Annotated in this window: 39 protein-coding genes and 1 rRNA gene (1 of these 40 running past the window's edge); 32 read left to right on the forward strand and 8 right to left on the reverse strand. The window is 40.1% G+C overall.

The window, feature by feature from the left end; translation table 11 throughout:
- The 4 genes in view from HMPREF0848_RS08215 to HMPREF0848_RS08230 are tightly spaced (at most 17 nt apart) and all read right to left on the reverse strand, a layout consistent with a single transcriptional unit that may run on beyond the window.
- Positions 1-147, reverse strand: the beginning of a protein-coding gene (locus tag HMPREF0848_RS08215; protein WP_008535906.1) for a DUF956 family protein. Its footprint begins 240 nt before the window's first position; the window shows 147 of its 387 coding nt (coding positions 1-147); it begins with the start codon at positions 145-147; the stop codon falls past the left edge of the window.
- 12 nt (positions 148-159) lie between these two features.
- Positions 160-1,074 (reverse strand): PTS system mannose/fructose/sorbose family transporter subunit IID, encoded by a 915-nt coding sequence (locus tag HMPREF0848_RS08220; protein ID WP_002889176.1) that lies wholly within the window; start codon positions 1,072-1,074, stop codon positions 160-162.
- A 15-nt stretch (positions 1,075-1,089) separates the two neighbouring features.
- Complete coding sequence (locus HMPREF0848_RS08225; RefSeq protein ID WP_002889174.1) at positions 1,090-1,890, reverse strand: PTS mannose/fructose/sorbose transporter subunit IIC; 801 nt, start codon at positions 1,888-1,890, stop codon at positions 1,090-1,092.
- Between the two features lie 17 nt (positions 1,891-1,907).
- Positions 1,908-2,915, reverse strand: coding sequence for a PTS sugar transporter subunit IIB (locus tag HMPREF0848_RS08230; RefSeq protein WP_008535911.1), 1,008 nt, complete (start codon positions 2,913-2,915; stop codon positions 1,908-1,910).
- Between the two features lie 378 nt (positions 2,916-3,293).
- Here HMPREF0848_RS08230 and HMPREF0848_RS08235 point away from each other — a divergent pair, with 378 nt between their 5' ends.
- Positions 3,294-4,025 carry a cyclase family protein gene (locus HMPREF0848_RS08235; RefSeq protein ID WP_008535913.1) on the forward strand — a complete coding sequence of 244 codons (732 nt, stop codon included), beginning with the start codon at positions 3,294-3,296 and terminating at the stop codon, positions 4,023-4,025.
- A 46-nt stretch (positions 4,026-4,071) separates the two neighbouring features.
- Here HMPREF0848_RS08235 and HMPREF0848_RS08240 read toward each other — a convergent pair whose 3' ends face one another.
- Entirely contained in the window at positions 4,072-4,884 is an 813-nt protein-coding gene (locus tag HMPREF0848_RS08240) for a Cof-type HAD-IIB family hydrolase (RefSeq protein ID WP_008535915.1), read from the reverse strand.
- Positions 4,885-5,089: 205 nt separating this feature from the next.
- Between HMPREF0848_RS08240 and HMPREF0848_RS08245 the strand changes: the two genes are divergently transcribed.
- From HMPREF0848_RS08245 to HMPREF0848_RS08300, 12 genes are all read left to right on the forward strand, one after another.
- A complete protein-coding gene (locus HMPREF0848_RS08245) occupies positions 5,090-6,511 on the forward strand; it encodes an NCS2 family permease (protein WP_002889169.1) in 1,422 nt (473 codons plus the stop codon).
- Positions 6,512-6,793: 282 nt separating this feature from the next.
- Positions 6,794-7,237: a tRNA (adenosine(37)-N6)-threonylcarbamoyltransferase complex ATPase subunit type 1 TsaE gene (tsaE, locus tag HMPREF0848_RS08250; protein ID WP_008535919.1), complete on the forward strand. Its 444-nt coding sequence runs from the start codon at positions 6,794-6,796 to the stop codon at positions 7,235-7,237.
- Positions 7,230-7,751, forward strand: a complete 522-nt coding sequence (locus HMPREF0848_RS08255) for a GNAT family N-acetyltransferase (RefSeq protein WP_008535924.1) — start codon at positions 7,230-7,232, stop codon at positions 7,749-7,751. Before tsaE ends, HMPREF0848_RS08255 begins: the two co-directional genes overlap by 8 nt.
- Positions 7,752-7,759: 8 nt before the next feature.
- Positions 7,760-9,013 (forward strand): glycopolymer--peptidoglycan transferase LytR, encoded by a 1,254-nt coding sequence (gene lytR / locus HMPREF0848_RS08260; protein WP_008535926.1) that lies wholly within the window; start codon positions 7,760-7,762, stop codon positions 9,011-9,013.
- Positions 9,014-9,163: 150 nt separating this feature from the next.
- Positions 9,164-9,637, forward strand: coding sequence for a ribosome maturation factor RimP (gene rimP, locus HMPREF0848_RS08265; protein WP_008535928.1), 474 nt, complete (start codon positions 9,164-9,166; stop codon positions 9,635-9,637).
- A gap of 65 nt (positions 9,638-9,702) precedes the next feature.
- Positions 9,703-10,893, forward strand: coding sequence for a transcription termination factor NusA (gene nusA, locus HMPREF0848_RS08270; protein WP_002889164.1), 1,191 nt, complete (start codon positions 9,703-9,705; stop codon positions 10,891-10,893).
- Between the two features lie 20 nt (positions 10,894-10,913).
- Positions 10,914-11,210 (forward strand): RNase P modulator RnpM, encoded by a 297-nt coding sequence (gene rnpM, locus HMPREF0848_RS08275; protein WP_008535929.1) that lies wholly within the window; start codon positions 10,914-10,916, stop codon positions 11,208-11,210.
- Positions 11,203-11,505, forward strand: coding sequence for a YlxQ-related RNA-binding protein (locus HMPREF0848_RS08280; RefSeq protein WP_002889162.1), 303 nt, complete (start codon positions 11,203-11,205; stop codon positions 11,503-11,505). The genes rnpM and HMPREF0848_RS08280 overlap by 8 nt, the downstream gene beginning before the upstream one ends.
- An 18-nt stretch (positions 11,506-11,523) precedes the next feature.
- Positions 11,524-14,361, forward strand: a complete 2,838-nt coding sequence (infB, locus tag HMPREF0848_RS08285) for a translation initiation factor IF-2 (RefSeq protein WP_008535930.1) — start codon at positions 11,524-11,526, stop codon at positions 14,359-14,361.
- Positions 14,362-14,459: 98 nt separating this feature from the next.
- Entirely contained in the window at positions 14,460-14,813 is a 354-nt protein-coding gene (gene rbfA / locus HMPREF0848_RS08290; RefSeq protein WP_008535931.1) for a 30S ribosome-binding factor RbfA, read from the forward strand.
- A gap of 64 nt (positions 14,814-14,877) precedes the next feature.
- Positions 14,878-15,441: a TIGR00730 family Rossman fold protein gene (locus tag HMPREF0848_RS08295; protein WP_002889158.1), complete on the forward strand. Its 564-nt coding sequence runs from the start codon at positions 14,878-14,880 to the stop codon at positions 15,439-15,441.
- Positions 15,442-15,731: 290 nt separating this feature from the next.
- Positions 15,732-16,964, forward strand: coding sequence for a lipid II:glycine glycyltransferase FemX (locus HMPREF0848_RS08300; RefSeq protein ID WP_037609364.1), 1,233 nt, complete (start codon positions 15,732-15,734; stop codon positions 16,962-16,964).
- Positions 16,965-17,025: 61 nt separating this feature from the next.
- Here the strand turns inward: HMPREF0848_RS08300 and HMPREF0848_RS08305 are convergent, their stop codons facing one another.
- Positions 17,026-18,471 carry a UDP-N-acetylmuramoyl-L-alanyl-D-glutamate--L-lysine ligase gene (locus tag HMPREF0848_RS08305; protein WP_008535933.1) on the reverse strand — a complete coding sequence of 482 codons (1,446 nt, stop codon included), beginning with the start codon at positions 18,469-18,471 and terminating at the stop codon, positions 17,026-17,028.
- A gap of 94 nt (positions 18,472-18,565) precedes the next feature.
- Between HMPREF0848_RS08305 and HMPREF0848_RS08310 the strand changes: the two genes are divergently transcribed.
- The 15 genes from HMPREF0848_RS08310 (at position 18,566) to HMPREF0848_RS08380 (ending at position 36,600) form a co-directional block, all read left to right on the forward strand.
- Complete coding sequence (locus HMPREF0848_RS08310) at positions 18,566-20,197, forward strand: putative polysaccharide biosynthesis protein (protein WP_008535934.1); 1,632 nt, start codon at positions 18,566-18,568, stop codon at positions 20,195-20,197.
- 117 nt (positions 20,198-20,314) lie between these two features.
- Positions 20,315-23,089: a cation-translocating P-type ATPase gene (locus tag HMPREF0848_RS08315; RefSeq protein WP_037609366.1), complete on the forward strand. Its 2,775-nt coding sequence runs from the start codon at positions 20,315-20,317 to the stop codon at positions 23,087-23,089.
- 192 nt (positions 23,090-23,281) lie between these two features.
- Positions 23,282-24,376 carry a cystathionine gamma-synthase gene (locus HMPREF0848_RS08320; RefSeq protein WP_008535936.1) on the forward strand — a complete coding sequence of 365 codons (1,095 nt, stop codon included), beginning with the start codon at positions 23,282-23,284 and terminating at the stop codon, positions 24,374-24,376.
- Positions 24,377-24,386: 10 nt separating this feature from the next.
- Positions 24,387-25,550: a MalY/PatB family protein gene (locus HMPREF0848_RS08325; RefSeq protein WP_008535937.1), complete on the forward strand. Its 1,164-nt coding sequence runs from the start codon at positions 24,387-24,389 to the stop codon at positions 25,548-25,550.
- 365 nt (positions 25,551-25,915) lie between these two features.
- Positions 25,916-28,795 (forward strand): glycoside hydrolase family 68 protein, encoded by a 2,880-nt coding sequence (locus tag HMPREF0848_RS08330; RefSeq protein ID WP_037609368.1) that lies wholly within the window; start codon positions 25,916-25,918, stop codon positions 28,793-28,795.
- Between the two features lie 97 nt (positions 28,796-28,892).
- Positions 28,893-29,522, forward strand: coding sequence for a uracil phosphoribosyltransferase (upp, locus tag HMPREF0848_RS08335; protein WP_008535939.1), 630 nt, complete (start codon positions 28,893-28,895; stop codon positions 29,520-29,522).
- 196 nt (positions 29,523-29,718) lie between these two features.
- Positions 29,719-30,309 carry an ATP-dependent Clp protease proteolytic subunit ClpP gene (clpP, locus tag HMPREF0848_RS08340; protein ID WP_002889143.1) on the forward strand — a complete coding sequence of 197 codons (591 nt, stop codon included), beginning with the start codon at positions 29,719-29,721 and terminating at the stop codon, positions 30,307-30,309.
- Positions 30,310-30,394: 85 nt separating this feature from the next.
- A complete protein-coding gene (locus tag HMPREF0848_RS08345) occupies positions 30,395-30,844 on the forward strand; it encodes a YlbF family regulator (RefSeq protein ID WP_008535940.1) in 450 nt (149 codons plus the stop codon).
- Positions 30,837-31,118 (forward strand): DUF2129 domain-containing protein, encoded by a 282-nt coding sequence (locus tag HMPREF0848_RS08350; RefSeq protein WP_008535941.1) that lies wholly within the window; start codon positions 30,837-30,839, stop codon positions 31,116-31,118. The genes HMPREF0848_RS08345 and HMPREF0848_RS08350 overlap by 8 nt, the downstream gene beginning before the upstream one ends.
- A 154-nt stretch (positions 31,119-31,272) precedes the next feature.
- Positions 31,273-32,448, forward strand: coding sequence for an ABC transporter substrate-binding protein (locus HMPREF0848_RS08355; protein WP_008535942.1), 1,176 nt, complete (start codon positions 31,273-31,275; stop codon positions 32,446-32,448).
- 43 nt (positions 32,449-32,491) lie between these two features.
- Positions 32,492-33,376 carry a branched-chain amino acid ABC transporter permease gene (locus HMPREF0848_RS08360; protein WP_002889139.1) on the forward strand — a complete coding sequence of 295 codons (885 nt, stop codon included), beginning with the start codon at positions 32,492-32,494 and terminating at the stop codon, positions 33,374-33,376.
- A gap of 3 nt (positions 33,377-33,379) precedes the next feature.
- Entirely contained in the window at positions 33,380-34,330 is a 951-nt protein-coding gene (locus HMPREF0848_RS08365) for a branched-chain amino acid ABC transporter permease (RefSeq protein ID WP_002889137.1), read from the forward strand.
- 2 nt (positions 34,331-34,332) lie between these two features.
- Positions 34,333-35,097 (forward strand): ABC transporter ATP-binding protein, encoded by a 765-nt coding sequence (locus HMPREF0848_RS08370; RefSeq protein WP_002889136.1) that lies wholly within the window; start codon positions 34,333-34,335, stop codon positions 35,095-35,097.
- The gene (locus HMPREF0848_RS08375; RefSeq protein ID WP_002889135.1) at positions 35,097-35,807 is read left to right on the forward strand and encodes an ABC transporter ATP-binding protein; all 711 of its coding nucleotides are present in this window, start codon (positions 35,097-35,099) and stop codon (positions 35,805-35,807) included. The genes HMPREF0848_RS08370 and HMPREF0848_RS08375 overlap by 1 nt, the downstream gene beginning before the upstream one ends.
- A gap of 133 nt (positions 35,808-35,940) precedes the next feature.
- A complete protein-coding gene (locus tag HMPREF0848_RS08380; RefSeq protein WP_008535943.1) occupies positions 35,941-36,600 on the forward strand; it encodes a CBS and ACT domain-containing protein in 660 nt (219 codons plus the stop codon).
- Positions 36,601-36,762: 162 nt separating this feature from the next.
- On the opposite strand, the gene cysK is transcribed toward HMPREF0848_RS08380, so the two are convergent.
- Together cysK and HMPREF0848_RS08390 are read right to left on the reverse strand one after the other, a co-directional pair.
- Complete coding sequence (gene cysK / locus HMPREF0848_RS08385) at positions 36,763-37,689, reverse strand: cysteine synthase A (RefSeq protein WP_008535944.1); 927 nt, start codon at positions 37,687-37,689, stop codon at positions 36,763-36,765.
- Between the two features lie 101 nt (positions 37,690-37,790).
- Positions 37,791-38,417 (reverse strand): YigZ family protein, encoded by a 627-nt coding sequence (locus HMPREF0848_RS08390; protein WP_008535945.1) that lies wholly within the window; start codon positions 38,415-38,417, stop codon positions 37,791-37,793.
- Between the two features lie 54 nt (positions 38,418-38,471).
- On the opposite strand from HMPREF0848_RS08390, the gene HMPREF0848_RS08395 reads away from it, so the two are divergent.
- From HMPREF0848_RS08395 to HMPREF0848_RS08410, 4 genes are all read left to right on the forward strand, one after another.
- Positions 38,472-39,794: a DEAD/DEAH box helicase gene (locus tag HMPREF0848_RS08395; RefSeq protein WP_008535946.1), complete on the forward strand. Its 1,323-nt coding sequence runs from the start codon at positions 38,472-38,474 to the stop codon at positions 39,792-39,794.
- On the forward strand, positions 39,772-40,434 hold the full coding sequence (locus HMPREF0848_RS08400; protein ID WP_037609385.1) for a ComF family protein: 663 nt from the start codon (positions 39,772-39,774) through the stop codon (positions 40,432-40,434). The genes HMPREF0848_RS08395 and HMPREF0848_RS08400 overlap by 23 nt, the downstream gene beginning before the upstream one ends.
- Before the next feature lie 78 nt (positions 40,435-40,512).
- The gene (hpf, locus tag HMPREF0848_RS08405) at positions 40,513-41,061 is read left to right on the forward strand and encodes a ribosome hibernation-promoting factor, HPF/YfiA family (RefSeq protein WP_002889130.1); all 549 of its coding nucleotides are present in this window, start codon (positions 40,513-40,515) and stop codon (positions 41,059-41,061) included.
- A gap of 377 nt (positions 41,062-41,438) precedes the next feature.
- Positions 41,439-41,536, forward strand: a 16S ribosomal RNA gene (locus HMPREF0848_RS08410); the annotation flags it as partial.

A 41,536-nucleotide genomic window follows, 5' to 3' on the forward strand; every position in this document is an offset into this window, starting at 1 on the left:
AGGAATCTGAACATAGTCTTGCAACTTCGTATCATTGTAAAACTCGAAAGCCTTATCACCGACCATAATATTTCCGTAAATTGGCCCTTCACGGAACCAAGTTCCCTTAGTTGTGTGAGCCATTTCCGTATTGAGCGATTTAACCATGGTTTGCTCCGATTAAAGTAGACCAATGATGTGGAGCAAGATAGCAAGGACAAAGATACCCAAGATGATGATGATTGGAGAAACTTTTCTCTTAAGAAGATACATACAAAGGAAAGTCAAACCAAGGGCAGCCAAACCAGGAATCAATTGGTTTAAGTTATCTTGCAAGGTTGTTACCTTGTTAGCTTCAAGTGATTTACCGGCAGCTTGTTGAAGAAAGGCTTCTTTGACACCGGCAATCCCTTTTGGTAGTTTATCCCAATGAATGAATGCTTCATCTTGTTGTTTAACAGTAGAAACAACTGGTGTGAAGGTGATGCTTACCCAACGTTGGATAAGAGAACCGATAACGAACATCCCCATCATTGAAGCTCCACGAGTGACTTGTTGAAGGAGGTTACCTGACAAGTCGTCCGTAATCGCAGTACCAGCACGATAACCGAATTCTTGAGTATACCACTTAACGGCAGCTACCATAACGTTCCAAAGAACGAAGAAAACGATTGGGCCCATGATATTACCTGAAACAGCCAAGCCTGCTCCGAGTGAGAGGAAGATTGGACGAAGGGTAAACCAGAAGAGAGGGTCACCGGCACCTGCAAGAGGTCCCATCATACCGACCTTAACCCCTGAGATAGCAGCGTCGTCAATGTCAGCGCCGTTGGCACGTTCTTCTTCTAAGGCGAGTGTAACCCCAAAGATTGGGTTAGCCATGAATGGTTGTGTATTGAAGAATTCTAAGTGACGTTTAAGGGCAGCTGCACGTTCTTCTTTTGATTGATAAAGTTTTTTGATTGCAGGAATAAGAGTATAAGCCACACCACCATTTTGCATACGTTCATAGTTGAATGAAGCTAAAAGAAAGTATGAGCGCAAGAAAGCTTTAAAACGATCAGCTTTTGTTAATTTAATTTTTGAATCAGCCATTTTCTTTCCTCCTAATTAAAAGTCTTCCAGAATTTCACCGAGGGGATCACCTGATCCTCCATCATTTGAAGAACCATTTGAACCACTAGCTTCAAGCGCAAGGTACATCACGGCAAGACAGAGACCGATAACACCCAAGCTAATCAAGGTTAATTCTTTGAGGGCAGCCAAAGCAAAACCAAGGAAGAAGAATGGCCAAACTTCACGACTAGACATCATGTTGATAACCATGGCATAACCAACGGCTACAACCATACCACCACCGATTGTCATACCTGATGTTAACCATTCAGGCATAGCTTCAAGACCAGTTTGGACGATGTGTGCAGGAATCAATAGCAAGAGAAGAGCTGGAATGGCAACACGGAGACCTTGGAGGGCCATACCAATAAAGTGCCATCTTTCAATTCCAGCAATATCAGCTGCTTCAGCACGACTATCCATAGCGTGAGCGATGAAGACTGTGGCAGTACGGACAAACATTGTCAAGGCAAGACCGGCAACAGCCAATGGAACTGCAAGGGCGATGGCAGGACCAATCCCTTTAGCTCCTTGACCACCCAAGATAAGGATAATGGTAGAAGCTACTGCGGCAAGTGAAGCGTCTGGTGCCATGGCAGCACCAACGTTAGCCCATCCCATAGTGATCAACTGCAAGCTACCACCCAACATAACGCCGAGTTCGAGGTGGCCAGTAACCAAACCAATAAGGGAACAAGCCACAACTGGTTGGTAAGTTTCGATTTGGTCGTTAACTGAGCTACAACCAATGATGAAAGCAACAATTACGACTAAAATAATTTGTACTAAACTCATTTATGCATCCTCCAAAATTATTTCTTCTCTGCTAATTTAGTTTCAGCTGACTTAATCAAGGCATCAACGTTTGCTGGACTATCACTTGGCACCCCACGAACATCAAATTTGACACTCAATGATTGCAACTCTTTGATAGCATCCACATCTGTTTGGTCAAATGAAAGAGCCTTAGTAACGTTGACTTTTCCTTCTTTATAAGCTGAAGAACCAAGGTTGATTTCTGTAACGTCAACACCAGCTTTAACAGCAGCAAGAGCATCTTCAACAGATTCAAAGAGAAGCATAGCGCGTGTATCGCCAAAACGTGGGTCATTGTTTGCTTTGACCATGTTTTTAATTGGGATAACGTGAACTTGAACACCAGATGGAGCAGCTTGTTTAATCATGTTTGTACGGAGTTTATCATGACAAACAGTATCAGAAACTACGATAATACGGTCAGGGTGGGTTGAGTGTGTCCAACCAGTTGCCACTTGACCGTGGAGGAGACGTGTATCAACACGGGCCAAAACGTATTTGATTTTTCCATCACCCAGAACAGTTCCTTCGGGAATGCTACCCTTAGGAATTGAAGGTTTGGTGTCGGCTGATTTAGTGTCTTCTTCAGGAATAAGGCCTTCTGGAAGGACTTTAACACCTTCTTTAGTTTCCTTATAAATGTTTGCGACAACCTCTTCAACCCCTGCATCAGCAGCTACCATACGTTCTGTATATGCTTGGATAAGCATTGGCAAGTTGAGTCCCGTCACGATAACCATCTTGCGATCAGGATTTTCTTCCTTGATACGGCTTGCCTGGTTAAATGGTGATCCAGACCAAAGGTCTGCAAGGACTAGAATTTCGTCGTCAGCGTCAAATTGAGCGATGGCATCTTTGAAGTGAGCGTACAAGTCGTCAGGACCTTCATTTGGCATGAAAGTAACCACTTGAACTTTCTCTTGTTCACCAAAAATCATAGAACCTGATTGGTGAATACCTTCAGCGAATTTACCATGGCTAGCAATAATAATACCGATACCCATTAGTGTTCTTCCTCCTTTAATATAATGTTTCTTAGGAATAGAAAAATGATTATTGGTATTATCATCCCTTAGTATGAAAATGACAACAATATTTTTTAGACCCTCGAAATTAGAACAGATTAATTGTAAAACGTTTTCATTTATATGTCAATGACTTCTGTGCAAAAAGTGTCAAAAAACTTAAAAAAACGTCAAAATATTGCAAACTATAGTTTGAATCAGACTAAAAACAATCACATATAGTTAATAACTATATCATAATAGAGAAAATGGGATTATGTGAAATGACAATAAACACTTGTAACGTCTGCTTGTGACTGCTATAATAGCTGCAATTAGCTATTTAATGTTAAATCTATAAGAAAAGAGGACCTCCTTATGTCAGATTTACTAAGTATTTATAAAGAATTGCAAGCTAAAAAATGGGTAGACTTGACCCACAAGATTAATGCGGAAAGTCCACACTTTCCAGCTCTTCCAGCCTTGAAACAAGAAGATCTCTTCACATTGAAAGATGGTTTTCATGTTCAAAAATTCACGGTGGTAGGGCAGTACGGAACCCATATTGATGCACCGATTCACTTTGTAGAAGGCGGTCGTTGGCTGGACGAGATTGCCCTTAAAGACCTTCTCTTGCCACTTTATGTCATCGACAAATCGAAAGAAGTTACAGCCAATCCAAACTTTATCTTGAGCAAACAAGATATCTTAGACTTTGAAGAAGAGCATGGACAAATTGCTGAGGGGGCTTTTGTCGCCTTCCGTAGTGATTGGTCAAAACGTTGGCCAGATCAAGATGCCATGCGTAACCTGGATGAAAATGGGGTTCAACAAAGTCCAGGGTGGAGCCGTGAAGCTCTAGAATTCTTGATTCATGAACGCCATGTTAAGGCTGTGGGTCATGAAACCTTTGATACCGATGCAGGTATTCCAGCAGCAGAGCATGGCTTCGTCAATGAATATTATCTCTTGGAACAAAATATCTATCAAGTAGAAGTTTTGAACCAATTGGATCAAGTTCCAGCTGTCGGTGCCTTGATTTCGATTGCCTTTCCGCATTGGGATAAGGCAACTGGTTCACCAGTGCGTGCAGTGGCTATTTTACCTTAATCATCAGAAGAAAAGACACCGAAGAAATTTTCGGTGTCTTTGTTGTTTATAGGAAGAGTTCTTGGAGTTTGCGGGCAACGCCGTCTTCTTCATTAGTCCACTCAATTTGTTCATTAGCGTGGGGGAGAAGAATGGAGCTTGCGTTTTTCATGGCATAACCCGTTTTGGCAAGAGCTAACATTTCGGTATCGTTGTGCTCATCACCAAAGGCAATCAAATCATCTGTCGATTTGCGCATGGTTTCTATCAAATAGTTTAGGGCATAGGCTTTGTTAATACCTTTAGGGGAGAACTCTAGAATGTTATGTGGCCCACCCCAAGAATCAACTTCAATTTCCCTGTTAAAGTCATTTTTGATGTCATCAGCCAGTTGATACTTGTCTTCATGACGTGTCTGTATAAGGAGTGCATTAGGGTTACTCGTGATTTTATGAGGTTCTAAACGCATGGACTCGATGATTTTATCAACGCCAAAGAGTTCCGGTTGAATACGTTCTGGATATTTCATGGTGATATAGAAATGCCTACGGTATTCACTCGCAAGAAAATCCATTTGTAGCTCATCTTGGCGTTTTAAAAGGTTAATCAGATATTTTTTATCTAATTTAACAGAGTGTTCATAATTCCATTCTCTGTCAGGAAGGTTGGTTAAGGAGCCATTAAAGGTAATGAGTGGTGTCTCCAACCCCAAATCCTTGTAGTAGTCAATGGCCATACGATAAGGACGACCAGTAGCAATGATGATTTGGTGTCCTTTTTCTTGTACATCTTTAATCGTTTTTTTTGTAAATTCTGAAATAGTCCCGTCTGGGCGCAACAGCGTCCCATCAAGGTCTAATGCAATCAATTTCTTAGTCATATCCTTATTATAGCAGAAATCTATGCTTTGTTGGAAGTTAAGAAAAGTATCTAAAAGAATGTTCGGTTTTTCATAATAAAACTCTTAGGAAATAAACCTTGCACCGTCAAATGATTTTCGGTAGAATAGTAACGTTGCATTCTATGAGAATGTTCCGAAATTATTCGGATTTTGACAATATTTTTATTAAGGAGTCTAAACTTTCATGGAAAAGTTTTTCAAATTGAAAGAACATGGTACTGATGTCCGTACAGAAGTTACTGCCGGATTGACAACTTTCTTTGCCATGTCCTACATCCTCTTTGTTAACCCTGCCATGTTGGCGCAAACAGGGATGCCTGCACAAGGTGTCTTCTTGGCGACAATCATTGGTGCGGTTGCAGGGACATTGATGATGGCCTTCTACGCTAACCTACCTTATGCTCAAGCACCTGGTATGGGACTTAACGCCTTCTTTACCTATACAGTAGTCTTCTCACTAGGCTACACTTGGCAAGAGGCTCTGGCTATGGTCTTCCTATGTGGTGTTATTTCTTTGATTATCACAGTAACTAGAGTACGTAAGATGATCATTGCATCTATCCCAACAGCGCTCAAGTCTGCCATTTCAGCAGGTATTGGTATTTTCCTTGCCTATGTAGGGATTAAGAATGCTGGTTTCTTGAAATTCTCAATTAACCCTCATACTTATACAGTTGCTGGTAAAGGTGCTGATATGGCCAATGCTTCTATTACAGCCTCGTCATCAGCTACACCAGGTTTGGTAGCCTTCAATAATCCTACGGTTATTGTAGGTCTAATTGGTCTTGTGATTGCTATTATCTTTATTGTTAAAGGTATTCGTGGGGGTGTTCTTCTTTCAATCCTCGCAACAACAGTCATTGCTATTTTTGCAGGTGTTGTTGATCTTGGCGCAATTGACTGGCATGCGGCTAGCTTGTCATCTTCATTTAAAGACCTTGGTAAGGTCTTTGGTGCAGCGCTTGGCTCTAAGGGCTTGGGGTCACTCTTCTCAGATATCTCTCGTTTGCCAGGTGTCCTAATGGCTATTCTTGCCTTTTCATTGACTGATATCTTCGATACTATCGGTACCTTGATTGGTACTGGTGAAAAAGTAGGTATCATTGCTTCAACGGGTGATAACAACGAATCAAAAGCTCTTGACCGTGCTCTTTACTCGGACCTTGTTGGTACAAGTATCGGTGCCGTTGCAGGGACTTCAAACGTTACAACCTATATTGAATCTGCAGCAGGTATTGGTGCTGGAGGACGTACTGGTTTAACAGCCCTTGTGGTTGCCGTCCTCTTTGCCATTTCAAGCTTCTTTAGCCCGCTTGTTTCAATTGTTCCTAGTGCAGCGACAGCACCTATCCTTATCATTGTAGGTATTATGATGTTGTCTAACCTTAAGGGTGTTGATTGGGAAGATTTGTCTGAAGCTATTCCAGCTTTCTTCACGTCAATCTTTATGGGATTCTCATACAGTATTACTTACGGTATCGCAGCTGGTTTCCTTACTTATACTTTGGTGAAAATTGTTAAAGGTCAAGCTAAGGATGTTCACCTCATTATGTGGATTTTGGATATCCTATTTATCCTTAATTTTATCAGTATGGCTGTGCTCTAAAGTTTGAATCATACAAAAGTCTGGCACTTGTGTCGGGCTTTTTTAGTTTTCTTGTGAAGCACGATTTTCCTATTTTTAAGTCTGTTTTTTAAAGGAAATTGAAATCAAGACAAGTAGATGTTTGGGATTTAATTTTATGAGTGCTAAATAAAGCTAAGATAAGTTTTTAATTAGTGTGTCGTCTCTGCACTTGCGGTTGAGAGGGGTCATTATTTGCATGATTTTACTGGAAATTTACAGCGGATTCTAGTCCATATTTTTATTTTTTGATATAATGAAAACATGATTTACAGTCGAAATGAAGAGGAATTGATAAGCATTGGCCAAAACATTGGTAGCCTGCTCAATTCTGGTGATATAATTGTTCTCTCAGGTGATCTGGGAGCGGGCAAAACCACTTTAACGAAGGGGATTGCCAAAGGTTTAAATATTTCACAGATGATTAAAAGTCCGACCTACACTATCGTTAGGGAGTATGAAGGACGTTTGCCACTATATCATTTAGATGTATATCGTATAGGCGATGATCCAGATTCTATTGACTTGGATGATTTTCTATATGGCGACGGCGTAACGATTATCGAGTGGGGTGAGCTCTTGGATGAGGATCTCTTAGGGGATTATCTCTTGATTTCGATAGCTCATCATGGTGATGGACGACAGTTGACGTTCGAAGCTTTTGGACCGAGAAGCCAAGAAATTCAGGAGGCTATATTAAATGGCTGAGCAAGAATTAGTCATTGAAGAAGCCCAAAGAGAAGATGCAACTTCGTTGGCTTCATTGCTTGAGACAGTGGCCTTGGAGTCAGACTTTCTAGCCCAGGATGATAGGAGTTCTGTCCTGAGTGCTGGACAGTTAGCGTCTTATATTGATAGTCGCCAAAATGTGACTAACGAAATTTGTTTAGTGGCGAAATTAGGCCATGAGGTCATTGGTGTTTGCAATGTTACTGCTGACCAAGACACTAAAACCAGTCATATCGGTGATGTCTTTATTGCGGTCTCTAAGCTTTATTGGGGACATGGTGTTGGTCAGTCTCTTATGGAATTAATGATTGATTGGGCCAATCATACACCGGCTATTCGTCGTTTAGAGTTGACGGTTCAAGCACGTAATGAACGGGCAGTTCACCTCTATCGTAAATTTGAATTTGACATCGAAGGCACTAAGAAACGTGGTGCCAGAACTAAAAATGGAGAATTTCTAGACGTTTACCTTATGGCTAAACTTATAGATTAGGAAAAAATATGAAACTTGGACGAAAAATTTTATTAATGTTGTTGGCGATTTTTGCCACTACTGTAGTAGCTGCGGGTATTTACCTAACGACAACCTACAACTATGCGACTGGTGAATTGTCAAAGACATTTAGGATGTCTAAGGCAACCACAGGTAATAGCAAGGCGATTCAACAGACTAAACCGATAACTATCTTGTTAATGGGGGTAGATACGGGGTCTAAAGAACGTAAGGAAACCTGGGAAGGGAACTCTGATACCATGATTTTGGTGACGGTGAATCCTGAGACTAAGAAGACAACCATGACCAGTCTAGAACGTGACCTGTTAACGGATATAGAGGGGTCGGGACAAGCCAAACTGAATGCAGCCTATGCTGAGGGGGGCGCCGACTTGGCTATCTCGACGATTCAAAAGGTTTTAGACATTGATATTGACTATTATGCACTGATTAATATGCAAGGGATGATAGATCTGGTTAATGCCGTAGGTGGTATTGAAGTAACCAATCATTTCGATTTTCCAATTTCGATTGCAGAGAATGAACCAGAATTTCAGGCAAAAGTTGAGCCAGGAACCCACAAAATTAATGGTGAACAAGCCTTGGTTTATTCACGTATGCGTTATGATGACCCTGATGGTGACTATGGTCGTCAAAAACGTCAACGTGAGGTTATTCAGAAGGTTGTTGCCAAGATTTTGAAGATGGACTCTATTGGTTCCTACAAAAAAATCTTATCAGCTGTGAGCTCAAATGTGCAAACAAGTATTGAACTTGGTGATACAGATACTCTCCGTAGTTTGATGGGTTATAGTGATGCCCTTAAAAATATTAAGTCTTATCAGTTGGCTGGTTCGGATGCCATGATTAATGGTGGAAGCTATCAAATGGCTTCAACTGAAGATATCCTGAAAGTACAGAACCGTATTAGAAAAGAAGTCGGTAAGAAAAAGGTTTCTGAGTCTAATCTTAAGACGTCCTTGGTTCTCTCTGGCTCAGGAGCATCAAGTTATGGATCTGATAGTTTCGTTAATTCGAAATCAAGTGCAGCCTCTAATGAATCCTCTGGAGTGTATGAGGGTGCTACAGTAGAGGGAGCGGGTAGTGCTTCAGTAAATACTTATGGTGGGAACACCACTTATAGCAGTAATTATAGTGGTACAACAGGTAGCTATGTTCAGGATCAAGGTACGGCAAGTGCCACTTACAATAATGGTGGTTCTGGTGTGACTACTTATAGTTCTGCTCCGGCGACGCAATAGAAGGATTGGGAATTCCCATCCTTTTTCTTATGTCTATCTTGTGATATGGTTATTCCTTGCAATGGTTTATGAGCTATGCTATAATATAGGAAAATAATGAAAGAGAGGCGGAGTAGAAACTTCGTCTCTTGTGTATGTAAGGAGGTCATAATGTCACAAAAAATTGTTGATCTCGTGACGGCTGTCGTAGCACCAGCTATTCCTGAGCCCTACGAATTGGTCGATATCGAGTATGAAAAGCTTGGCAGTGACTATGTCTTGTCCGTTTTGATTGATAAGCCAGGTGGTATTACTGTCGAAGATACTGCAGACCTGACTGAAATTATCAGTCCTCTCTTGGATACTATTCAGCCTGATCCCTTTCCGGATCAATACATGCTGGAAGTATCTAGTCCAGGGTTAGAGCGTCCCTTGAAGACCAAAGAAGCTTTGACCAATGCTGTTGGTCAGTATATCAATGTTAGTCTTTACAAGGCTATTGATAAGATTAAGATTTTCCAAGGTGACTTGGTGGCCTTTGATGGGGAAACCCTAACAATTGATTATCTTGATAAGACTCGCCATAAAACTGTTGAGATTCCCTATCAAACAGTTGCTAAAGCTCGTTTGGCAGTCAAACTCTAGAACTCTTAGTGTAAATAAAGAAAGGATGCCAGTTTTGCCTTTGAAGGGCTAAAACGACAAAAAATATGAGCAAAGAAATGCTAGAAGCCTTCCGTGTCTTGGAAGAAGAAAAACACATTAACAAGGATGATATCATCGAAGCTGTGGTTGAATCGCTTAAATCAGCTTACAAGCGTCGTTATGGTCAATCAGAATCAGCTGTTGTTGAATTTAATGAAAAAACAGGTGATTTCCAAGTTTATACTGTTCGTGAAGTTGTAGACGAAGTCTTTGATAGCCGCTTGGAAATCAGTCTTAAGGATGCGCTTGCTATTAGCTCTGCCTACGAACTCGGTGATAAGATTCGTTTCGAAGAGTCAGTGGATGAATTTGGTCGTGTGGCAGCGCAATCTGCTAAGCAAACCATCATGGAAAAAATGCGTAAGCAAATGCGTGAAATCACCTATAATGACTACAAACAACATGAAGGTGAAATCATGCAAGGAACAGTTGAACGCTTTGACCAACGTTTCATTTATGTCAATCTCGGGACTCTTGAGGCTCAATTGTCACGTCAAGATCAAATTCCTGGCGAAAGCTTTAAGTCTCACGATGTGATCGATGTCTATGTTTATAAAGTGGAAAATAATCCAAAAGGTGTTAACGTCTTTGTAAGCCGTAGCCATCCTGAGTTCATCAAACGTATTATGGAACAAGAAATTCCTGAAGTATTTGATGGAACGGTAGAAATCATGAGCGTGTCTCGTGAAGCTGGTGATCGTACTAAGGTTGCTGTTCGTAGCCATAACCCTAACGTTGATGCCATTGGTACCATTGTTGGACGTGGTGGAAGTAATATCAAAAAGGTGGTCAGCCGCTTCCATCCAACACGTTTGGATGCTAAGACAGGTATTGAAGTTCCTGTTGAAGAGAACATTGATGTTATTCAATGGGTTGAAGATCCAGCTGAGTTTATCTACAACGCTATTGCACCTGCTGAAGTGGACTATGTCCTCTTTGACGAAAATGATAGCAAGCGTGCGACAGTTGTTGTTCCAGATAATAAATTGTCACTTGCGATTGGTCGTCGTGGACAAAACGTTCGTTTAGCGGCTCACTTGACTGGCTATCGTATTGATATCAAGTCAGCTACTGAATATGAAGCTCTTGAAGCTGAAAAAGCTGAGGCTGCTACAGAAGAAGTTGTAGACGAGGTTGTTGCAGAAGAAACTACACCTGTTGAAGTCACAACAGAAGAAGTAACAGAAGCAGAATAAGAAGAATTTAGAGGTGTTTGATGGCTAAAACACGAAAAATACCTTTACGAAAATCAGTTGTCTCAGGAGAAATCATTGATAAACGAGATTTGCTCCGTATTGTGAAAACTAAAGATGGTGAGATTTTCATTGATCCAACAGGAAAGAAAAATGGCCGAGGAGCTTATATTAAATTAGATAATGAGGAAGCTCTCCAAGCTAAAAAGAAACGAGCTTTTAACCATAGTTTTTCAATGGAAGTTCCTGAAAGTTTTTACGATGAACTTATCGCCTATGTGGATCACAAGGTCAAAAGAAGAGAGTTAGGTCTTGAATAACACAGAAAAATTGTCCAATTTACTGGGACTAGCGCAAAGGGCTGGAAAACTTATTTCTGGCGAAGAACTTGTCATCAAGGCAGTTCAATCAGGAAAGGCAAGATTAGTCTTTCTTGCCAATGACGCTGGTAGTAATGTGACTAAAAAGATGACTGATAAATGTAACTACTATAATATAGAATTCTCCACAGTGTTTAACGCACTGGAATTAAGCATGGCTATTGGTAAACCGAGAAAAACGGTTGCTGTGGTTGATGCTGGATTTTCAAAGAAAATGAGGACTCTTATGGACTAAAGAATAGGAGGGCATCACGTGTCAAAGAAACGATTATATGAAATCGCAAAAGAGGTTGGTGTAGAAAGTAAGGTTGTTGTCGCAAAGGCGCAAGAACTAGGGCTTTCTGTTAAAAGCCACTCCTCATCAGTTGAAGAAGCTGATGCTAATCGTATCACTTCAAGTTTAAAAGGAGGCACAGCTAAGGCAGAGAGTAAGCCTGCTCCAAAAGTAGCACCAACTCCTAAGAAAGAAAAGGTTACGCCAAAAGCTGAAAAGGCTACGACGTCCAAACCAGCTCCTGCTAAGGAAACCGTAAAGGCTGAAGCTAAAGAAGCTCCTGTGACGCCGAAAAAGCCACAAAGTCGTAACTTTAAGGCAGAACGTGAAGCACGTGCTAAAGCAGAAGCAGAGCGTCGCCAAAATGGTGGTGGTCGTGACAACCGTAACCGTAATCGCAATAAACAAGGTAACGATCAAGGTAAACGTCACAATAATGACCGTCGTAACCAAAATGGAAATGGTCAAGGAAACCGTAATAACGGAAACCGTGATAACAAAAATAATCGTGACCGTAATTTCCAAGCTAAACAGCGCAATGATCAAGGTCGAAATAAGCGTAATGATGCTGCCCGTAACAATCAGGCAGGACCACGTATTGACTTTAAAGCGCGTGCAGCAGCCTTGAAGGCAGAGCAAAATGCAGAGTATTCACGTCAAAGTGAAACACGTTTCCGTGAAGAAAAAGCTGCAGAACAACGTCGTGCAAAAGAGCAGGAAAAGGCAAGACAAGAGAAGCATCAGGCAGAAGTAGCCGCTCAAAAAGCAGTTGCTGAAGCTAAGCCAGCTCCCAAACCAGCTCCGGTGGCTGCTCAACCAGCCCCAGCTGCACAAGCACAAGATACACGTCGTAAAAAGGCACGTCCTGATAAATCACGTGATAATCGTCGCGAGAATGAAGATGGACCTAAGCAAACAAGAAATAATAAGTGGAATAATCAAAACCAAGTGAGAAATCAACGAAATAGTAACTGGAACAAAAACAAAAATAAAAAAGGTAAAAACAACCGTGGTAATTCGGCTCCAAAACCAGTAACCGAGCGTAAATTCCATGAATTGCCAAAAGAATTCGAATACACTGAGGGTATGACGGTTGCAGAAATCGCAAAACGTATTAAACGTGAGCCAGCTGAAATCGTTAAAAAACTCTTCATGATGGGTGTTATGGCAACTCAAAACCAATCTCTGGATGGAGATACCATTGAGTTGTTGATGGTTGACTATGGCATTGAAGCAACCAAGAAAGAAGAAGTTGACAATGCTGATATCGAACGTTTCTTTGTTGATGAAGATTACCTTAACAAAGATGCTATGGTAGAACGTGCACCAGTTGTTACTATCATGGGACACGTTGACCATGGTAAAACAACCCTTCTTGATACCCTTCGTAACTCACGTGTTGCGACTGGAGAAGCTGGTGGTATCACACAACACATTGGTGCCTACCAAATTGAAGAGGGTGGTAAGAAAATTACCTTCCTTGATACTCCTGGACACGCGGCCTTTACATCTATGCGTGCTCGTGGTGCTTCTGTTACAGATATTACTATCTTGATTGTAGCAGCGGATGATGGTGTTATGCCACAAACGATTGAAGCCATCAACCACTCTAAGGCTGCTGGTGTTCCAATCATTGTTGCGATTAACAAGATTGATAAACCAGGTGCTAACCCAGAACGTGTTATCGGTGAATTAGCAGAGCATGGCGTTATCTCAACTGCTTGGGGTGGCGATAGCGAGTTTGTTGAAATCTCAGCTAAATTTGGACAAAACATTGAAGAATTGCTTGAAACCGTTCTTCTTGTGGCTGAAGTGGAAGAGCTTAAAGCGGATCCAAGTGTTCGTGCTATCGGTACTGTTATCGAAGCTCGTTTGGACAAAGGTAAAGGTGCAGTTGCTACCCTCCTTGTTCAACAAGGTACCTTGCATGTTCAAGACCCAATCGTTGTTGGTAACACCTTCGGACGTGTCCGTGCTATGACTAATGACCTTGGTCGTCGTATTAAGACTGCAGCGCCATCAACACCAGTTTCCATTACTGGTTTGAATGAAGCTCCTATGGCGGGTGACCATTTTGCCGTATATGAAGATGAAAAAGCAGCCCGTGCGGCTGGTGAAGAACGTGCAAAACGTGCTCTTATGAAGCAACGTCAACAAACACACCGTGTTAGTCTGGATAACCTCTTTGATACCCTTAAAGCTGGTGAAATGAAGACTGTTAATGTTATCATCAAGGCCGATGTACAAGGTTCTGTTGAAGCCTTGGCAGCATCACTTCTTAAGATTGATGTTGAAGGCGTTCGTGTGAACGTTGTTCACTCAGCGGTAGGTGCTATCAATGAATCTGATATTACACTTGCGGAAGCTTCAGACGCTGTGGTTATCGGATTTAACGTTCGCCCTACCCCTCAAGCTCGCCAACAAGCAGAAACTGATGAAGTTGAAATTCGTCTTCATAGCATTATCTATAAGGTTATTGAAGAAATCGAAGATGCTATGAAAGGGATGCTTGATCCAGAATTTGAAGAAAAAATCCTTGGTGAAGCAATCATTCGTGAAACCTTCAAAGTTTCTAAAGTCGGAACAATCGGTGGATTCATGGTTACTAGTGGTAAAATTACTCGTGAATCAAGTGCCCGTGTCATCCGTGATGGTGTTGTTATTTTCGATGGTAAATTGGCAAGTTTGAAACACTTTAAAGATGATGTTAAAGAAGTCGGAAACGCTCAAGAGGGTGGTTTGATGATTGAAAACTATAACGATATTAAAGTTGACGACGTTATTGAAGCTTACATCATGGAAGAAATCAAACGTTAATTTTTGTCAGATTTCTCAGAAAGAGCTGACTTAGGAAACAAAGCTAGGTCATCAGGCCTGGCTTTTGTTCCATTATAAGAAAATGAAAGGATGAGACTATGGTAAATTCATTTCGTATAGACCGTGTTGGGATGGAAATTAAACGTGAAGTCAACGAAATTCTTCAAAAGAAGGTTCGTGATCCACGTGTTCAAGATGTAACCATTACCGATGTGCAAATGCTTGGCGATTTGTCAGCTGCAAAGGTATTTTATACCATTCATTCAAACTTGGCATCAGATAGTCAAAAGGCCCAAACAGGACTTGAAAAGGCGACTGGTACCATCAAACGTGAACTTGGTAAAAATTTGACCATGTATAAGATCCCAGATTTGACCTTTATCAAGGATGAATCTATCGAATACGGTAATAAAATTGATGAAATGCTTCGTAATTTGGAGCGTAAAGATTAAGATAACATTCCTGTCAATTATGGCAGGAATTTTGCGTTATAATAGAATAAAAAGGAGGACTTCGATGAAAGTTACAGTCTATTTGGGTGCTAATATGGGAGATAGTCCAAGCTTTAAGGAGGCAACAATTGCCTTAGGTCGCTGGATTGCTAAAAATGGACATACCTTAGTCTATGGTGGTAGTAAGATGGGTCTTATGGGGGTTCTTGGTGATACTGTTTTGGAAAATGGTGGACAGGTTCATGGGATTATGCCGCAATTTCTTAAGGATAGAGAAATTGCTTATGAGGGATTGACCTCAATGACGATAGTAGAAACGATGGCAGAGCGCAAGACAGCTATGTTAGAGCAGGGTGAGCTCTTTATCGCCCTTCCAGGAGGTCTCGGGACACTTGAAGAAATCTCAGAAGCCATTGCTGCTGCTCGTGTGGGTAAGCTGGACAAACCCTGTGTTTTCTTTAACCTCAACGGCTATTATGATGCTATGAAGGCCATGTTAGATACCATGGTTGCTCATGATTTTTTAGAGGCTGAAACGGCTGCAAAATTCCTCTTTACAGATGATTTTGCTGAAATTGAGGCCTTTGTTCAGTCTTATACCCCACCTCAATTGCGACGTTATAGGTAAGTATCGGTGAAGAAAGGTTCTTCTGCATTTAAGTGGAAGGACTTTTTATAATCAGATGAACATTCGTGTAAGTTTCAGAAAATCACCCAAAAGGCTTAACAAAAACAATAATTTTGTATATAATGATGTTTGTAATTTTAGTAATTTAATTAATTTTCCTCATCATCTGTGAGTAACATTCATAATCACTAAATACCCCTCTTGGTTTGGAAAACTTTGCCAATCATTAAAAGCATTTAATGATTTTAGGGAAATGTGGGATATAGGATGAAACGGAAGGGATGATAGTAATGTCTATTAGGGTTAAAAGTGTTAGTTTTGAGGATTATCAAAACACACAGGTAACCGCAAAGTGTGCTAATTTTCTGCAGTCTGCTGAGATGTCCAAACTTCAAGAAGGTCAAGACAATATAGAAAAAGTAGAAGCCCTGGTTTTCGAAAGAGATGGCTTAAGGGTAGGCCAAACAATAGTCGTTTATAAGAAGAGCCTTCGTATATTTAAAAAGGCCCTCTTGTTGCATGGTCCCCTGTTAAATTACCACTCTCTTGATAGTTTGACAGAGCTACTTGAGGCTTTAATACTCTATTTAAGAAAGAAAAATATTGCCACACTTTCCATACACCCTTATCTGACAAATCTTATTAGAAATGAAAAGCTTGAAAATATCGAAGTAGATAAGGCCAGTGATGTGCTAAAGGTATTTGAAAAATTAGGTTTTGAGCACTCTTTGGATTCGGAGCAATCTTTAGTAGTTAACCAGATGTTTGTCAAGCCAATTGAAAATTTTGCTAGTTCTGATGAGATTCTTGCTGCCTTTTCTCCATCATTGAAGCGAGACCTCAAAAAATTCACTGCTCTGAATGTCAAGATTGAAGAGTTGGATGAGCATCAACTTGACCAGTTCTACGATATTTTAAGTCGAACGGCAGAGAGAAAGGGATTTTCTGTTCATCCGCTGGTTTATTTTCAAAATCTAAAAAAATGTTTTGGCAAATCTGCCAAGTTTATGTTGGCTTATTTGGATTGTCCAGCCTATCTAGTTTATCTTGACGAGAATATTCAGTCTTTTGAAGCCAAGATTCAGGCTTTAAAAGAAGGTCCTCAGAAAAAACGTACCAAGGGTCAAATAGCAGATGCGGAGGATCAGCTGAGAAGCTACTATAAGCGCTTAGAGCAATTCAAGTCTTACCAAATCAAGACTGACAAATTACCGCTTTCAGCTTATCTTTTCATGGATTATGGTCCGGAAATTGTCAGCTTTTACGGAGGTAATGATGAAGCCTACCTTAATTTTGGTGGGGCGGTTTTGCTTCATTGGGAGATGATAAAATATGCTAAAAGTAAGGCTAAAAAGCGTTTTAACTTTTACGGTACTATTGAAACTGAGGCAGCTAGTTCTGGCAAAGGAAACTTTAACTTTAAGCGTCAGTTTGGCGGACAATTAGAGACGCTTGTTGGCTCATTTAATAAGACCCTCAATCCCTTCTACGATATTTTTAAGAAGACACTAGGTAAGGACTAGTTTCCATATAGAAAAAAGTCAATTGAGGCTAATTGTAATACCTCAATTGACTTTTTGTTGTTTACAAATATTTCTTAGCGACTTCAATATCACCAGCATAATCAGTGTGTTTACCATTTACAATTTGAAAGGCATCAGCTCCCTTACCTGCGATAACAAGGGCATCTTTTGAGCCTGTAGTTTCAGACATGGCAGTTTTGATGGCCTCCTCACGATCAACAATGATACGCACCTCACGATTGATATGACTAGCAATCTCTTGGCAGATGGTAAGGGGGTCTTCCTTGTTAGGGTCATCAGCAGACAAGATGACATCTACCTCGGGGTAAGTGTTGAGAACATGGCCAAAGTCTTTACGACGGCTTTCCCCCTTATTTCCAGGAGCTCCTAGTATCAAAGCAATCCTACCTTTTTGGTGGTCAGTTACGACTTGCAAGAGCTTGTCTAGGCTGTCACCATTGTGAGCATAGTCGACAAATACCTTAGCACCATTTGCCTGAGTGAGAATTTCCATACGACCTGGAACAGAGGTTTGAGCAATCCCTTTTTTAATGTCTTCAAGACTGGCTCCAAGACGTAAGCAGGCTAAACCAGCAGCCATAGCATTATCCTGATTAAAGTCACCGATGAGTTGGATATCGTAATCACCAGCTAGTTTACCTTTTGCTTTAAAGCTAAATCCTGAGCTATGTTGAACGGTATTTTCAGAGTCCTTACCATAGAAGTCGTGGTCTTTATCAGCGACTTCCTCCGCAACAAAATCGAAGTGATCCATACCACTATTGACGATGACTGCTTGACTATTTTCTAAGAGCAGACGCTTGTGGTAGAAGTAGTCTTCAAAGGTTGGGTGTTCAATAGGCCCGATGTGGTCTGGACTGATGTTAAGAAAGACGCCTACATCAAAGGTTAACCCATAGACACGTTTGGTTAGATAGGCCTGACTTGAAACCTCCATAATCAGATGGGTCATGCCATTATCAACAGCTTCGGACATCATACGGAAAAGATCCAAACTCTCAGGTGTTGTTAAGGTAGACTTGAAGAAGGTTTTTCCGTCTAGTGTCGTGTTCATGGTTGAAAGCATAGCAGGTTTATGACTTTGCTTAAGAATGTTATAGGCAAAGTAGGCTGCCGTTGTTTTCCCTTTTGTCCCAGTAAAAGCCAGCAATTTCAGCTTGTCTTGAGGGTATTGGTAGAAGGCCTGAGCAACGAGGCTCATAGCTTGCTTGATATCTGAAACAATAATGGCAGGGATTCCCACTTGGTAATCTTTTTCGGATACGTAGAAGCTCAAGCCAGTTTTGACAGCATTCTCTAAAAATTCACGCTTGAAGCCAGCTCCCTTGGCAAAGAAGAGGGAAGATGGTGTGACATCACGACTGTCGTAAGAAAGATGCTCAAAAGTCACCCCAGTCCATGAATAGTAGTAGTGATCTTGGTCAATAATATCTCTAAAATTACGGTCCTTTTTAAGAACCTCTAGAACTTGTTCAATAGTAATCATAGTTCCTATTTTAGCCTTAATGTTCTTGTTTTACAAGTCACAGCCAAAAGTTTATAATAAACTAGATTATATTTTATTCTCTAGAAAGAAAGTTATGACTGAAACTAAAACTGACACACAGCAGCAGCAGATGCTAAGAGGGACGGCATGGATGACAGCATCCAATATTATCAGTCGTCTCTTAGGGGCACTCTACATTATTCCTTGGTATGCTTGGATGGGCAAACAAGGAGACCAAGCCAATGCCCTCTTTGGTCAGGGGTATAATATTTATGCCCTTTTCCTTTTGATTTCGACAGCAGGGATTCCAGTCGCCATTGCCAAGCAGGTGTCTAAATACAATACTCTCGGCAAAATGGAAACGAGCTTCTTTCTACTCAAGCGTATCTTGTATTACATGGTCGGTCTGGGCGTTATTTTTGGGGTTTTCATGTACTTCGCTTCGCCTTGGATGTCTTATCTTTCAGGGGGAGATGGAGACTTGGTTCGAGTGATGCGTAGTCTTTCTTGGGCGGTTGTTATTTTTCCATCTATGTCTGTTTTACGAGGCTTTTTCCAGGGCTTCAATAACATGAAGCCATACGCCTTGAGTCAGATTGCGGAGCAGATTATTCGTGTCATTTGGATGCTGTTGGCAACTTTCTTCATTATGAGGATTGGGACAGGTGACTACGTGACTGCCGTTGTTCAATCGACGTTTGCCGCTTTCATTGGTATGTTGGCTAGTTACGGGGTGCTCTTCTTCTACCTTTGGAAGGAAGGTAAGCTCAAGAGTCTTTTTGGTAAGCAGGCCGTTCATCCTGATATCAATCCAACTGCAATTGTTATTGAAACCTTTAAGGAAGCCATCCCCTTCATTATCACTGGGTCAGCGGTTCAACTTTTCCAGTTGATTGACCAATGGACCTTCATCCGTACTATGGAGAAGTTTACAAGCTATAGTAACAGTCAGCTTCAGGTTCTCTATGCTTATTTGTCTTCAAACCCAAGTAAGATTACTATGATTTTGATTGCCGTTGCTATTTCTATTGCTGGGGTTGGGATTCCACTCTTAACGGAAAATATGGTTAAAAAGGACCTTCGAGGGGCGGCCAAACTCATTATTAATAATCTACAGTTACTCTTGCTCTTTATTGTACCTGCTATTGCGGGTTCAGTGATTTTAGCCAAACCACTCTACACAGTCTTTTATGGAGCACCAGACAGTCAGGCTCATTTGCTTTTTGCTGCTAGTTTGATTCAAGTGATTTTCCTGGCCTTGTATAGTGTTTTAGCACCAATGCTTCAGGCCATCTTTGAGACCCGTAAAGCTATCAATTATTTTGCGATTGGGGTGTTGGTTAAGGCAATTCTTCAGCTACCATTGATTATTTTCCTAGGAGCTCTCGGTCCGGTTATTTCAACAGCTATCGGCTTAGGTGTTCCCATTGCTCTCATGTATAAGCGCCTTCACATAGTTACGCATTTTAGTCGTAAGACAGTTTTTAGAAAAGCTCTACTTATTTGTATTCTTACAGTCCTCATGGCTATTCCAGTTGCTGTCTTCTACTGGTTGTTCCAATTTATCCTATCTCCAACAAGCCGTATGGGAAGTGTCATTCATCTAGTATTAGGAGGCGGCCTGGGTATTCTGGTTTATGGTGTGCTTGCTCTTGTGACGCGTATGGCTGACCAATTGCTTGGTGCTCGAGCAGCTAGATTACGAGCTAAATTACATATTAAATAGTATTTGAAACCAAGTCTTGTAGCTTGGTTTTTTTTCTTTCAACATTTTCTGAAAAAGGAGTATAATGAGGGCGTAAATATGAAATCGCTTTTATTATTTAGAATTGAGGAAAGGATTATGGGTAGTTATAGACAGAGAGATACTAAATTAGGAACCTGTACCCCTAATCAGGTTTATCAAGTGTTGCGAACAAGCCCTCAAGGGTTAAGCACACAAGAAGTAAAAAAGAGACAAGCAACTTATGGTCCTAACCAGTTGAAAGAAAGCAAGAAAGAGCCTATTTGGTTGACCTTTTTCAGGCATTTTACCAGTCTCATGGCCCTCTTATTGTGGGTCGGTGGCTGTATTGCTGTGATTTCTCATAGCTTGGAGCTGGGGATTGCGATTTGGTTGGTCAATATCATTAACGGTCTTTTTAGCTTTATTCAAGAATATAGGGCAAGTCAAGCCACGGAAGCACTGAATAAGCTTCTTCCATCCTACACCCGAGTTCTTCGTGATGGAAAGGAAGATAAAATCCTTGCACAGAACTTGGTGCCAGGTGATTTGGTTTTCATTGAAGAAGGTGACCGTATTTCTGCAGATGGACGTTTGATTGCTGTGACAGACTTGCAAGTAAATCAGTCTGCCCTCACTGGTGAGTCTAATCCCATTTATAAATCAGACCAAGCAGATTTGGCTCCTGATAAGACTGATTTGGAATATGACAATATGGTGTTTGCAGGTACCACAGTTTCCTCTGGTTCTGGACATTTTATAGTATCAGCCATCGGTATGAAAACTGAGTTCGGACAAATTGCAGACTTGACGCAAAACCTAGCTCAGGAAAAGAGTCCACTGCAAAAGGAACTAGACCATTTGACTAAACAGATTTCGGTCATCGCAGTATCTGTAGGTCTCTTCTTTATGATTGCAGCAACACTATTTGTCCACCAACCTTTGTCTCAAGCCTTCATCTTTGCCTTGGGTATGATTGTTGCCTTTATCCCTGAGGGGCTACTTCCTACAGTTACTCTATCTCTAGCTATGGCTGTACAGCGCATGGCTAAAGAACATGCTTTAGTGAAAAAATTGTCTTCTGTTGAGACACTCGGAGCAACCTCTGTTATTTGCTCAGATAAAACAGGGACCCTGACTCAAAATGCCATGACAGTTAATCATTTATGGACCTTGTCAGGTAATTATGAGGTGACTGGACTAGGTTACGCACCAGAAGGACACATTGAGCAGGATGGTCACCCTGTTTCTCTTAAAGAAAATGACCTCCTGAATCGTCTGGTCCGCTTTTCTCATTTGGCTAGTAATGCTCAAGTGGTTGCGCCAAGTGCTGACAATCCCAATTATACGGTCTTGGGAGACCCGACTGAAGCTTGTCTTAATGTTCTTGCAGAAAAAGCAGGCCTTGATTTAAATGACAACCACATCTGGGCTCCTCGGATTAAAGAGATTTCCTTTGATTCTGATCGTAAACGGATGACAACAGTACATAGTCTCGAAAAAGGTCTGGATGGCAGTCACCATATTTCTATCACTAAGGGTGCGCCTAAAGAAGTGATGGAACTTTGCTCAGACTATTATGATGGTCAAGGAGCAATCAAATCTATGACCACTACAGAACGTCAAGCTATTCTTGCTGCTAACGATCAATTTGCTCGTGACGGCTTGCGTGTTTTAGCTGTCGCTTATCGTCCTTTGGAAAGCCAACATATCAAAGAAGACGAGTGGGATATGCGGACCCTCGAAGAAGATATGGTCTTTGTGGGACTCGTTGCCATGAGTGATCCCCCACGTCAAGGTGTCCGTGAAGCAATTGAGCAATGTCACCGTGCCAGTATTCGCATTATCATGGTGACAGGTGACTATGGGTTGACAGCTCTTAGTATTGCCAAGAAAATTGGAATTGTAAAAGGTGACAATGCCCGTGTTGTTTCAGGGCTTGAACTGGCAGATATGACTGACCAAGATCTCAAAGAAGCTCTTAAAGGCGAGATTGTCTTTGCTCGTGTAGCTCCCGAACAAAAATACCGTGTGGTCAATGCACTTCAGGAGCTTGGTGAGGTTGTTGCTGTTACTGGTGATGGTGTTAATGATGCCCCTGCTCTTAAAAAGGCTGATATCGGTGTAGCTATGGGGATATCGGGAACTGACGTAGCCAAGGAATCTGCCGATATGATTTTAACGGATGACCACTTTGCTTCTATTGTCCATGCTGTTGAAGAAGGACGTGCCGTTTACCGAAATATTCAAAAATTTTTGACCTATATTTTTAATTCTAATACTCCAGAAGCTGTTCCCTCTGCTTTCTTCTTGTTCTCCTTGGGGCGTATTCCTCTTCCCTTAACAGTTATGCAAATCCTAGCTATTGACCTTGGAACGGATATGATGCCAGCTTTGGGACTGGGGATTGAGCCACCTGAAGAAGGCGTTATGAACAGACCACCAAGACGTCTATCAGATCGTTTGCTGAATCGACAATTACTATTAAAAGCCTTTGCTTGGTATGGTATGATTGAGTCTGTCTTGGCTATGGGGGCCTTCTTCCTTAATTATTGGGTTAATCAAGGGCACCTGAATTATCTAACTAGTTCAGGACCTCTTTACCGAGAGGCAACAACCATGACCTTGGGAGCCATCATCTTCACACAGATTGGTATGGCTATGAATAGTCGCAAGGGTAGAGGATCTATTTTCCAAATCAAACCATTTGCTAATAGAATTATTAGTCTGGGGATTGTCTTAGAAATCATTCTCTTTATTCTCCTGTCTTATGTGCCTCTTTTCCACACTCTTTTTAATACAGCTCCGATTGGTCTTGATGACTGGCTTTATTTACTCCTCTGTCCATTTATCATTATGGCTCTAGAGGAAATAAGGCACAGACTGTTTGATTAAAAGTAAGCCGACGGCTTACTTTTAAGTTATTACTAATAGATATAGAGGATGCCCAAAAGGTTATAGATATTAACTATAACTAACTATCAAGAATCCGTATGATGGACTTCCCATTATTTTTCAGAAAATAGTGATAAAATAGAGGACATAGATATGGAGTATATTCACTTTACCAAGTAGAAAGGACAAATTATGACACAAGAATATCAATTAGAAACTATTCTGGCACATGCTGGAATCAATTCGGATGAAGCAACAGGAGCCTTGGCTTCCCCTATTCATTTTTCAACAACATACCAACACCCAGAGTTTGGACATTCTACTGGTTTTGACTATACACGAACGAAGAATCCAACCCGTGCAACGGTGGAAAAAACATTAGCTGCTATTGAAAAGGCAGACTATGCTATTGCGACAAGTTCAGGAATGAGTGCTATTGTTTTAGCCTTTGAAATTTTCCCTGTAGGTAGCAAGGTTGTCGCTGCGCGTGACCTTTACGGAGGTTCTTTCCGTTGGTTCAACGACAAAGAAAAAGAAGGACGTTTCTTCTTTGAATACACTAACACAGAAGATGAAATGATTGCGGCCATCAACGAAGACACTGATATTGTCTATATTGAAACACCGACAAACCCACTTATGATTGAGTTTGATATTGAGAAAGTAGCTCGGATTGCCCATGAAAAGGGTGCAGTGGTTATTGTTGATAATACTTTCTATAGTCCAATCTACCAAACCCCGATTTCACTAGATGCTGATATTGTTGTTCATTCGGCGACTAAGTATCTTTCTGGTCATAATGATGTCTTGGCAGGTGTTGTTGTTACTAGCAACCAGGAATTTTATGATAAGCTCAGTTACAACCTCAACACTACTGGTCCAAATTTGTCTCCATTTGATAGCTATATGCTCATGCGTGGACTTAAGACCTTAAAACTTCGTATGGAGGCTTCGACGGCTAATGCTCAAGCAGTTGTGGCTTTCTTGGAAAAATCATCTGCTGTTAAAGAAGTTCTCTACCCAGGTAAGGGTGGGATGATTTCCTTCAAAGTGGCTAACCAAGATAAGATTCCAACTATTATCAATGCTCTTAAGGTCTTCACATTTGCAGAGAGTCTTGGTGGTGTTGAAAGTTTGATTACTTACCCAACAACACAAACTCACGCAGATATTCCAAGTGATGTACGTGCTTCGTATGGATTAACGGATGACTTGCTTCGTCTTTCAATTGGTATTGAAGCAGCAGAGGATTTGATTGCTGACTTGGAAAATGCCCTAAGTCTTTAAGGAGTTGTTTATGACACGTTATGATTTTACAACACAACCAAATCGCTTGAATCAAAACACCATGAAATGGCACGAAGCCGAAAGTAATCCAGAACTCCTTGAGCTTTGGGTTGCTGATATGGACTTCCTACCTGTTCCTGAGATTAGGGATGCAGTCATCAACTATGCTGAGACACATATTTTTGGTTATCCTTATCCAAGTGATGAGCTTTATCAGTCCATTATTAATTGGGAAAAAAATCAACATGGTTACGTCGTTGATAAGGAGAGTATTGTTCTTATCGAGGGTGTTGTTCCAGCTATTTCAACAGCTATTCAAGCCTTTACGAAAGAAGGCGATGCTGTTCTTATCAATACGCCAGTTTATCCACCTTTTGCTCGTTCTGTTCGCCTAAACAATCGTCAGTTAATTGAAAATAGTCTTGTTAAGGCAAATGGGCATTTCGAAATTGATTTTGAACAATTGGAACGTGATATCGTCGATAATGAGGTTAAACTTTATGTTTTCTGTAGCCCACATAACCCAGGTGGGCGTGTCTGGACTAAGGAAGAATTGGCCAGGGTAGCAGACCTCTGCCAGAAACATGGTGTCCTCTTGGTATCTGATGAAATCCACCAAGACTTGGCCTTGTATGGGAATAAGCATGTCTCTATGAATACTATTTCCGATGCTTACAAGGATTTTACTTTGGTCCTTAGTTCAGCGACAAAAACCTTTAATATTGCTGGGACTAAAAATAGTTTTACCATTATTGAAAATGAATACTTGCGTAAGGCTTTTAAACAAAAACAATTGGCTAATAACCAACACGAAATTCCAACCATTGGTTTGATAACGACTCAGGCTGCCTTGACCTACGGTCAAGCTTGGTTAGAAGAATTGAAGACTGTCATTGAAACAAATATTAATCTTTTGACTAAAGAACTTAGTGAAAAGACCAATATTAAAGTGATGAAACCTGAGGGTACTTACCTAGTTTGGCTTGATTTCTCAGCTTATGAACAAGATCATAATGAACTTGGACGCTTACTTAAAGAAGAAGCCAAGGTGGTCCTAAATGATGGAATTACTTTTGGTTCTGAAGGGGAAAAACATTTCCGTTTCAACGTCGCGACCCCAACAACAGTTGTTGCTGAAGGTGTAAAACGTCTGGTTTCTGTTTTTGGCAAATAAGAGAAGGTGATGCTAGGCTTCTGCATCACTTTTTCTTGTCTATACATAGAGTAAGACTTTTATTATGAAACTAAAAATATAAGAGTGATGCAAGTTCCAACTCATTAAAGACAGTGATGTTCTTAATTTTCTCTTTTCCAGGCAACAATATGGAAAGAAGATTAGAAAAATATAAATAACATTAGATTCTGCTATTTTAAATCTCATCGACTATAGAAGCTTATAGAATTGCTTGTTTTAGGCGTTAATACTTTGATAAATGATAGTATTTTACAAAAAATGCGATAGTGTTATTAAAAAAAGATTGGAATTTGAATTAAAAAATGATAGAATGGAGAGTATGGATGACCAAGAGGAGAGTTTAAATGGACAATACAGCTAAATCGCATTCGAAAGCAATAGCTCCAAAGCAATCCGAGTGCAAGAAGATGCGTTACAGTATTCGTAAGGTGGCAACTGTAGGGGCAACATCAGCACTTGTTGGAACTTTGGCATTTCTGGGAGTAAGCCATGTAAAGGCTGATCAAGTTACTGAAACAGCATCATCTGTAGCTACGATAACAACAGAAAAAAGCACAGTATCCATAGCATTAGCAAGTAAAACAGAAACAAGTACAGCAACTTCAGAAGTGGTCAACTCTTCATCTACACACTCAGAAGTAGAAACAACAGTGACTACGACACAGTCAAGTAAGACAAGTTCACTGATAACTGAAGATAAGGCGTCTAGCACCGCAGTATCATCTTCACCGGCAACAACATCACCTGTTACAACAGGAGCTACAGTTTCTACCTCAGAGTCTTCAGTAGAGGCACCAACACCTAAAGCAAACACAGAATCAGCTGCTACCCACACAGAACTTGCACTCAAACTTTCTGAAAATAGTGCTGCCAATGCAAATCTTTATAAACTCGACGGTCGTATCAAGTCTATTGTCGAAGATACCTTGACTTCAGACCAAATTGTTGCCTTAACTGAAGAAGAAATTAAAGCTCTCAACAAAGTTGATTTTAGCGACAACACAATCAAGGGTACGGGCACTAGCTTGACTTACCGTAACTTGAAAGATATCGTTGCTAGTTTCTTAAAGCAAGATAGCAAGTTGGCAGTTCCTTACTTTAAGGCGGATACAATTATCAATATGCCAGCCTTCAATACTGTCGACGCCCAAACCATGGAAAAAGAAGAAATCGATGTTTGGGATTCTTGGCCAGTCCAAGACGCTGAATCGGGAGTTGTAATCAATTGGAACGGTTATCAATTGGTCATTGCAATGGCTGGTGCACCAAAGAAAAACTCGAATCATATCTATTTGCTATATAGTAAATATGGAGATAATGATTTCACTCATTGGAAAAATGCAGGTCCAATCTTTGGTTATCATGCTCTTGAGGATGACCAACAATGGTCGGGTTCAGCGACTGTTAACTCTGATGGTAGCATCCAGCTCTTCTATACTATGAATGATACCAGTGCTGGTAAGTTGAACTGGCAACAATTGGCTAGTGCAACACTTAACTTGGCTGTTGAAAATGATGACGTTGTTCTCAAATCAGTGGAAAATGATCATATTCTTTTTGATGGAGACAATTACCATTACCAAAGTTATCCAAAATTCATGGATACTTTTAATGACGACCACAACCATGACGGTATTCCTGACCGTACGGATAACTACTGTCTTCGTGATCCACATATCATTGAAGACAAAGGAAGCCGTTACCTTATTTTCGAATCAAATACGGGTGACGAAAATTACCAAGGCGAAAAACAAGTCTATACCTGGTCAAACTATGGAGGGAATGACGCCTTCAATCTTAAGTCATTCCTTAATATCATCAATAATAAACACCTCTATGACCTTGCATCATGGGCCAACGGTTCTATCGGTATCCTAAAACTCGATGATAATGAGAAAAATCCATCTGTCGCCGAACTCTACACTCCTCTTGTTACCAGTCATATGGTTACTGATGAAGTAGAGCGTCCAAGTGTTGTTAAGATGGGTAACAAATATTACCTTTTCGCTGCCTCACGTATCAGTAAATCTACGGATGCTGAAGGTACTGTAGCGGTTCGTGGAGCTGTTGGTGATGACGTTGTTATGTTAGGCTTCGTTTCAGATAGCCTTCGAGGCAAATACCGTCCACTTAATGGTTCAGGTGTGGTCTTGACAGCTTCTGTACCAGCTGACTGGCGTACGTCTACCTATTCTTATTATGCTGTTCCTGTTGAAGACTCATCGGATACCCTTTTGGTCACTTCTTATATGACTAATCGTGGTGGTGTTACTGGTGCTGAGACTAAATCAACATGGGCCCCAAGCTTCCTCATCAAGATGAATGCAGATGATACTACAGAAGTTCTCCCTAAGATGACTAACCAAGGAGATTGGATTTGGGACCAGTCAAGTGAAAGTTTGGTACACGTGGGTGATCAAAACACTGCTAAATTACCGAACGAAGACTTTAAAGTAGATTATCATGTGGTGTCAAATTATGGTCTTAAACCCCATACTTACCCTGCAGTTGCAGTTTCAACAGGTGTCTCTGAGGCTCATGATGTCTTGACTGTTACCGTTAAAGATAGCGAAAGTAATAATACTGGCAAGTCAGAAGGGTTAATAAGTCCAACAGATGGTAACCATTCTGCTGATGATAAGACTAAACCGACCTATGGTAATCAATCGTCAGTTGATAATGTAGACAAGCCAACAAGTCCAACGGATCCAGATTCTCCAATTCGTAGACCATTCCCATATTTTGCAGACCGTTCTGCTAATGATGGGGAATTTTATGAAGAAGATTATGAAGAGGTTCCGGAAAAACCCTCAACAGGGGATACTACAAGTAGCAGACACACCGTCGCACAAGCTACAGATATTGTGACACCATTACCAGAAGCTATTTCATCAAGTGAACCAGCTGTTCCAGCGACTGTTGCTAAAGAAGGGATTAGTACTGAAGCGGAGTCTCCTAAAGTAACTAAGTCCCACGAATCAAGTAAGGTTGAGGTAGCAACTAGGTCAGATGAAGTCGTTAAGTCTGAAAAGACAGATACAGATAAAGATAATAAGACTAAAGTTGCTGCTAAACTTGCCATTACACATAAGACACCGAGTGTCTCTGAAGGACCAAATGCCAATATACTTACAATTTTAGCAACGATCTTTGCAGCGATTGCTAGTCTATCTCTTTTTGGTTATGGATTGGTTACGGGTAAAATTCAGTTGCCTAAAAAATAAGCATTAACCCCTTTTCAAAACGTTTGCTAGTAAAGCAAGCGTTTTTGTTGTGTTTTTGATATAATGGAGTGAATATATAGCAAAGGAAGAAACTATTATGGGTAAATTTCAAGTTATTTCACATCCATTGATTCAACATAAACTCTCAATCCTACGTCGTGAGGATACCTCTACTAAGGATTTTCGTGAGTTAGTTAACGAAATCGCTATGCTTATGGGTTACGAAGTATCACGTGACCTTCCTCTTGAAGAAGTTGAAATTCAAACGCCAATCACAAAAACAACCCAAAAACAACTATCTGGTAAGAAATTGGCTATTGTCCCAATCCTTCGTGCAGGTATCGGTATGGTAGATGGTCTCCTAAGCCTTGTGCCTGCTGCTAAAGTTGGTCATATTGGTATGTACCGTGATGAAGAAACTCTGGAGCCGGTTGAGTACCTCGTTAAATTACCAGAAGATATTGATCAACGTCAGATTTTTGTAGTTGATCCAATGCTTGCGACTGGTGGTTCAGCTATCTTAGCGGTAGATTCACTTAAAAAGCGTGGCGCTGCTAATATTAAGTTTGTTTGTTTGGTTGCAGCACCAGAAGGTGTTAAAAAATTGCAAGAGGCTCATCCAGATATTGATATCTACACAGCATCACTAGATGAGAAACTTAATGAACATGGCTATATTGTTCCAGGCCTTGGAGATGCAGGTGACCGTTTATTTGGTACCAAATAGGTTCAAAAAGGGAGTTTTCCCTTTTTGTTTTGCTTATATTATGCAGAAAATAATCGCTTAGAAAATTTGAAGTAGTGGAAACCTCTTTTGAATTAGCACTCTATGAAAAAGAGTGCCAATAAAAATGTTTTTTATTTGACCTAATTTGACTAAAATCATATAATAACATCAAGACATTATTAAAAGGAGGATTCGTATGATTCCTGTAGTTATTGAACAAACATCACGTGGTGAGCGTTCTTATGACATTTACTCACGTTTGCTCAAGGATCGTATCATCATGTTAACAGGTCCTGTTGAAGATAATATGGCAAACTCAATTATCGCCCAACTCTTGTTCTTGGATGCTCAAGACAATACGAAAGATATTTATCTTTATGTTAATACGCCTGGTGGATCAGTTTCAGCAGGTCTTGCCATTGTTGACACCATGAATTTCATCAAGTCCGATGTTCAAACCATCGTTATGGGAATGGCAGCATCAATGGGTACTATTATCGCTTCAAGTGGTACTAAAGGGAAACGTTTTATGTTGCCAAATGCAGAATACATGATTCACCAACCAATGGGTGGTACTGGTGGCGGTACGCAACAAACAGATATGGCCATCGCAGCAGAACACTTGCTCAAGACGCGTAATAACTTGGAGCAAATCTTGGCTGATAATTCCGGTCAATCCATTGAAAAGGTTCATATTGATGCCGAACGTGATAATTGGATGAGTGCTCAAGAAACGCTCGAATATGGTTTTATCGACGAAATTATGGCTAACAACCAATTAAAATAAGCTTAGCTTATCTTAGATAAGAGTCGGATGTTAATCGGTCTAATAGGGGCCGATTCATCTGACTTTTTGTGTTATAATAGGAAATATGTTAATAATCAATGAGGAGCTGCTTGCTATTGATCAAGCCATAGATAGTCTTGTTTTGCACTTTTTAGGATTGCCAGAGGTAGAAGTTTATCGCTTAAAACGTCAGAAATTCGAAGGAGATAGAACACTCCAGCAACAACTTCTGGAATTTCAGGAATTAAGGGAAAGCTATGAAGAAGCCAAAAAATATGAAGCCTATAGATCAGACGTTCGTGACTTAAAGCGACAAGTCCTGAGGATGAAGCGCCAAATTGATTTAAATGAAGTAGTTATAGCTTATCGACAGGCTGAGCTTGATTTGCAGGCGATTATGGCTTCACTTAGTCAGGACATTGCGCAAGCTGTATCAGACCAAATTTTCATTGATACAGGGCTACCTCTTGCCCCCCACAAGCCCCATCATAAAAAAGGTGCCACTAACATAAAGGAGAAAATGAGTAATGATTAAACGTCAGGGCATTATTGTCTATTTATACTATAATAGAGACTTACGTAAGATTGCCAAGTTTGGGGATGTTGTCTACCATTCTTATAAGATGCGTTATGTACACCTTTATGTAGATGAGGATAAGGTTGAGGATGTATTGGCAGAACTAGAAGGAATGAAGGCGGTAAAAAAAGTTCTTCCTTCTTACTATTCAGACATTGATATGGACTTTGTAGGTAGTCTGGAGCGCTATGACACCTCTGTTCCTGAACCATTTAAGAACTTTTCTCTTTAAGGAGAAAAGTTTTTTTCTCTTGGTAAGAGCTATCCCTAAAGCAATGGAAACGATTGCTAGAAAGAGATTTTAAGTGTGTGGTTATTGACAATTGTCTGATAATTCTGTAAGCTATAAGGTGGACTTTTTTAAGAAAATATTAAGGAGAAATCTTATGTCTAAAAAGATCACACTTATTGTGTTAGCCTTTTTTGCATCCATTTTCTTGGTTGCTTGTGGTAAGTCACCCGACGTGACTGCTAAAGCCACTGGTACCAAGATTGGGGATACGATTAAGATCGGTGTCAACATGGAGTTGACAGGTCCTGTTGCGGCCTATGGTAAAGCCGAGCAAAATGGTATTAAGTTGGCTGTTGAAGAAATCAATAAAGCTGGCGGTGTTGATGGTAAAAAGCTAGAACTCGTCACTAAAGATAATAAATCTGAAAATGCTGAAGCTTCAACATCTTCAACTAACTTGGCTATCCAGAATAATGTAAATGCTATCGTTGGTCCGGCAACATCTGGTGCAGTTGCTGCTGCCAGCCTTGTATCTCAAAAAACAGGGGTTCCTTTGATGACTCCATCTGGTACACAGGATGACCTTACGGTAGATGCTAAAGGAACGAAGAAATTCGTTTTCCGTACAACCTTTAAAGATAGTTACCAAGGTAAAGTTTTGGCAGCCTATTCTTTTAATAACTTGCATGCTAAGAAGGTCGTTCTTTACTACGATAATGCTTCTGATTACGCTAAGGGGATTGCGGATGAATTCAAGCGTGAATACAAAGGCCAAATCGTTACTGAAGCAACTTTCGCTTCAGGGGATAAGGACTATCAATCAGCTTTGACTAAATTCAAAGATCTTGATTATGATGCTATTGTAATGCCTGGTTATTATACTGAAACAGGTATTATCACTAAACAAGCACGTGACCTTGGTATTGACAAACCAATCCTAGGACCTGACGGATTTAGTGATGCGAAATTTACAGAGCTTGCAGGTAAAAAGAATGCCTCAAACGTTTACTACGTATCTGGATATTCAACGAAAGTTTCTCTTTCTGATAAAGCATCAGGCTTCATCGAAGCATATAAGAAAACTTACAAGACTGAACCAAATATGTTTGCTGCGTTAGCCTACGACTCTGTTTATATGGTTGCAGAAGCCTCTAAGGGTGCGAAAACATCAGTTGATATTACCAATAATCTTGCAAAAATGAAAAACTATGTTGGGGTTACCGGTAAAATGACAATTGACAAGGAGCATAACCCGATTAAAGCAGCTCTTATGGTTAAAAGAGATAATGGTGAAGAAGTTTCAGCAGAAGCCGTTGAAATTGAAAAATAAGCTCTTATCTTTACTGAAAATGAACTAGAAAGTTTGGTTATATATGTTTTTTGAACAACTTCCCCAACAACTAGTCAATGGTATCATCTTGGGTAGTATCTATGCCCTACTTGCCCTTGGTTATACTATGGTTTATGGGATTATCAAATTGATTAACTTTGCCCATGGAGACATCTACATGATAGGTGCCTTCGTTGGTTACTATGCGATTAACAGCTTGAAGATGAATTTCTGGATTGCCCTTGTGTTCTCCATGATTGTATGTGCCATTTTGGGGGTTGTTATCGAGTTCTTGGCTTATCGCCCACTCCGTAATTCTACACGTATTTCTGCCTTGATTACGGCCATTGGTGTGTCATTCTTCCTTGAATACATCATGGTTTACTTCGTCGGAGCAGACACACGTTCATTCCCACAATCAATTAAAATGCATACCTATCATCTTGGATCAATCTCTGTGACAAATGTGCAATTGCTGATTTTGGTGGTTGCCCTTGTTCTCATGGTTGCTCTGCAATTGATTGTTAAGAAAACTAAAATGGGTAAAGCCATGCGTGCGGTATCTGTAGATAGCGATGCAGCTGAATTGATGGGTATTAATGTTAACAATACTATCAGCTTTACATTTGCTCTTGGCTCTTCACTTGCGGGTGCTGCTGGTGTCCTTATTGGACTTTACTACAACTCAATTGAACCTCTTATGGGTATGACACCAGGTATTAAAGCCTTTGTTGCTGCTGTTCTTGGTGGTATCGGTATTATCCCAGGCGCAGCCCTTGGTGGATTTGTTATCGGTATTTTGGAGACTCTATCAACTGCAATTGGTTTGTCAAGTTACCGTGATGCCATTGTTTATGGTGTCTTGATTGTTATCCTCTTGGTTCGTCCAGCGGGTATCCTCGGTAAAAATGTGAAAGAGAAGGTGTAAGACATGAAGAAAAATCTAAAAGTAAACCTTATTTGGTTTGGTCTTATCATTGGGCTCTTCCTTATCTTGAAAGGCCTTGAACTTTCAGGTATCATGAACCTTTACTACATCCAAATCTTAATGGGAATTGGTATTTCAATTCTTATGGGACTTGGTACTAACTTGGTCCTAGGTTTCTCAGGACAATTTACACTTGGACAAGCCGGTTTCATGGCAATTGGTGCTTACTCATCTGCTATTATTACTGGCATGATGCCAACTTATGATGGTTTCTACCTCTCTATGGTTGTTGGTGTTATCATTGCAGCTGTCGTTGCCCTTATCTTTGGTCTACCTACTCTTCGTTTGAAGGGGGATTACCTTGCCATTGCCACTCTTGGTATGGCGGAAATTATCCGTATTATTATTGTTAATGGTGGTGAATTGACCAATGGTGCCGCTGGTTTGACAGGAATTCTTCCTTATACAAGCTGGCCTGTCATTTATTTCTTTGTAGTCATCATCACAATTTTAGTGCTAAACTTCTTGCGTTCAGCGACTGGTCGTCAAGCTATTACACTTCGTGAAGATGAAATTGCTGCAGAGTCAATGGGTGTTAACGTCACAAAAATGAAGGTACTTATCTTTGTTATCGGTGCCATGATTTCAGCGATTGCCGGTTCACTTTATGTTAGCTACATCGGTACTGTCGTGCCAAAAGATTTCACCATTATGAAATCAATTGATTACCTTATCATTGCCGTCCTTGGTGGTCTCGGATCAATTACAGGTACTGTCATTGCCGCTATTGTTCTTGGTATTATCAATATGTTCCTTCAAAACGTTTCAAACCTCCGTATGATTATTTACGCATTGGCTTTGATTCTTGTCATGCTTTTCCGCCCAAGTGGACTTCTTGGAACGAAAGAACTCTATCTCTCAAAATTCTTCAATAAATCTAAGGAGGGCAAATAAAAATGGCACTTCTTGAAGTTAAAAAATTGACTAAAAATTTTGGTGGTCTGACTGCCGTTGGTGATGTTTCAATGGAACTCAACGAGGGTGAATTGGTCGGACTTATCGGACCAAACGGTGCTGGTAAGACAACCTTGTTCAACTTGTTGACAGGTGTTTATGAACCAAGTGAAGGAACCGTTACCCTCGATGGTACAGTTCTAAATGGTAAGGCACCTTATAAGATTGCTTCTCTTGGTTTGTCACGTACCTTCCAAAATATCCGCCTTTTCAAAGATATGACTGTACTTGAAAATGTTCTTGTTGGTTTGTCAAATAAACAACCTTCAAACTTCTTTGCATCACTCTTGCGTTTGCCTAAGTACTATTCAGGTGAAGAAGAGTTGAAAGAAAAAGCCATGAAATTATTGGCTATCTTCAATTTGGATGATGAAGCAGAAACACTTGCGAAAAACCTGGCATATGGACAACAACGTCACTTGGAAATTGTACGTGCATTAGCAACGGAACCTAAAATTCTTTTCCTTGATGAACCAGCTGCAGGTATGAACCCACAAGAAACAGCTGAGTTGACGGCTCATATTCGTCAAATTCAAAAAGACTTTGGTATCACAATTATCTTGATTGAGCACGATATGAGTCTGGTCATGGATGTTACTGAGCGTATCTATGTTTTGGAATATGGACGCTTGATTGCAGAAGGAACACCTGATGAAATTAAGAATAACAAACGTGTTATTGAAGCTTACTTGGGAGGTGAAGCATAATGGCTATGTTAAAAGTTGAAAATCTCTCAATTAAATACGGATCAATTGAAGCTGTTAAAAATGTTAGCTTTGAGGTTAATGAAGGTGAAGTTGTAACACTTATCGGTGCTAATGGTGCCGGTAAGACATCTATTCTTCGTACCATTTCTGGTCTTGTTCGTCCAACTGCTGGAACCATTTCGTACCTTGGAAAAGATATTCACAAAACACCAGCTCGTAAGATTGTCGCAGAAGGATTGGCTCAGGTTCCAGAAGGGCGCCATGTTTTCCCAGGATTAACTGTCTTGGAAAATCTTGAAATGGGAGCCTTCCTTCATACAAATAAAGAGGAAAATGCAGCTCTCTTGAAGAAAGTCTTCCAACGTTTTCCACGTCTAGAAGAACGTAAAAATCAAGATGCAGCCACACTTTCTGGTGGTGAGCAACAAATGCTTGCGATGGGCCGTGCCCTTATGAGCCGTCCAAAACTCTTGCTTTTGGATGAACCTTCAATGGGACTTGCCCCAATCTTTATTCAAGAAATTTTCGACATTATCGAAGATATCAAGGCACAAGGGACTACCGTTCTTTTGATTGAACAAAATGCCAATAAGGCTTTGTCAATTGCGGATCGTGGTTATGTTCTTGAAACTGGTAAAGTCGTTCTTTCAGGTACTGGTAAAGAACTTCTTGCGTCAGACGAAGTTCGTAAAGCCTATCTTGGAGGATAAGAAAAAGCGCCCAAGGGCGTTTTTCTATAGTCTTATCGTGATTGTAATTTGCTAATTTTTCAGTAAAATAGTGCAATCGTTTACAATTAGTGTGGTATAATACAAGTAAGAAATTATTCGGAGGAAAATGAAAATGGCAGTAAAAGATTTTATGGCGAAGCGTGTGGTCTACGTTTCACCACAAACAACTGTTGCAGCAGCTGCAGACATTATGCGTGAAAAAGGTTTGCGCCGCTTACCAGTAATTGAGAACGACAAGCTGGTTGGTCTTATCACAGAAGGGACAATGGCTGATGCCTCACCATCTAAAGCAACTAGCTTATCAATCTATGAGATGAACTATCTTCTTAATAAGACAAAGGTAGGAGACATTATGATTAAGAATGTCCTTACCGTTTCCAAATATGCTAGTCTTGAGGATGCTATCTATATCATGCTTAAAAATAAAGTTGGTGTTCTTCCAGTTGTGGACAATGACCAAATTTCTGGAATTATTACAGACAAGGATGTTTTTCGTGCCTTTTTGGAAATCTCTGGCTATGGTCAAGCCGGAATCCGTATTGGGCTTGAAGTCTTAGATACGCCACGTGTCCTGGAAAAAATTGCCAACCTCATTTCTAGTGAAAATCTCAACATTGAACGTACAATTGTTGCACCTAAAAATGATACTGTTCTTCGTGTTGAACTTCAAGTTGAAGGGGATGTGGAACCAGAACACCTTAAAAAAGTTTTTGTAGAAGCAGGGTTTACAGTTACCGAAATTGCTGAAACAGAATCAAAAGAGTTAGACTAATAAGAAAAGGGAGTCAGAGCTTAACGAATTTATCTCTGAATCTCACTCCCATAGGTTAGTAGCTTAGCAACAGGTTCTTCTATTTGAACGACTAGTTGCCGGCTATAAGTTTTTGACAGTAAAAAAAGAAGCTGAACATTTAATGTTCTAGCTTCTTTTTTGTTAGTCTTGGAAATCATAAAGTGTTGTAGAAAGGTAACGTTCACCATTATCAGGCAATAGTGTCAATACTTTTTTACCTTCGCCGAGTTCAGCGGCAACTTTAAGAGCAGCAGCAATAGCAGCACCTGATGAGATACCAGCTAGGAAACCTTCCTCGCTACCCAATGTACGTGATGTTGCGATAGCTTCATCAGAAGGAATACGCACAACACTGTCATATGATTTTGTATCCAATGTGTCAGGAATAAATCCAGTTGAAATACCTTGAATTTTGTGTGGCCCTGGTTTGTCACCATTCAATACAGCAGATTCATCAGCTTCAATACCATAAACTTTGATATTTGGGTTAGCAGCTTTCAGAGTTTTAGAAACACCTGAAATAGTACCACCAGTACCGATACCTGCGACAAAGGCATCCAAACCATCTGCACCAAAATCTTCAAGAATCTCTTGGCCAGTTGTATCAGCATGAACAGCTGGATTTGAAGGGTTAGCAAATTGAAGTGGCACCCAACCATTGCGTTCAGCCGCAACTTCCTTAGCTTTAGCGATAGCACCCTTCATTCCTTCGCTACCAGGTGTCAAAACAAGTTCAGCACCATAAGCTTGGATGATTTTACGACGTTCAACACTCATTGTGTCAGGCATTACGATAACGACCTTGTAGCCTTTGGCAGCGCCAACCCAAGCTAGACCAATACCAGTGTTACCTGAAGTTGGTTCAACGATAGTATCTCCAGGTTTAATTGTACCGGCTTTTTCAGCATCTTCAATCATACGAAGAGCAATACGGTCTTTAACTGAAGAACCAGGGTTAAATGCTTCAAGTTTAACATAAACATCTGCTGAACCTTCTGGAACAATAGAGTTAAGTTTAATAACTGGTGTTTTTCCAACAAGTTCGGTAATTGAGTTGTAAATTGTCATATTTAAAATCCTCTTAATCTTTGGTTGATGGTTTTAAGTATACGACGGTAGGCCTAACTTGTAAAATACATCTTCTTTATCACTGTGATAACGTTTAACTATCAAAGGGGAATTTCAACGATCTTTTTGCCAGACTTTTGATAACTTACTTTTCCTTGATAGAAGTTAGTAAGCTCTTGCCCAAGCCTTTCAATTTCAGACTCTTCAACAAACAAAGTTGTAGAAACATCGGATAAGAAAGTTGTATCAAATTCTTGGAGCACTTCTTTTTCAAGAAAATTGGAGAAGACTTGGTATTGAGAGTAGGTTAACTCTATGGTTAGCCCAGTTAATTCCTTGACTTCAACTCGACCAATTTCTTCAATGGCATGAGCAACGCTACCAGAGTAAGCACGGATAAGGCCACCAGCTCCAAGCTTGATTCCACCAAAATAACGGGTTACTACTGCCACGACATTAGTTAGTCCTTGTTTTTCTAGGACAGTAAGCATGGGAACACCAGCCGTCCCAGAAGGTTCACCATCATCACTAGAACGCTTAATTTGCCCATCTTCTCCGACAATCATTGCTGAGCAAGAGTGATTGGCCTTGTGATGCTCTTTTTTAATCTGAGCAATATATTCTCTTCCTTCTTCTTCACTGCTAATGCGTTTCAAGTGACAAATAAAACGAGATTTTTTGATTTCTTCTTCAACGATTCCATCGTTGGTAATAGTTTTGTAATCCATAAAAAAATTTTATCATAAAAACGTGAATTCAAACATATTTTCGAATAGAAAGGTATGGTACCTAAAGAATATTATGGACGACTATTTACAGAAGATCAATTGCCAACAGACTATTATTCTGAGGCTTTAACATTAGAAAGCATGGTAAAGATAGATAATCAACTCAGGTGCAAAAGATGTTTTAGTCCAATAGAGGAAGAATGGCAATTACCAAATGGCAAACATTACTGCAGAACTTGTATAGTCTTTGGTAGAAACCAAGAAGGGAAGCAACTTTATTACTTTGCTTCAAAAGAAGCTGACATCAACTTTCCTGTTCTAAAGTGGTCGGGGAAATTAACTTCTTATCAAGCTGAGGTCTCAGAGAAACTGTTGAAAACTTATCAACAACAGAAAAACAGTCTTGTACATGCTGTAACTGGTGCTGGTAAGACGGAAATGATTTATAAAATCGTTGCCTATGTTCTTGAAACTAAAGGCCGAGTTGCTATTGCCAGTCCTCGGGTTGATGTTTGCCGAGAATTGCATATACGTCTTCAAAGAGATTTTACGTGTAGTATTTCCTTACTTCATGCTGAAAGCGAGCCATACGACGGGAGTCCGCTTGTCATAGCCACCACACATCAATTGCTAAAATTTTATCAGAGTTTTGACTTAATTATCGTTGACGAAGTAGATGCCTTCCCCTTTGTAGGAAATCCTATGTTAAATCATGCTGTTAAGCAGGCAAAGAAAAAAACCGGACAGCTTATTTACCTAACAGCAACTTCTACAGTATCTCTGGAAGAGCAAGTACAAGTCGGTGTACTAGAAAAACACCACCTTGCCAGACGCTTTCATGGTAACCCTTTAGTGATTCCTCAATTCTTTTGGCAAGGGAAATTACAACAATCTTTATCTAAGCAAAAACTTCCAAGACCCCTCCTTAGACAACTCAAGAAGCAAAGAAAATCAAAGTTTCCTTTATTAATCTTTTTTCCCAATATAGCAATGGGTGAGAGATTTACCAAAATTCTTCAAAACTATTTCCCAGAAGAAAAAATAGCATTTGTTTCCTCAAAAAGTGAAGAGCGTTCAGAAATGGTAAAGAAATTTAGGGAACAAGATCTGACTATTCTTGTGACGACTACTATTCTTGAGCGTGGGGTGACCTTTCCTAAAGTAGATGTTTTTGTGTGCATGGCAAATCACCACTTATTTACAAGTTCGAGTCTTCTTCAGATTGGTGGTAGGGTGGGGCGCTCGCCCGAGAGACCTACAGGAAAACTCTATTTCTTTCATGAAGGACTATCTAAATCGATATTGCAATGTCGACAAGAAATAAAAGCAATGAATAGAAAAGGAGGATTTGATGATGAGATGTTTAATGTGCAATGAAAGTATCGAAGTGATTCCCAGATTACGCTATTTGCTTACGTTTACGGAAAGTAAGAAATATTGCTGCACAGAATGTAAGAGTCATTTTAAGAAACTCTCAAAAGTAAGGTGTCCAAATTGTTACAAAGAAATGCACGGAAATGGATGTGTTGATTGTCAAATTTGGAAGAAAAAAGGTTACACTCCAAATCACATTGCAATCTTTCGCTATGAAGGGTTTATGAAAGAGTACTTTAGTCATTATAAATTTATGGGCGACTATTACCTAAGGAAAATTTTTCAAGAAGATATTGCGGATGCACTGAACCCCTTATTAAAGAAAGGATACACATTAGTCCCAGTGCCAATCTCGGAAGAACGATTTGCCGAAAGGGGCTTCAACCAGGTTGAAGGATTGCTAGAGGGACTCCCCTATCAAAACATTTTTGGGAAAAAGGATATTGAAAAGCAATCTTCTAAAACAAGGAAAGAACGTTTAAATCAAGAAAACCCATTTTTTATAAAACAAAACGTAGAGTTATCAAGAAAAATTGTTATAGTAGATGATATCTATACAACAGGCTCGACGATTTATAAAATGGTTCAATTATTGCAAAAAACACATGTTGAGGAAATTGTGACCTTTTCCCTAGCCAGATAATAAAAATCCTTGCAAATTTTCATGAAAAGGATATAATAAAAATAAAGAAAACGCTAACAAGCGAGAAAGAGGTCTTTTATGATTAAATATAGTATCCGTGGTGAAAACATCGAAGTAACGGAAGCTCTTCGTGACTATGTTGAAAATAAACTTAGCAAAATTGAAAAATATTTCAACGAAGACCAAGAATTGAATGCACGTGTAAATCTTAAGATTTATCGTGGAAAAACTGCTAAAGTGGAAGTTACCATACCAACAGGATCTGTTATTTTACGTGCAGAAGATATTTCACAGGATATGTATGGTTCAATTGACTTGGTAGTTGATAAGATTGAAAGACAAATCCGTAAAAACAAAACAAAAATTGCTCGTAAACATCGTGAAAAAGTATCCACAGGTGAGGTATTCTCAGTTGACTTTAACAAGGAAGAAGTTGAAGAAGCACCATCTATTGAAGTTGTGAGAACAAAAAACATTGAGTTGAAACCAATGGATGTTGAGGAAGCTATTCTTCAGATGGAATTGTTAAGTCATGACTTCTTTATCTATGCTGATAGCGAAGATCATACAACAAATGTACTTTATAAACGTGAAGATGGTAATTATGGCTTGATCGAAGCCAAATAGAATAATTAGGCGGGATATATGTATATCCTGCTTATTTATTTTGGCAAAAAATCACTAATCGAAAAAGTAAAACATAAGTTAACTTAATAATAAAAAAGTTATTGACAAGGTAAGCAAGAGATGATAATATGAATAGGCTACATCGGAGGATGCAGCTGAGACACGAGGAAGTTTGGAAAAAACTTTTCAAAAAGTGTTGACAAGATATTCTAGATTTGCTAGAATATAGGAGTTGTCTTAAGAGAGACAAAGACCTTTGAGAACTGAATAAGAAACCAAGTGCAGGGTTATGATAGAAGAAATTATAACCTGTCAATTTACAAGAAAAAAACGTCAGAAGACGGAAATGAGTTAACGCTCGAACAATTATTAAAGCTTTTAATGAGAGTTTGATCCTGGCTCAGGACGAACGCTGGCGGCGTGCCTAATACATGCAAGTAGAACGCTGAAGAGAGGAGCTTGCTCTTCTTGGAAG

Origin of the sequence: Streptococcus sp. C150 (assembly GCF_000187445.1) — a bacterium.
GTDB classification, from domain to species: domain Bacteria; phylum Bacillota; class Bacilli; order Lactobacillales; family Streptococcaceae; genus Streptococcus; species Streptococcus raffinosi.

Bases quoted from the DNA above. Each gene is read 5' to 3' on its own strand.
- HMPREF0848_RS08220 (WP_002889176.1), bottom strand. From the start codon at position 1,074: ATGGCTGATTCAAAAATTAAATTAACAAAAGCTGATCGTTTTAAAGCT.
- HMPREF0848_RS08225 (WP_002889174.1), bottom strand. From the start codon at position 1,890: ATGAGTTTAGTACAAATTATTTTAGTCGTAATTGTTGCTTTCATCATT.
- HMPREF0848_RS08230 (WP_008535911.1), bottom strand. From the start codon at position 2,915: ATGGGTATCGGTATTATTATTGCTAGCCATGGTAAATTCGCTGAAGGT.
- HMPREF0848_RS08235 (WP_008535913.1), top strand. From the start codon at position 3,294: ATGTCAGATTTACTAAGTATTTATAAAGAATTGCAAGCTAAAAAATGG.
- HMPREF0848_RS08240 (WP_008535915.1), bottom strand. From the start codon at position 4,884: ATGACTAAGAAATTGATTGCATTAGACCTTGATGGGACGCTGTTGCGC.
- HMPREF0848_RS08245 (WP_002889169.1), top strand. From the start codon at position 5,090: ATGGAAAAGTTTTTCAAATTGAAAGAACATGGTACTGATGTCCGTACA.
- tsaE (WP_008535919.1), top strand. From the start codon at position 6,794: ATGATTTACAGTCGAAATGAAGAGGAATTGATAAGCATTGGCCAAAAC.
- HMPREF0848_RS08255 (WP_008535924.1), top strand. From the start codon at position 7,230: ATGGCTGAGCAAGAATTAGTCATTGAAGAAGCCCAAAGAGAAGATGCA.
- lytR (WP_008535926.1), top strand. From the start codon at position 7,760: ATGAAACTTGGACGAAAAATTTTATTAATGTTGTTGGCGATTTTTGCC.
- rimP (WP_008535928.1), top strand. From the start codon at position 9,164: ATGTCACAAAAAATTGTTGATCTCGTGACGGCTGTCGTAGCACCAGCT.
- nusA (WP_002889164.1), top strand. From the start codon at position 9,703: ATGAGCAAAGAAATGCTAGAAGCCTTCCGTGTCTTGGAAGAAGAAAAA.
- rnpM (WP_008535929.1), top strand. From the start codon at position 10,914: ATGGCTAAAACACGAAAAATACCTTTACGAAAATCAGTTGTCTCAGGA.
- rbfA (WP_008535931.1), top strand. From the start codon at position 14,460: ATGGTAAATTCATTTCGTATAGACCGTGTTGGGATGGAAATTAAACGT.
- HMPREF0848_RS08295 (WP_002889158.1), top strand. From the start codon at position 14,878: ATGAAAGTTACAGTCTATTTGGGTGCTAATATGGGAGATAGTCCAAGC.
- HMPREF0848_RS08300 (WP_037609364.1), top strand. From the start codon at position 15,732: ATGTCTATTAGGGTTAAAAGTGTTAGTTTTGAGGATTATCAAAACACA.
- HMPREF0848_RS08305 (WP_008535933.1), bottom strand. From the start codon at position 18,471: ATGATTACTATTGAACAAGTTCTAGAGGTTCTTAAAAAGGACCGTAAT.
- HMPREF0848_RS08310 (WP_008535934.1), top strand. From the start codon at position 18,566: ATGACTGAAACTAAAACTGACACACAGCAGCAGCAGATGCTAAGAGGG.
- HMPREF0848_RS08315 (WP_037609366.1), top strand. From the start codon at position 20,315: ATGGGTAGTTATAGACAGAGAGATACTAAATTAGGAACCTGTACCCCT.
- HMPREF0848_RS08320 (WP_008535936.1), top strand. From the start codon at position 23,282: ATGACACAAGAATATCAATTAGAAACTATTCTGGCACATGCTGGAATC.
- HMPREF0848_RS08325 (WP_008535937.1), top strand. From the start codon at position 24,387: ATGACACGTTATGATTTTACAACACAACCAAATCGCTTGAATCAAAAC.
- HMPREF0848_RS08330 (WP_037609368.1), top strand. From the start codon at position 25,916: ATGGACAATACAGCTAAATCGCATTCGAAAGCAATAGCTCCAAAGCAA.
- upp (WP_008535939.1), top strand. From the start codon at position 28,893: ATGGGTAAATTTCAAGTTATTTCACATCCATTGATTCAACATAAACTC.
- clpP (WP_002889143.1), top strand. From the start codon at position 29,719: ATGATTCCTGTAGTTATTGAACAAACATCACGTGGTGAGCGTTCTTAT.
- HMPREF0848_RS08345 (WP_008535940.1), top strand. From the start codon at position 30,395: ATGTTAATAATCAATGAGGAGCTGCTTGCTATTGATCAAGCCATAGAT.
- HMPREF0848_RS08350 (WP_008535941.1), top strand. From the start codon at position 30,837: ATGATTAAACGTCAGGGCATTATTGTCTATTTATACTATAATAGAGAC.
- HMPREF0848_RS08355 (WP_008535942.1), top strand. From the start codon at position 31,273: ATGTCTAAAAAGATCACACTTATTGTGTTAGCCTTTTTTGCATCCATT.
- HMPREF0848_RS08360 (WP_002889139.1), top strand. From the start codon at position 32,492: ATGTTTTTTGAACAACTTCCCCAACAACTAGTCAATGGTATCATCTTG.
- HMPREF0848_RS08365 (WP_002889137.1), top strand. From the start codon at position 33,380: ATGAAGAAAAATCTAAAAGTAAACCTTATTTGGTTTGGTCTTATCATT.
- HMPREF0848_RS08370 (WP_002889136.1), top strand. From the start codon at position 34,333: ATGGCACTTCTTGAAGTTAAAAAATTGACTAAAAATTTTGGTGGTCTG.
- HMPREF0848_RS08375 (WP_002889135.1), top strand. From the start codon at position 35,097: ATGGCTATGTTAAAAGTTGAAAATCTCTCAATTAAATACGGATCAATT.
- HMPREF0848_RS08380 (WP_008535943.1), top strand. From the start codon at position 35,941: ATGGCAGTAAAAGATTTTATGGCGAAGCGTGTGGTCTACGTTTCACCA.
- cysK (WP_008535944.1), bottom strand. From the start codon at position 37,689: ATGACAATTTACAACTCAATTACCGAACTTGTTGGAAAAACACCAGTT.
- HMPREF0848_RS08390 (WP_008535945.1), bottom strand. From the start codon at position 38,417: ATGGATTACAAAACTATTACCAACGATGGAATCGTTGAAGAAGAAATC.
- HMPREF0848_RS08395 (WP_008535946.1), top strand. From the start codon at position 38,472: ATGGTACCTAAAGAATATTATGGACGACTATTTACAGAAGATCAATTG.
- HMPREF0848_RS08400 (WP_037609385.1), top strand. From the start codon at position 39,772: ATGAGATGTTTAATGTGCAATGAAAGTATCGAAGTGATTCCCAGATTA.
- hpf (WP_002889130.1), top strand. From the start codon at position 40,513: ATGATTAAATATAGTATCCGTGGTGAAAACATCGAAGTAACGGAAGCT.